Here is a 54954-nt window from a genome sequence, read left to right as displayed (position 1 = left end):
AGAACATCACCATAAACGACCAGGTCGAGCGCCAGCTTCCGGCAATCTGGGCGGACGAGAAATCCATGCGCCAGGTTGTGCTCAATCTTCTTTCCAATGCTGTGAAATTCACACCTCAGGGTGGAGAAATCAACGTCAAGGTTGGCTGGACGGCCGGAGGCGGCCAGTACATCTCGATTAGAGACAACGGCCCCGGCATTCCTGAAGACGAAATCCCGATCGTGCTCTCGGCCTTCGGGCAAGGCTCGATCGCCATCAAGAGCGCCGAACAGGGCACCGGCCTCGGCCTCCCCATCGTCCAGGCGATTCTCGCCAAGCATGACGGCCAGTTCATCCTGAAATCCAGGCTGCGCGAAGGCACCGAAGTTATCGCCATCTTGCCGGCCAAACGCGTGCTGCAGAGCATCCCCGCCGTGGAAGAAGCTCAGCCGGTCATCAAGAAGCGCAAGAGCTTCGCCTGATCCCTTCTTTCCTTAGAGCATCTGCGTTTTCTTTGAAAGACGAAGCGGCGTCGCTCACAGAGCGCCTACCGAATTGAGATACAGGCTCATAGTCGAGAAGCCATCGTCGTCACGACATCGTCTTCAACTGCCACCTGATGAGACTCTCCATTACATCTGTCCGCGCCGTCTTATGTATTCGTCGCCCGTCATCAATAAGGGTGACCAATAATACTATCGACGTAATTGTAATCGTCAGTCGCGTCTATAGTCTAGGAAGTGATTTGCACGCGGACCCACGCCGACGTGAATTGGCTGGATTTGTTTTTGAAGACCTATTCAGATCGACAATATCGTGGGCTTCAGCATTTGCGAGGAACGGCGAATTGCGCGCTTTGATTCGGAAGCGCGTGAAGGCTTCGGTTTGTGCGGTCGCCATGACGACAACTTGAGCGCCAAATCTATCTCAATCGAGGAAAAGCACGGTCACCGGTACGCCCCTGAGCCACCAATCTTTGTTGTCGTTGAGTAAAAGGGTAGCACTATGGTTAAACGAGTAGTTTTGGGCTTAATGGCGCTGCTTGTCTTATACTTCCTTGGCGGTATGAGTGCGAGACACGACATCTTTCCATGGCCGCAGCTCTCAGCGGTGAAGCAACAGGTCGTTGGAACCGATCCCCTATCGCCAAGTCGCTACAGGTTCGACGAGAATCATCGGCTCATCGCTGATGAGACAAAGACTGTCGTACCATGTCCGATTCAGACCGATCGCACTGCAGTTTTACTGGTCCTCGGACAATCCAACGCTGCAAATGACGGCGGCCAACGGCATAGATCGGCTTACGGTGACAGAGTTATCAACGCCTTTGACAGTCGCTGCTTTATTGCGGCGTCACCGTTACTTGGAGCCACCGATACAAAAGGAGAATACTGGACATCGCTCGGCAACTCTTTGATTGCGTCTGGTCGATACGACAAAGTCGTCATTGCGCCGCTGGCCTATTCTGGATCCGAGGTCGCGCGATGGGCAAAAGGCGGTGACCTCAACGGCGAGCTGGTCGATACCCTAAAACGACTAAAACAAGTGGGATATCACCCCACGAATGTCATCTGGGTGCAAGGGGAAGCCGATTTGGTCAAGGGCACAAGCGCGCCCGACTATGAGGATAAATTTCTTTCAATGGTGGACACGCTGCGGGGACAGGACGTAGGTGCGCCTGTTTATGTTGCTATCGCCTCGAAATGCCTGGAGCCGAGCAACGGTGGGTTTAAGGTCCACGTACCGGAAAACGCAATTGTCCATGCGCAACAGGCTTTGTCCAAGAGAGGCAATGGTATCCACGAGGGTGTCAATACCGACGCGCTACTTACCGAAGATGACCGTTATGACGACTGCCATATCGGCGGGTCAGGAGCGGACAAAGCATCGCAGGCATGGGCGAGCATTTTGCTTGACGACCGCCACCTGGAGGCCGCTCGGTAGATATCTCCCAGCGCGGTATCTGCCTTGTCGAAAGCGGACGACATGACCTGGATAATCAAAAATGCTGGCCCGAAGCAGCTGAGCAGCATCTTTTGCGATCTAATACTTTCAGAAGAACAAATGCCTGCAGATGACGAAGCCCAGATAAAGGCAGCAGGCGGCGATCATGCAGCTCACTGCGAAGGAGCCGAGATCCTTGGCGTGTTTGCCGACGATGGAAATCTCCGGTGAAATCCGGTCGATCACTTCCTCGACAGCCGTATTCATCGCCTCGATGGAAAACAGCCCAAGAAAAAGCATCATCGCGATGACGAATTCCGCGGCATCGGCGCCGATAAGGAAAAGCACGATCAACGACACCGCGAAGAAGCCGAGCTCCTGCCGGAAAGCTGCCTCCCTGAAGACCCGCAAGAAGCCGGCCCAAGAATAGCCGGCCGCGGCCAGGAAATGCCGAAATCCCGTCTCCTTGGTCACGGCAGGCTTTGCCCCCGGTTGCATTTATGGCCCTCGCCTCCTCTACACCCGTCTTCGAGCTTGCGTTGATTCATAAGCGATTAGGCAAATACCGTTTCCTCAGCCACTACGCAAGCAATGGGATGACCAGGCTTCGTTTCGGATATCAGGACCGCAACGTATTGCGGTACGGGCCGCGACCGGCTCGGATGGTGATGACATGCCGTTGCCATGCAATTCGCTCTGTTGCACGGGTTGGCGAACTTCCCAATGCTCCACAAGCCTTCCTTCCGAAAGCTGCCAGACGTCGTCGATTGCAAGCTTCTCATCGATCCGCGCCGGCAGATTTTGCCTCCGTAGGCGCAAAACCGACGTTCGAGCCTTAGTGTTTGCCGGAAACACCGGCCTGGCTGAAAGTCGCCATACCGGAATGACAGGCGGCAGCCGCCTTGACGATGCCGGCGGCCAGCGCCGCACCCGTGCCTTCGCCCAGCCGCATGCCGAGCGCCAGGAGCGGCGTCTTGCCGAGCATTTCGATGGCCCGCAAATGGCCGGGTTCGGCAGAAACGTGACCGATCAGGCAATGGTCGAGCGCCGAAGGGTTGGCCGCTCTGAGGATCGCGCCGGCGGCCGTTGCCGTATACCCGTCGATCAATACCGGAATGCGTTCCATGCGCGCCGCAAGGATGGCGCCCGCCATCGCAGCAATCTCGCGCCCGCCGAGGCGGCGCATGATCTCGAGGGGATCGCCAAGGTGATCGCTGTGCAGCTCGACGGCTCGCTCGACGGCATCGATCTTGCGCTCCAGCATCTCGCCTTCCGAGCCTGTGCCGGGGCCGACCCAGTCGCGCGCCGTGCCGCCGTAAAGCGCATAGTTGATCGCAGCCGCAATCGTCGTGTTGCCGATGCCCATTTCGCCGATGCAGAGCAGGTCCGTGCCGCCGGCAATCGCTTCCATGCCGAAGGCCATGGTTGCGGCGCAATCCCGTTCGGTAAGCGCTGCTTCCTGGGTAATGTCGCCGGTCGGATAATCGAGAGCTAGATCGAAGACTTTCAGGCCGAGGTCGTAGGCAACGCAGATCTGGTTGATCGCCGCCCCGCCGGCCGCAAAATTCTCCACCATCTGCTGCGTCACCTCGGGCGGAAAGGGCGTGATGCCCTGCCGGACGACGCCATGATTGCCGGCGAAGATCGCTACCAGTGGCCGGTTGACGGCCGGTGTCCGGCCCGTCCAGGCGGCGAGCCAGAAAGCGATTTCCTCAAGGCGGCCAAGCGCGCCCGGCGGTTTCGTCAGTTGCGCGTCGCGTTCACGCGCAGCGACCAGCGCGCGGGCATCCGGTCCCGGCAGATCACGAAGAAGGGCGCGAAAATCGTCGAACGGCAGGCCTGAAACGCTCATCTGGATGGCTTTCCTTGTATTCTTGTCTTATCCCGGCAAATCGGGTTCTTTGCGTGGCGACTCTCTTAAAGCGAGCGGCCTAAGCGAACAATCTGAAAAAGCAAACAACGCCAAAAGCCGCAGGGAGACAAGAACGCTGGGAGAGACGGGGGACCGCAGAGAATGATCTTAGGAATGATAAAAGCCATCGTGGTCGATACCGCGCGCTCCGTGGCTTTCCTCAGCCGCATCCCCATGCCGTCATGGCTGTTTGCCGGCTATGAGGGCAAGCTGGGCCGGATGGTCCGCGTCTTCCCGCTCGCCGGGATCGCTATCGGCGCCCTGCCCGCTCTCGTCTACCTCGTCATGCTGGTGTTTCATGCCGACCGTCTGATGACGGCGCTCGTGGCGCTCGCCGTGCAGACGGTCCTGACCGGTGCGCTGCATGAAGACGGGCTTGCCGACACGGCGGATGGAATCGGCGGCGGGAAATCGCGCGAGCAGAGCCTTGTCATCATGAAGGACAGCCGCATCGGCAGTTATGGCGCAATTGCCCTCTTCCTTTCCTTTGCGCTCAGGGCTTCGGCCCTTGCCGCGATTGCCCGAGAAGCACCGCCTTTTGCCGCCGCACTTGCCATTCCCGCCGTCGCCGCACTCAGCCGCGGGGCGATCGCCTGGCACTGGCAGCGCCTTCCCGCCGCAAAGCCGGATGGGCTCGCGGCCTCGGCCGGAAGCCCCACCGAGGCGGCGACGCAGATCGCCCTGGTATCGGCCGGTTTTGCGACGGCAATCCTCGTCTGGCCGGTCCTCGGACTTCAGCCGCTTGTCTCAATCCTTCTTGGCGCAGGCATCGCCACGCTCGCCTTCACCTGGTTCATTCGCCGCAGGCTCGGCGGCCACACGGGCGACACGCTCGGCGCCACCCAGCAGATTTGCGAGGTTGCGGCCTTCTGCGCCCTTGCCATGGCTGTCTGAAATCCCGATATATCGCCCATGCGAACACCCTGCATCCGCGTCTGCTCTTTGGATCCTTTCACTGGTCTTTGCACCGGATGCGGCCGCACAACAGACGAAATTGCCGGCTGGATGCGCTTTTCCGATGAGGAACGCGAAATCATCATGGAAAGCCTGCCCGCCCGCCTCGCCGCCCTTTTCCCGGACTCGGCCGAAACGCTAGAGGCCGCAGGCTGATGCGCCTCATCCTCCTGCTCGCCGTCATCGGCATCGGCCTTGCCGTCCTCCTATTCAATGGCGACCAGAGCCGTATCATGGGCCTCCAGAGCGACGATTTCGGCCGCTTCGTCTATCTGCTGCCGATCTCCCTGATGCTGGCGGCCGGTATCTGGGGCAGCCGCCGCAACATCGGCCAAACCCTGCGCCAGTTGATGATCTGGCTGGTCATCATTCTGGCTCTTGCCACCGTCTATCTTTATCGCCAGGACGCGGCTGCTGTCGGTAATCGGCTGCTCGCTGGCCTCATGCCCGGCCGCGCCGTCGTCGTCACGACGAGCGAAGGCGGTCAGGAAGTCATCGTCCACAAAATGCTGAATGGCCATTTCCAGGCCGAAGTCTCGATCAATGGCCGATCAGTGCCGATGCTCGTCGATACCGGCGCCAGCATGGTGGCGCTCTCGCATGAGGATGCGCTGCGCATCGGCATCGATCTGAACCAGCTTACCTATTCCATGACCGTAATGACCGCCAACGGCCGCGCCCGCGCCGCACCCATCACGCTCGATCAGGTCGCGATCGGCCCGATCGTCCGCACCAATGTGGCTGCATCCGTCGCCGAAGACGGCAGGCTCGACCAGAGCCTGCTCGGCATGAGTTTTCTGGAAACGCTGGGTTCGCTGCAGATGCAGACGGATGAGCTCAGGATGCGGGACTAACATCCCCGTCTTTATCGAATGACGGAAATGCTTTGTCCCTTTCGTCGGCGCTTTAACGATCGATCGTCGCCATGATCCAGTCTGCATAGCGGTTTCCGGAAATCGTCCCCGCCACCAGAGCGTCGTCGAGCTTCTGCATTTCCTCGGCATCCAGACGGATGGAGGCCGCAGCGATATTCTCTTCCAGATAGGTTCGGCGCTTGGTGCCGGGGATCGGAACGATATCGTCGCCTTTCTGCAGCAGCCAGGCGAGCGCGATCTGCCCGGGCTTCACACCCTTGGCGGCGGCCACATCGAAGACGATGCGTGCTGCTTGCATATTGGCATCGAAATTTGCGCCCTGATAGCGGGGATCGATGCGCCGCGTATCACCTTCGGGATAATCCTCGGCACGCTTGACGCCGCCTGCAAGGAAGCCGCGTCCGAGCGGGCAGAAAGGCACGAGGCCAATCTCGAGTTCACGCAGCACCGGAATGATCTCCGGTTCCAGATTGCGCTCCCAAAGGGAATATTCGCTCTGCACTGCAGAAACCGGATGGATGGCATGGGCGCGGCGCAGGTTGGCGATACCGATCTCCGAAAGACCGAAGAACCGCACCTTGCCCGCCTTGACGAGATCGCCGACCGTGCCGGCGACATCCTCGATCGGAACGCTTCTGTCGAGGCGGTGCTGGTAAAGCAGGTCGATATGATCCGTCTGCAGCCGGGTGAGGCAACCCTCGACGACCCGGATGATGTTTTCCGGCCGGCTGTCGGCACCGATGATCCTGTCGCCATCGAAGCGCGAACCGAATTTGGTGGCGAGCACCACTTTATCGCGCCGATCCTTGAAGGCCTTGCCGAGAAGAGCCTCGTTCTTGAAAGGGCCGTAATTTTCCGCCGTGTCGAAGAAATCGCAGCCAAGCTCGATGGCGCGATGCAGGATCGCGATCGATTCCGCTTCGTCCGCCGGTCCATAGGACTGGCTCATGCCCATGCAGCCGAGGCCGATCGCTCCGACTTCCAGGCCCCGATTTCCAAGTTTGCGTCTGCTCAATGTCATGAAGATTCTCTCTGTCGAAAACCGCCGGTTCGGCGGCATGGATCAAAGTTAGAACCATCCTTTCGGATTATGAATGCTTGAACGTGCGGAATACTTGCGCGATAGTGCGGGAATGGCACCCGATCCCTTTTCCGATATCCTGAAATTCACCAATGCCGAAACGCTTGTCACCGGTGGGTTCACGGCTGGAGGTCCCTGGGCGATCCGTTTTCCGGTGCCGAAGACGATCAAGTTCTTTGCCGTGGTGAAAGGCAGCTGCTGGGTCGATATCGATGGCGAGCCGGAGCCGATGCTGTTCGAAGCCGGCGATGTCGGCCTTCTTTCGGCACGGCGTTCCTTCGTGCTGTCGAGTGCGCCGGGTGTTCCTGCCGTAGAGGCGATGAGCCTGTTTTCCGGTGCCGGACGCTCGACCGCGCAGCTTGGTGATGGCGAGGACTTCGCCCATATCGGTGGCCATGTGCTCCTCGATCCCGTCAGCGGCCGCTTGCTAGCCGATGTTCTGCCGCCTTGGATCCACATCAGCGCAGCATCGCGGCAGGCTTCGACTATCAGATGGATTCTCGACCAGCTCGTCAACGAACGAGCCTCGGCAGAACCCGGTACTCGTCTTGCCTGCGCGCAACTTGCCCAGCTTCTCTTCATCCAGATCCTGCGCGCCCATCTGAAAACGGCTGCGCTCATGCCTCCCGGCTGGCTGCGAGCGTTGTCGGACCCGCGCCTAGCACCCGCACTGCGCCTCATGCATGGCGATCCCGCCCGTTCCTGGCATCTGGATGAGCTTGCCAGCGCCTGCGCCATGTCGCGCACGACCTTCGCTTTTCATTTCCGCACGATCTCGGGTGCGGCCCCTTTGACCTATCTCGCCGAATGGCGCATGCACCTTGCCCAACGGGCGCTCAGGGAGGAAACCACTCCTGTCGCCGTTATCGCCCGCTCGCTCGGCTATACGTCCGAGAGTGCCTTCAGCAATGCCTTCAAGCGCATGACGGGTAGCTCCCCGAGGGCCTGTCGCGATGCCGCGCGGGCTGCGCTTCCACAGTCCGCCTTGAACCGGACCGATAAAGAGGCCGAGGAACTCGAGAGCCTCTAGCCGGCGGACCGAAGGCCGCACCCGCCTTGCGGCATCGGCCGTCCCGCCCTAATCTCGGTTCATCCCGGCAAAGAGGTGTCATTCGCCAATGTCCACCACCATTGCATTGTTCGGCGCCGGCGCCACGGGCAGCGCCGTCGGCCGTCGCCTCGCCGAGTCGGGCGCGAGCATCATCACCCTTCTGGAGGGGCGCAGTGAAGCGACAATCGGGCGCGCCCGCGCTGCTGGCCTCCTGGCTGCACCGCTTTCGGCCTTTGCCGAGGCCGACATCATCCTCTCGATCGTCCCCCCGGCCGAAGCACAAAAGGTGGCGGATCTCGTGGCTCCGGTGCTGCGGCAATCCGCGAAGAAACCGCCTTTCGTCGACCTCAATGCCATCAGCCCCAAGACGATGGAAGCGCTTGCGGCAAAGCTCGCTCCCGCAGGCGTCAAGGTCATCGACGGGTCGATCATCGGCGGTCCGCCGGTATCGGGCAAGGCCGGCCCGGTCATCTGTCTCAGCGGAGACCTCGCCGGCGAGCCCGACCTGCTCGCCCGTTTCGGCCTGAAGATCCGCCGGGTAAAAGGTCCGATCGGTGCCGCCTCGGCCTTGAAGATGTGTTATGCCGGCATCAACAAGGGCATCACCGGGCTCTCTGCCGCCATGCTGCTTGCCGCTGTCCGCAACGGCGCCAGCGAAGCGCTGAAGGTGGAACTGGCCGAAAGCCAGGCCGAGCATCTGCGCCGCCTGCGCCAGTCCATTCCCGACATGTATCCCAAGGCCTATCGCTGGGTGGCGGAAATGGAAGAAATCTCCGAATTTCTCGGGGAAGACGATCCCGCGGCTCTCATCTTCAAGGGCATGGCCGGCATCTTCCAGACGATCGCCGACGACCGGACCGGAAGTCAGGAACTGATCGCCGCGCTCGACCGGATGCTGGAAGACCGGCACTAAGCATCGGCCCTCATCGAAATCAATTTTCGAAAGCCTGATGCCCGAGGGGGTGCCGCCCGGCATAGCTTCAGCAGATTAGCCGAAACAATTGCCAGCTCGCAAAAGACGACGGGATTCTCCAATTCAATGCACCTTGCCATGCAGCAATGTGTCGAAGACCATCTGCTTGAATGCTTCGAGCGGCGCCCCGCTGCGCTCGGCGCGCATGCGTAAAAGCGCTCCCTCCCAGCTGTTCAGGATGAAATCGGCAAGTGTTTCGGCAGGCAGGTCGCCGGCAAGCGCGCCATCCCTCTGGGCTTCGGACAGGCATCCGGCGATCACTCCGCTCCAGCGGCGAAAATGTGCCGCCACATGCTCACGGATCAATTCGCTATGATCGACCGTCTGGGCGCTGAAATTGCCGAGCACGCAGCCCTGCACAAAACCTCTCAAGGCAAAAGAAGCAGCGCGGTCGTCGAAATAAGCCTTTAGCCGACGAAGCGGCGGTTTGTCGGTATCGGCAAGAAAGCCCGTGAGCCGGGCAAGCGCCTGCTCGGAGTAACGATCGGACACCTCCGCGCCGAAAGCCTCCTTGCTGTCGAAGTAATTGTAGAAGGAGCCTTTCGGCACGTTGATGTCGTCGACGATTTTCTGGATGCCGGTCGCGGCGAATCCATTGGTATGGATCTCTTTCAAACCCGCCTCGATAAGCTTTTCCCGCATCTGCACATTCGGCTTCGGGCCGCGGCGGGCCGGCTTGGCTGCGTCCATTTTACCCTCTTGAACAATTATAGACGACCGGTCATATATTTATTGTTTTGCTGCGAAATTCAAGCGATTTCACCCCTCACTCCAACTCTTCCAAGGAAATTGCCGCCATGACGTCCAACCCCTCCACCAGCCTGCGCTACGATGTCCTGACAATCCGCCGCCCCGGCCTCAGCCGCGATGTGCCGGCCGGCGATCCGTCCCTTCAATGGGTCGCCAATTCCGCCACGCTGATCTCGGGCGAGCATCATGCCGTGCTCGTCGATACCTTCCTGACCGAACCGCAAACGAGGACCCTCGCCGACTGGGTGGAAGCGAGCGGCAAGCGGCTGAAAGCCATCTACATCACCCACGGCCATGGCGACCATTTCTTCGGCATCGGCACGCTGCTCGAACGTTTCCCGGATGCGAAGGCCTATGCCATTGCTGATGTGGTGGAGGCCATGCGCCACCAGAGCGCGCCCGAAATGCTCGACGGCTTTTGGCGCAAGCTGTTTCCCGGCGAGATCGCCGAAACCATGGCTGTCGCCGATGTCCTTGAAGCACCGGACCTCGATCTCGAAGGCCACAAGCTGATACCGATCGATGCCGGCCATACCGACATGTCGTACTCGACCGCCCTGCATGTGCCCTCGATCGGCCTCATCGTCGGCGGCGACGTCGTCTATAACGGCATCCACTGCTATCTCGGCGAGACCACGCGCGAGAGCCGGCAGCACTGGATCGAAACGCTGGACAGGCTGAAGGAACTGAAGCCGAAGGCCGTCGTCGCCGGCCACAAGATCCCCGAAAATACCGACGATCCTACTATCATCGACGAAACCCAGCGATATCTGCGCGATTTCAACCGGCTCGAACTGGAGACGACGACAGCGCGCGAATTGTTCGATGCGATGCTGGCGCTTTATCCGCGCCGCGCCAATCCGGGCTCGCTTTGGGGCGCTGCCAAGATAGCCAAGGGCGCGTGAAGCCGCTACCGGCAAAAGGCCTCGATGACCTGCATCCGGTATTGACGCATATCAACGGAAAATCCATCTCAGAGATGGCGCGCCGTCAGGCACGGCGGAACTCCTGCGAAGCCTGAACGTCTATTTCAGGCAGTGCCGAAGAAGAGAAGGATATCCCGTGCGCGATGACATCGGCATTCTCCACGGTTTTCGCTTGCTCGTCCGCAATCCGGATTGTGCACGGCTCTCGGCCGATAGCGGCTTCAATGCCCTGATCGGCGACGCCCTCGGCGAATCCGTCGATTGGGTGGTGCTGACCGTCGAGCACCTGCCCGAAGGTTTTCTGAGCCTCCGTTCCGGTGTCGCCGGCGCAGCGATCCAGAAATTCGTGAACTACCGGCTGCGCGTCGCCATTATCGGCAGGATCGACGCCGAGCTTGCCGAAAGCCAGGCGCTGCGAAGCTTCGTCGATGAGGCCAACCGCGGGACGGATTGCTGGTTTCTCGATACGATGGAAGAGTTCGAGGCAAGGCTGTCGGCCTTCAGCACACCGGCCTAAGCCATGGTTTTACTGTGATAATGCTTAAATCTGCAAACTGCATCACGCAACGGCAGCCTTCCGGCCATCCCACCATTTCAGCACCCTGAGTGCACGTAGCGTCACCCAGCGGGAGGGCTCGCCCTCGCCGTCATCCATGACGAACCACGTCCTGCCGGATGCGCGCCAGTCGAGCGGCCAGCTTCCGTCTTCAAGCCGGCGAGAGCGGAGGTATTCAATTGCCTCCGAAAGGCGCGCATCGGGTGCCGCACCCGTCAGCATCGCCGAGGCGCGGAAATATTCGAGCGCCCGCAGCACATCGAAACGCCAGCGGTTCGGATGCAGGAACTGCATGAATTTTTCATCGACGGGCTCGCCGGTGCTGAGCCGGCGCATCAGATGCCGCGCCAGCAGATATTCCTCGCCGGAACGCCGCGCCTCGCGCGACTGCGCCGTCCCGCCGGTCGCCCGCTCATATTCCAGCAGTCCTTCCAGCACGTTGATCGTCGTGTGGAAGGAGGAACGCACCGAGCCATTTGCCCGCTCGCAGTTCCAACCGCCATCGGCCTGGCGCTCGCCGAGCAGCCTGTCGACGATGGGCGAGACATCGACGCCGAAATAGGCGCCGTCCGCAACCGTGCGGCCATTGATGCATTCCTCGACCTCGCCCTCCCAGAAAGGCTGGCCGCCTTCGTCCCAACGGCAATTGGCGCCGATGAGCGAGACGGTCATTTGCGCCCGCTCCGACTTCGGATCGAGCCCGAATTCGCGCAGCTGCGTCAGCGAAAAATTCGTCGCCGTCCAGGGCTGGCCGGTCGCCTGCCATTCCTCGCGGGTGAAATCGCTGGGCAGGAAGCTCCCACCCGCCCACTGCCCATCGGCATCCTGATAGGAGAGCAGCCTGGCACCCCACCCCTCCGTCTCGACCTTCTGCCGCTCGGCCGACCAGACGGGCTCCGGCGCATCCAGGAGATCGCGCAGGACCTGCCAGCGGATGGCGGGATCGGAGGCGAGCAGCCAGTCGATGACGGAAGTCTCTGAAGGCATCGGCAAGTCTCCTTGTCACCCGCAAATACCGGGCAGAATTTGGCCGAGCATAGGTCTGTCGTCAACATTGCAGTCCCGGCGGACGGTCAGCGCCTGGCTGTCACAGCCAGATGGAAAGACTCCCTCTTCGCACCGCCGGCTGATATAGGCAGAAAGCGCCGTCCTTGCCTCAGAGCGCGGAGCCTGCCATGAACCCACGACAATTGAAAACCTTCCTTGCGGTCGCAAGGCACGGCAATTTCACCCGCGCCGCCAGCGAGATAAACCTTGCCCAGTCGAGCCTCAGCGACCAGATGCAGGCTTTGGAAGAGGAAACGGGCGTCCAGCTTTTCACCCGCTCGCGGCAGGGTGTGACCCTGACACCGGCCGGTGACATGCTGAAAGCCTATGCGCAGGAGATCCTTGCGCTCAACGACGAGGCCATGGCGGCCGTTCGCACGGCGGCGGGCAGCCGTGGACAAACGCTCTCGATCGGCACGCTCGAAACCGTCGCGGTCAAGAAGCTTGCGCCCTTCCTGTCACGCTTTCGCAAGAGGAACGCCGATATCGCCCTGACGCTCAAGATCGGCGGCAGCGGTGAATTGCAGCGCCGGTTGGAAGACGGCTCGATCGACATCGCCTTCACCTTCGATCGCGGGATGGAGGATGAACGCTTCGTCACTCGCCTCATCTCGCGCGAGCCGCTGGTGCTGATATCGGGCCACAATGCAGCAGAGCCGCCGAAAGACCTCGCAGAACTCAGCCGCCTGCCCTTCGTCGCCACCGAGACCGGATGCGTCTATCGCCGCCTCTTCGATACCGCCTTCACTGAAGCCGATATCGCCGCGCCTGATATCGTCACCCAGGCCGACAGCATCACGACGATCATTCGGCTTGTCGCAGCAGGTGCCGGTTACGGCCTCGTGCCGCGACTGGCATTGGGCGCAGATATGGCGCACGGTGATGTGAGAGAGCTGCCTTGGCCAGCTAATACCCCGACAGCCTCGCTCGTCATGATCTGGCGCCGCCGGCGCGTGCAGCCGCCGGCGCTTTCCTCGCTGCTTGCTCAAGCGACCGAGGATTTCCGGTCGGTCAGACCAGCCGATGCCCGCCTTCGACGTGCAGGATAGTGCCTGTGGTAAAGCCGTTGCCGATCAGAAAGCGGATCGCATCGGCAATATCTTCTGGTCGCCCCACACGGCCGACCGGCAAGCGTTTGGCCATCGCCTCCAGCGTCGCCTGCTTGGCGTCGCCCGCAACGAAGCTCCAAATCGGCGTATCCACCCAGCCCGGCGACACCGCGTTGATGCGCAATGGCGCAAGCTCCACCGCCAGCGCCCGCACCAGCCCCTCGAGTGCTGCATTGACGGCCGCCACGACCGAACCGCGCGCCGCCGGCCGATAGGCCGCGACCCCTGACGTATAGGTGATGGAGCCCGAAAGCGGCAGGCAGGGTGCGCCGTATTTGGCGAGCAGCAGCGGCCCGTAGAACTTGCTTTCGACCACCCGCTGCGCCGCCGCAAGCTCGATATCGGGCAGAAGCTGATAGGCTCCTTCGATATCCGCCGCCGTACTGACGATGTGATCGACCGGCCCGCAATTGCGGAAGAACGCCGCAACCGCCTCTTCGCGCGTCAGGTCGAGGCTGGCCGTCTCGAGAGCAGGATGATCGCCCAGCTCCCGCCGCGCCGTTTCCAGCCTCTGCGCACTGCGCCCGGCGATCGTCACCCTCGCACCCTCGTCGAGCAAGCGCCGCGCCAGCGCCAGCCCCATGCCGGAACTGCCGCCCACGATGACGATTCTGGCGTCTTCGATCCTGATCTCATTCATCTGCCTTCTCCTTCTTGGTTGGGAAAGCAGATGCCGAAGCCCGGAGCAGAAGGGAAACGGAAGAAACCGATGGTGCCATCGGGTTTTCCGATGATGCGTCCGCCTCTATCTCAGGCCGGCCAGAGCATTCCGGCGACGGCGCAGCCCAGCAGCACCGGAATGACAGCCAGCTTGAACCGGAAGATCGCGATTGCCGCCGCAAGGCTCAGCAGCAGCGACGGCAGCGACAGCGAGGTCCAGACGGGCAGCTCGATCGAGAGTGGTCCAAGGCTGTGAACTTCAGCGCTCCGGAACAGGAAATGCAGGCCGAACCAGATCGCGAGATTGAGGATGACGCCGACCACCGCCGCGGTGATGGCCGACATCGCCCCTGCCAGCGCGGCGTTGCCGCGCAGCTTCTCGATGAAGGGCGCGCCGAGAAATATCCAGAGAAAACAGGGAACGAAAGTCACCCATGTCGTCAGGATGGCGGCGAGCGTAGCTGCCGTTATCGGTGAGAGGCTGCCGGGATCGCGATAGGCACCCATGAAGCCGACGAATTGGAGAACCATGATCAGCGGGCCGGGTGTCGTTTCCGCCATGCCCAGACCGTCGAGCATTTCGGTGGGCTTCAGCCATCCATAATGCTGGACGGCTTCCTGCGCGACATAGGCGAGCACCGCATAGGCGCCGCCGAAAGTCACCATCGCCATCTTGCTGAAGAACACGCCGATCTGCGTGAAGATGTCGTCGGGTCCGAGGAAGAGATAGAGCAACAGGATCGGCAGCAGCCAGAGCGCCAGCAGGACCGACGATATCCTCAGCGACCAGCGGAGGTTCGGTCGCGCATGGTCAGGTATGTCTTCCCCGAGCAGCGCGTCGGCGTCGGACAGGACCGCGCCGCCGGCTGCCTTGTGCCCGCCACCGCCCTTGAACAGGCGGGAACCCGATTTCGATCCCAGGAATCCAATGATGGCGGCTGCAAGGATTATCACGGGAAAAGGTACGTGCAGGACGAAGATCGCCAGGAAAGCGGCTGCCGCAATCCCGATCATCGCCCGGTTTTTCAGCGCCCGGCCACCAACCCTGACGACCGCCTGAATGACGACGGCAAGCACGGCGGCCTTCAGGCCGAAGAACAGGCCCTCGACCGCATCGACACTGCCGAGGGTCACGTAGAGATAGCTGAGCGCCAGGATAGACAGGAAACCCGGAAGCACGAACAGGGTCCCAGCTACCAGGCCGCCGGCGGTCCGGTGCATGAGCCAGCCGATATAGATGGCAAGCTGCTGCGCCTCCGGCCCCGGAAGCAGCATGCAATAGTTCAGCGCATGCAGGAAGCGATGCTCGCCGATCCATTTCTTTTCGTCGACGACGATGCGGTGCATGACGGCGATCTGCCCGGCAGGTCCGCCGAAGCTGAGCGCGGCGACCCGCAGCCACACGCGAAAGGCCTCGCCGAAGGTGACGCCATGCGGGTTTGGCGACGCCTCTGTATCGGGCGCCGCATTAGTGACGGCACTGTTCACGTCAGCTCCCCTTCTTCGCGGAAGGCCAGTTATGGGTTTCGTCCGTGGCATCGCGGCACCAGCGGTAGAAGGCATCATAGAGCAGCATGCCGGCATCCAGCTGCTTGAGGTCGTCGACGAACATACGCGACAGGCCGAGCGAGGCCGCCAGGAGCCCGGCCGCTTCGGGGGCAAGATCCGGCCGGGCGGTATCGGCGCCGCGAACGATGGTCGCGAGCCTCGACAGCGGCCCCGAAGCAAGGCCGAATTCCGCAACCATCACATCGAAGGTGCAGAGCTCGCCGCGATGGCTCCAGAAGACCTCTTCGATATCGAAGGGTACGGCGCCGAAGCGGTCGGCAACCGTCAAGACATCCGATGTCGGTACGAAGAGAAAGACGGCCGAAGGATCGACGAATCGCCGGATCAACCATGGGCAGGCGATACGGTCGATCTTCGGGCGCGCCCGCGTGACCCAGACGGTCCGTCCCTGCCGGTCGCGCGGCGGCAGCCGGTTGACGGGCACAGCTGCGCCGCCCGCGCCGATCCAGGCTTCGAATCCCCCTTCCAACACTTCCGCACTGCCGCCGGCATGCCGGATATGGGCGGCGACCCCGTGGCTGAGCTTGCCGCCCTTCTGGCAGACGACCACCACCGGGCCGGTGAGGCTGCCCGCCCATTCGGTGACATCGGTGTGGGATTTGCGGATCGAACCCGGCGGTAGCCTCGGATCGCGGGCGAAATCCTCCTCGATGCGCACATCGACGATGACAGGCGCATTGGGTACGCCGACGATACGGGCGAGTTTATCTGCAGATATTTCGAGAAATGACGGCATGACGCGTCCCTCCGTTGTTCGGTTTCAATGGACGCGATTCTTCGGCATGTCGCCTCGTGGGGTGATCGCAACCCCATATGGTTTTTATGCGCGCCGTCGTTTTTGGTGTCAAGCTGCGGCGGGTCTATGAAACGGCAGTTGGCAGCCGACCCAGCAGAGAATCCGCGCGTGCTGCGACGTCGACCTCGGGCAGGATCACGATCTCGCAGCCGATCTCGGGATAGTCACCCTTAACCGCTCATATCGGCAACCGCCTCTTCAAAACCGCGCCGCCGTTCGGGATCGTTGATATAGATCTCCGGCCAAGGCGGCGTAGGAAAACACCGTCTGGTGGACGCCGCGCGCGACGACGCCCAACCGTGATCGGCGTCGGGCTGTGGCAATCCCGCTCACCAGTCCAAACGGATCGCGAGCTTGCCGAGATGGCCCCCGGCCGCCAAGGCCGAATAGGCATCCGATAGTTCGCCAAGCTTGAACACATGGTCGACAACGGGTTCGATTCTATGGGCGGCGATGGCGGCTACGGCCTCGGCAAGGTTCGCCACCGACCCGGTGTTGTTCCCAACCACTCGGACCGCTTTCACGATCAATGGCATGAGGTCGACTTCGAGCTTGGAGCCCGTGACAAACCCGACGGTGTACACTACGCCCCCTTGGCGCACGGCGGCGAGCGACCGGGCAAAACTTGAGGCTCCGACCGTATCGAGTACCAGATCCGCCCCGACACCCCCGGTCAGCTTGAGAATAGCCGTCTCCCAATCCGGGTTGGTGCTGTAGTTGACCGTCTCGTCTGCACCGAGCGCTCGCGCTCGTTCGAGTTTCTCGTCCGAAGACGAGGTGATGATCACGCGACCGCCGCGCGCTTTCGCCAGCTGCAGTGCGAAGATGGAGACGCCGCCCGTGCCCAGCAGAGCAACGGTCGAGCCAGGTCCGATCTCACCGGTGGCAAGAGCGTTCCAGGCTGTCGTGGCGGTGATTGGCAGGGTCGCGATCGCCTCCCAGGACAGATGGTCGGGAGCCTTGACGAGCGTAGCCGCATCGACCGTGGCGAGCTCGACGAGCGAGCCGGGCCGGTCAACGCCCCGCATCGTCCGCGCTTGCAGTGCACTTGCGCGCCCCGCGTGCCAGAGGACCTTGGGGTGAAGGGCCACTCGATCGCCGGTGGACACGTTGATCACCTCGGGACCAACGGCGACGACCTCCCCCGCGCCATCGGCAACGGGGATGAGCGGGTAGCTGATGCCGGGATAAATCCCTTGGGCAACAGCAAGGTCTATGAAGTTCAGGCTTGCTGCGCGCATTCGCACGAGCGCTTGTCCTCTTCCCGGCGGTAAGGGTTCGTGTCCCTCGCGGCGTTTGAAGTTGTTCAGCCCTGCTTCAACCAATTCGACGTAATGCATGGTGGCTCCTTTTCGGCAGAAATTACCTTGCATCCGATACGTAATACTGCGAACGCCGGCTTGAACTGCTCGCCTACGCACTTTAAAACTGCGCATTATGCAGCAATCGACCACCAATCCCGATCTTGGTGACATCTCCGCCTTCGTGACGCTGGCGGAATGCGGATCTTTCGTCGCGGCGGGCCACAGACTGCATCGCAATCCGACGGCGGTATCGCGCAGGGTTCAATCGCTGGAGGCCCGGCTTGGCGTGCGACTGGCGGAACGCAGCACTCGAAAGGTCGTGCTGACCGAAGCCGGCCGCGAATATCTCGAGCGGATCAGACCGCTTCTCGAGGGTATTAAGGCCGCGGAACTCGAGACGGCCGCCCTTGAAGGCGAGCCGCGCGGCTGCATCAAGCTTGCATTGCCCTCGGCGTTCGGCCGCCGTTGGATCTCGCCACTGCTACCGCTATTCTTGCGCAAGCATCCGCTCGTTTCGATCGACGTGAGTTTTTCGAACACCTACGTTGACCTGATCGGCGAAGGTTATGACTTGGCCGTGCGTCTCGGAAGTCTTGCGGATTCACGGCTTATCGCGCGCAAGGTCGTCGACCGTCACCGCCTGCTCTGCGCCGCTCCTGCTTATCTTGAAGAAAGAGGAATGCCGCAGACGCCGGATGAACTCGTGAACCATGCATGTCTTCGGTTCACGGGAAAAGTGAACCCGCACGTCTGGGAGTTCATCGACGCCGAACGCCGTGAGCATGTTGTGCCAGTCTCGGGGCCGCTGGCGTCAGATGATGCTGAAGCCCTCGTGCAGGCGGGAATAGATGGCCTCGGGATCGTCTATGCCACCGATTGGCTGGTCGGGCGCGAACTTGCCGACGGACGCCTGGTTCGGGTCTTGCCCGATTGGTCGCTTCCCAATGAGGGAGGAATATATATCGTAACCCCCTCGACGGCAGGTTTGCCCACAAAGACGCGAGCCTTCGCAGACTGGATCGCCAGGCAGCTTGGTCGCGCACCGTGGTCGGACCCGTCGGCTTGAGTCGACGTCTGCGAGTAATATTGGGGCAACCTAGGCTATCGGACGACAAGCCGCTCGTTAAGGGATGCCGGCGTTGGCAGCGAGCCCTACGCGCCGATTTCCAGGTCGAAGACATGGCCCTGTCTGCCGGCAGAACGGCGAAGCGACCCCCGATGGATCGCGGCGATGCGCTCCACGATCTTGAGGCCGATCCCAAGGCCGTCGGCATGGGCAGCAATATCGGCACTCTGCCGGATGCCTGCCGGATGCCGGTCCGCGACACGGATCAGATTGTGGCTCACCTGCACGACGATATTGGTATGCGCAGGCGTGTGGCGAACAGCGTTGTCGATCAGGTTGCGCACCGCATCCTTCAGCAGGGCCGGCACACCCTGCACGATGGCCGTATCGACCTGTGCGGAGAGTTCCAGCGAGTGATCGTTCTCGTAGACCCAGGGAGCCAGCTGCTCGACGACATCGGATGAAAGCTCGACAAGGTCGATTTCCTCGAACATGCCGTGATCGAATGTATCGAGCCTCGCAAGCGCGGTGATCTGGCTGACGAAGCGCACGAGATCGTCGAGGTCCGCCTCCGCCTTGCGCGCCCGCGGATGGTCGATATGGCCAAGCTCCAGCTTGATCGCCGCAAGCGGTGTGCGAACCTCATGCGCAATGCCCGATGTCAGGATTTTCTGGGATCGCATCAGCTCGCCCACACGCGCGAACGCTCGGTTGACGGCTGCGGCGAGATGAGCGACTTCCCGCGGCATCTCGCCGAATTGCAGATGCGAGCGCGAATCCATCGGGTCCATGCGTTCCGCCGCCTCGGCCGCAATCCGCACCGGTTTCAGCGCCTGGCGCACGGAAAGCAGCGTGGCGCCGAGCACCAACACCAGCAGGATGCTCATCGGCACGATCATATGTTCGATCACCTCATTCCAGAAGACATCCGATATGACATCCTGGGGATCGCCCATCGTCGCAATATCGACGAAGAAGCGCTGCCCGCCGATCGTGAAGGCCCGCCCTCCGACCAGCGTCAGCGGCTTGCCCGGCGCAAGCGACCGCAGCCAGAAATCCGGCGGGTTCACATCGGGCGGCAGGAAGCGGCTTTCGCAGGCGGCATCGCAGGACTGGAAAACCAGGTCGCCGTCGGCCCCGCGGATACGCGCCACATAACCGGTCTGCGCCTGCCCATAGCGCCCTTCGACGCTGTCAGGAAGCCGGTAGCGGACGGTGTCATTCTCCTCCGCCGTAATGCCGGAGGCGAGCCGTTCGGTCTCCTGCTCCACGAACAGGCGCGAAAGCTCGCCGACATTCCAGTAATAGTCGGAGAAAATCACCGCGAGCTGCACCACCATGGCGAGCACCGCAAAGAAGGCGATCCGCCGCGTGAGAATTGCGCCCAATGTCGGCGATCTCAGGCTCACCCGCGCGCCTCCCGGATCATGTAGCCGACACCTCTCACGGTCTCGATCAGCGCCTTGGTCGGATGTCCGTCGAGCTTCTTGCGCAATCTCGAAACAGCAAGTTCCACGGCATTGCTGCTGCGCTCGTCGCCGAATTCCGAGAAGGCATGTTCGATCTTCGGCTTGGGCACCACCTGGCCGCCATTGCGCATCAACAGTTCGAGCAGACCCTTTTCGGAGGGCGCGAGCGCGATCTCGTCATTGCCGCATGTAACCCGCCGCGAAGCGATGTCGTATTGCAGAGCTGCGAATTCCAGAACCGGCATCGCGGTTGCCGGCGCGCGCCGGGTCAGCGCGCGGATGCGGGCGATCAGTTCGCCATTGTGAAAAGGTTTGACGAGATAGTCGTCGGCGCCGGCATCGAGCCCGGCGATGCGTTCGTCCACCGCGCCACGCGCCGTCAGTACCAGGACCGGCGTCTGAATCTTGGCGGCCCTGAGCGACCGCAGGAACGTGATCCCGTCCTCATCGGGCAGGCCGAGGTCGAGAAGCAACAGGTCGTAATCGGTTCCGTCAAGCGCAGCCCGCCCCTCCTGCGCAAAGGCAAAGGCATCGATCTTCCAGCCGGCATCGCGGATGGCTTCGCAAAGCAGCTCGCGAAGCCGGGAACTATCCTCGATCAGCAGTATCCTCATGTCCTCTTTCGACCTGTGACCATCGACCAGACGAGATTTTCCCTGTGTCTCCAGCTTTGGATGATGGCAGCGCCTGCATGGGCGAAGGCAAGCACCATGATACCGTTTGCAATGGTACCATGCAGTTCTTCCAGCCATTTCTCGCCCCAGAAGGCGTCGAGCGTCGTCATCCAGCCCGTCAGCGCCGTCGCCGCCAGCAACCCCATCAGGGTGAGCATCATAACCGATGCCAGCGGATTGTGACCAAGGTAACGTTTCTCGTTGCCATCGATCATATCAAAAATCTGGTCCCTCACCCTGCGCGGCGTCGGCACAAAATCGGAAAAGCGAGCGTGTTTTGTACCGACGAAACCCCAGAGAATGCGAATGACGATTGCCGCAGCCACGACATAACCCGTGATGCGGTGCCAATATTTGCCTTCTTCGAGAATGAAGAGATTCAGCATGCAGGCCGTAACGATGGTCCAGTGAAACAGCCTGACGACCGGGTCCCACACCCTGATCGTCCGGCGGGCGGTATCGGAGGGCTCGAGGCCCTCCTTCTTCGACGTGATGACCGTCATGGCTCAATCGCCCTTCTGGACGATCTCGCCGGAGACCGGGTTGAAATAGACCTCGGCCCGTTCGCCGTCTTTGTCCTTGCCGTAGATCTCGTAGCAATTGCCGGTGATCTCGAAGGTCTTGACCTTGTAGCCCATGGCGTCGATCTTTGCCTTCATCTCGGCCTCCGGCATCCACTTGGATTTCGGCTCCTTCGTGCAGCTCGGACTTGCGAACGCCAACGCTGGCGAGAGCGACAGGACGGTAAGAGCGGCGATCAGTTTCAGCTTCATGATTTGACCCTTTTGCTGCTGCCCCTTGTGGGCGACGGGCAGAGGGGTAGCGCGGCGAAGCTGTCTGTTTGCTGTCTGTGTCGGCAGCTGGCTGTTGTCTAATCGCCGCGCGGCAGCGGTCGCAGGAACAGCCTTTCGTAACTCTTGAACGGCGGATCGGCCCCGAAACGCGCATTGGCCGCAATACTGTCCGGATCGGCAGCAACACTGGCCCGGTAGTCGAGATAGGTCTGCTCATCCGGGAAGGTGAAGAGAGCGACGGCGATATTGCCTGCGCCATCCACGCCGGCGCCGGGAAAGCTCAAGCCCGCCCCTTCGGGCTTTTCGCGCGGCATGAAATAGCCGTGATGCGTTCCGCCATAGCGCTCGATCAGCTGGACCCAGATCTCGGCATAGGCTTCGAATTCCGCGCGTTTCCTGGGATCGAGGCGGTAGCGCACCTCGCATGTCACTGGCATGGTCGATTTCAAGGAAATTCCTCCCATGTCAGCATATAGCCTATCAGGGGATGCAAACCATGCCTACATTGCCGGATCTGAAGGAATTGCAGGAAACGCGGTTGCGCCTGGAGGCGAAATACCTCCCCGCTTCACCATTCCGCGAGAGCTATGAGCGGCTCTGTCGGCGCTTCGAGGAGGACCTCGCCGATGAACGGGACCGCCTGCTCAGCCGCTGTGCAAGCCTGATGCTCATCAGGTTCATTCAGGAGGATATTGCAGATGTAACGGATTGAATGCCGGTTCGAAGCATACAGTCCCGTCATTTCCAGCTTGTCGCGAATCGCAGCGCCGGTTACCTCTTGAGCAAGGCTCGACCCAAGCCTCCTCCCTCCATCCGGGAAGCATCGTCCATGCGGGGTAACCTACGACCGAACCATCTGTTCGAGCACCGCATAAGGAGGGGTTGCGTTTCCGGCTCGCAATGGAGGTTTGAATGAAACTGTCTCAACCCATCTATCAGTTGAAGCGCAAAGCGAAATCGCTGGCGCGGACCGATGCGATCCCGCTTCACCAGGCGCTGGACCGTATCGCACAGGACGAAGGCTTCTCCGCCTGGAGCCTGCTTTCCTCGCGGCACGAAACATCTGCGCCATCGATGCTGTCGCAACTATCAGACGGCGATCTGCTGCTGATCGCCGCCCGCCCTGGCCACGGCAAGACCCTAGTCGGCCTGCAGCTCCTGCTCGACGCCGTCAGGGAGGCGCGACGGGCGAGCTTCTTCACGCTCGAGTATACGAATGAGCAGACCATAAAGCGCATCCATACCCTGCCGGAAGGCAAAGCGCTCGGCGACCGGATCGAGATCGTCACCTCGGACGAGATCAGCGCCGATTACATCATGCTCCATCTCGCAGGCGTGCCCAAGCGGACGGTCGCGGTCATCGACTATCTGCAGATCCTCGACCAGCAGCGCAGCAAACCGAGCCTTTCCGAACAGGTTTCGGCCCTTCACACCTTCGCCCGGAACACCGGCACGGTGCTCGCCTTCATCTCGCAGATCGACCGATCCTTCGAGGCCGGTGGCAAGAACCTGCCTGATCTTCAGGATGTGCGGCTGCCGAACGAGCTTGATCTTGGCCTCTTCACCAAGGCCTGCTTCCTGCACGATCGCGAAGTCCGGCTGCAGCACGTCGCCTGAAACGTAAAGCCAAGGTCGGTGCCTGTCCAAGCGCCGGCGCTCGGCACGATCTCGCCAGAAGTCCCTGTAATCACCACTTCACATTGAAGGTGAGCTTGCCGCCGATTGAGTAGCTGTCGCCAAAGTCCTGGAGGCTGGTGCGTGCGAATGCTTCGCCGTTGATGGAATAGCGCTCGTCCGACCAGCTATAGGAACCGCCCAGGCCCAATCCGCCCCACAGCGCCCGGTTCTCGCTGACGAGCCTCGTTCCCGAGACGTCGACATCCGATCCGTCGAGGAAATCGTAGTAGAGATTGGCGATGCCATAAACGCCCGAGCGGCTTGTCCGGCCTGCGCCATCCTTCCATTGATCGTCATAATCGGCGGAGAGCCCGAGACGGCCGACCAGAGCATCGCCGTCGCCCAGCGATACCGCGGCGCTGTAGGGATCTGTAAAATCGTCGAAACGCACGGAAGAGTAGGAGAGCTGGGCCTGCGGCGTCAGCGACCATTGCGGACCAAGGCCGATCTTCTGTCCTGCCTCGATACTGAATGCGTAGCCGAAGCCGCTGTTGCCGTTTGCCAGCGTCCTGTTCAGGGTGTCGGAACGAAGATCGCTGTCATACCAGGTCAGTTGCCCTTGAGCATCGACGTAGAGGCCGCAATTGCCGTACCAGGTCAGCGTGCCGCCAAGGCCATAGCCTGTCGTGTCAATGTCCCCTCTGCCGAACAGCGAGGATACATCTGCGGAAACCGTACCGTATTGCACGCTGACACCGCCAATCAGCGTGCCGGCTGCGCCCTCGGCCAACGCCCCGTCCACGCCTGTCTGCAGCTTCCAGACGTTCGCACCGTAGTCGGTGCCGGTTGTCGATGTCCCCGGTTCCAGATGGTTGTGCGAAGCCTCGATCCGTCCCCAGATGCCCCGCGCCCTCGCGCCCTCGTCGTTGGCATCGACCGAAACGCCGCCCATCCAGGAGCGCCCGCCGGTGCGCTGCTGGAGGGTGCCGAGCTGATTGAAGCTCTGCAGGACACCCGCATAGGCCTCGTAGAGCGGCACGCCCGGTGCATAAAGCGGAGATGTGCCGACGGTCGGATCGTTGATCAGATGCGACCGAAGATACCAGTCGCCGTCGCCGGGCGTGCTGACGCCCCCCTTGTAGAGCCGATACGCATAGGCACCGCCGACGACCGCCTGGTCGCCCTGGAAGACGTAGTTGCCCAAAAGCGAAAAGGTGCCGTTGGAGGCTCCGCCGACATCGACGACCTTGATGCCTTCTACTGTCTGCGCACCGCCGCCGCCGACATTGATGACCTTGAGATTGGTGCTGCCCGACGTATTGCCGGTAACGACCAGCCGGTCGGTGGCCGAGGCATCGTTCCCCAGCACCGTCTCGATCTCCAGCGTGCCACCATTGCCGGCATAATTGCCGCTGATCGTCAGTGTGCCGATCGAATTGCCGGGGGCGATGATGCCGGCGTTGCCGATATCGCCCACGATCATGCCGTAGCCCTGCAATCGGCCGCCGGCAAGCACGTCGAGCGGCCCTGTGAGCGTAGCCGAGGCATGCGCGGCGTCGCCGACGACGAACGTCCCGCCCGACACGGAGGCGCCGCTCGAGGCGGTGCCGGCGCCGTTGAGGATCAGCCTGCCGCCATTGACGGCAAGCGTGTTGGTAGCAAAGCTGCCGTCGATCTCGGCCGACCCCGAGTTCATCGCGACGCTGTTCACGCCACCGATGCTGTAAGGCGAGCCATAGGTGAAGCTGTTGCTGGTGCCGAGATCGAAGCTCAGCGCGGTGTTGCCGCCGCCGTTGATATTGCCGTTGATGGCGCCGCCGGTGATGTCGAGCATATTGCTGGCGGCGCTGAGGTTGACGTTGCCGGTCACAGTGCCGGCCGTGGTGATTGCGGCCGCGCCGCCGGTCTGGCTGAGAGCGATACCAGAGGCTCCGGCGTTGACGACGGCACCGGGGCCGATAGCGATCGTGCCGCCCGAGGCAGCCGCGGCATGGATGGCGGCGCCCGTGCCCGAACCGCCGGTTACCGTGCCGCCGGTCAGGCCGATGTTGTAAGTCCCCGTACCCTTGTTGTTAGCGAAGAGGCCATCGCCGCTGCCGTTGTTCGTGACGGTGCCGCCGCTCATGGCGATGCTGGCTGTGCCTGTGCCGGCGGCATTATTGACCACCGCGTTCAGAACGGAATTGGCACCGCCTTGGACCGTGACCGTACCAGCTGTCATTGTAATGCCGGCGCTGCCGCGCTCCGACTGGCTCAGCACGCCCGTGCCCGAAGCTGTCATCATCGTACCGCCGCTGATGGCGACGCCGGCGGCGCCGGAAGAGGCGGCGTTAGTGATGATGGCGCGCATGGCAGTGCCCGTGGTGGAGCTGACCAAGCCGCCGTTCATCGTGACGGTGGCATTGCCCGTACCGGCATTCTGGGCGCTCACGCCTTGGCCTCCCCCTGTATTGCTGGCCTGCCCGCCATTGAGGGTGATCAAGGCATTGCCACTGTTAGTGGCGTTGGTGATGCTCGAAAGAAGTGCGCCGGGAAGAGGACTGCTGCCGCTCGCTATAACGGTGCCGGTGTCCATCCGGATGATGGTGCTGCCGCCGGTTCCCGAATTCACCGCACCAACGCCGTTCGACAAAGTACCACTCGTTTGAATCGATTGGAACATGAGCGCATTGATGACGATGTCATTGGTACTCGAACCGCTGACGAAGACAGCGCCCTGGCCAGTCGTCGCCTTCACGGCGACCAAAGCAGGATTGTTGAGTGTCAGGGTCAGGCTGCTTGTAACCGAATAGCTGATACCCGGCGAGGGATAATTGTTCCCCGCGCAAGTGACCGCGCCGGCGACCGGCGCGCCGCATTCATTGGCCGCCTCGGCCGCGTCGTGCGCCCCAGTCAGCAGCGCGAAAGCCAAGGCGATCGTGGAAATCGACATTCGCTTCGTCACGAATCGCTTGCCCGCCGCAGCCGGTTTTGATCGCACCACCTTCATCTCCTGGAAACGTTTACGACTCTAGGCACCAGATTCTTCTCAGTCGTCAATTTATGCAATTCGAGATTTATCAACGAGCCTGAATGATTTCAGGTGTGATGGAAGCGCAAAAAAAGATAATGCTTTGATTGCAATTAGTTAAGACAACCTTAAGGCCCGCACTTAACGGAACACCGCCAATCCAGCAATTGGTTTGGATAAAAGAACTCTCGCATAAGCTGATTTTTTTAAGACTGCTCCGCGGGCAGCGGCTTAAGACAAGACAATAGTTCCGGACTTTATTTGAATCGTCTTCTGCCACGCCCTCAGCATAAGTTGCGTAAATGCCGCAATCCCGCAGTTCATATGCTCGAACTGTAACCTGTCACTCCCTTTCGGCCAGATCATCTGCTATCCATTCGCCCGAAGAGCATGGGCGCATCGAGGGTGACTTTGCCTAAGTAAGAACCGGTCTCAATCCAGTTTCACCTGTACGGCCTGGCGGCGACAGCTGCCGGCGTATGAATGCGTTCATCGGGTGGTGGCGAGAGACCGGTTTGGCATTGTTCTCAATGTGCCAGTGCAGCTCCGCTGTCTCTGCTCTTCAACCACCCCAAGGCATCGCCACGCCGCGCCCTCAAGGCATTTCTCTCGCGCCATCTTGGTGAACTTCCGAATGGAAGACCAAGACTTATGTGCGACACCCTGCGAGTCCGATGGACCGTCACGCCGAAAACCGCCCCCCAACCCTGGATCTCTTGCAGTGGATGCGGCGGAATGAGGGCCTTTCAATCCAGTGATAAGATCAGGCTGAATGCCAATGGCCGCAAGCTGGATGCCTGGCTGATCTACAAATGCCTCACCTGCGACAAGACCTGGAACCGACCGCTCTTCGAGCGTCAGAATATCAGCGACATCGATCCGGCCATTCTGGAGGCGCTGCACTCGAACGATATCAGATGGATCCGGGCGGAAAGCTTCAACCTCGACGCCATCAGGCGTAAGGCGCAGCGCATCGACGAATTCCCTGAATTCGACATTGCCAGGGAGGTACTGCGGGAGACTGCCGGGTGGACGCGGCTGGAAATCGAACTGGTCGTGCCGTTGCCTGCGGGCACACGCCTCGACCGTCTGCTGGCATCCGAACTGAAGCTTTCGCGCTCGCGGCTCCAGACGCTCCACGAGAAAGGTCTGCTCCTGACGAATCCGGATCGTCCCGACATCCTGCGGCGGCGCATCAAGACCGGCGTCGAGGTAACGATCGACCCTGGGACGACGGGGGATCGCGAACTCTCCTGGAGGCCTTTGGCGACCGGCAGCCCCCGGTAACTCAGAACGAAGGCCCATATGCCGGGCCTTCGTCGCTCCGGCGCACATCCCGCACCAATTGAAGGCGGTCACCGCGAGGTTGGCAGAGTGGCGAGCGATACCGCCACGTCGGCCACAGACCGCCGGCCGGCGATCCGGCGCGGCTTAAGCCGATCCTGGGATGACAGGGGATTGTCCGTGTCGACAGACCGGAAGAGCGCCTGCAACTCGGGTTCCTCGACGAGCTCCGCCGCTTCGGCTGGCGCAATCCAGATCTTCTGCCTCTGGGTGCGCTCCGGAAATTGATCGCCCTCTTCTTTGAACCGAAGCAGATGGACCGAAACCGTGAGCGGCGTCTCGTTATCCTTGAGGTAGGTGTAGTAGCCGAGCGGCCTCTTCCTGACCTTGCCGATAACGCCCGCTTCCTCAAGCGCTTCCCGCTGGGCGCAGCGATAAGGCTTTTCCTTTTTCTGCAGATAGCCCTTCGGGATCACCCATCGTCCGCTATCCCGGCTGGTGACGAGCAGAACGCTGACCCTTCCGCCCTTCTCGACCCGACAGCAGATGGCGCCGCTTTGGTCGACCTTGCGGCTGCTTTGGCCTGCCGGCATTTTCGCATTCGACTCAGGCAGATCGTCAGATGGATCCATTGTCCGCTCGTTGTCGCCCTTTCCTTGCATGGGAAATAGAGCGCAACGGATGATCGAAAATAGCGCCTTGAAAATTAACTACCGGCGCATCGAACGGCCCCTGCCCTCAGGCAAACAGGCTCGCAATCCCATAGCACGCGGCGGCGATGGCAGCGGCGGCCGGCATGGTGACGACCCAGGCAATCACGATATTGCCGGCAATGCCCCAGCGGACGGCCGAAAGACGGCGCGCAGCGCCGACGCCGATGATTGCGCCGGTGATCGTATGCGTCGTCGACACGGGAATGCCAAGCCACGTCGCTCCGAACAGCGTCAGCGCCCCGCCGGTTTCCGCGCAAAAGCCCTGCATCGGATTGAGCCGGGTGATCTTCGAGCCCATCGTGTGAACGATCCGCCAGCCGCCGAAGAGGGTGCCGAGCGCCATGGCCGACTGGCAGGAGATGACCACCCAGAGCGGCACATGGAAGCTCGGGCCGAGATGGCCCTGGCTGAAGAGAAGAACGGCGATGATGCCCATGGTCTTCTGCGCATCGTTGCCGCCATGGCCGAGCGAATAGAGCGAGGCCGAAATGAACTGCATGAAGCGGAAAGTGCGGTCGACTGCAAAGGGTGTCTGGCGCACGAAGAGCCAGGACACGACGAGGACGAAAAACAGCGCGAGCAGGAAGCCGATCGCCGGCGACATGACGATGGCGCCGACTGTCTTCAACAGACCGCCCCAGACGATGGAGCTGAAGCCGACCTTTGCCCATCCCGCCCCGACAAGCCCGCCGACCAGCGCATGCGACGACGACGAGGGAATGCCGAACAGCCAGGTGACGATGTTCCAGACGATCGCTCCCATCAGTGCCGCAAAGATCACCTGCGGGGAAACGATAGAGGGATCGATGATGCCGGTTCCGAGCGTTTCGGCGACATGCAGGCCGAAGAACAGGAAGGCGATGAAATTGAAGAAGGCTGCCCAGCCGACGGCGTAATGCGGCCGGAGAACGCGAGTGGAGACGATCGTCGCAATCGAGTTTGCCGCGTCATGCAGCCCGTTGAGGAAATCGAAGAACAGCGCCACGCCGACGAGACCGATCAGCAGCGGAAGGGAGAGAGAGGCTTCCATCAGACGTTCTCGATGACGACGCCGCTGATTTCATTGGCCACGTCCTCGAACCGGTCGACGATCTTTTCCAGGTTGGAGTAGATCTCGCTGCCGATCATATAGGCCATGGCATTGCCGCTGGCGCCATGCCGGCGATAGAGCTCCTTCAGCCCTTCGTCATGCAGCTCGTCGGCTCGACCTTCCACCCGCGTGATCTCTTCGGCGATGGTCGAGAGCCGCGACGCATTGGCGCCGATCTTGTCGAGCAGCCCGATGGCCTTCTGCATCAGGCCCGCCGCCTTGACGATCTCGCCGCCCATTTCCTGCATCAGCGGATCGAAGCTCGATTGCTCGAAGAGGCGGATGATCTTCACGGTCTTGTGCATCATGTCGATCGCGTCGTCCATGGACTGGATCAGGTCCTTTATGTCGCCGCGGTCGAAGGGCGTGATGAAGCTGCGGCGGATGGCAAGCAGCACTTCACGGGTGATCTGGTCGGCCTCGTCCTCCAGTGCGACGATGCGGTCGCAATTCTCCTCGACCGCCTCGCCTCTCAGGAGTTTCTCCATCGCGTCGGCGGCTTCCACGACGGTTTTCGCATGCCTGCAGAACATCTCAAAGAAGCGGTCCTCCCGCGGCATCATCTTGCGAAACACGCTCATCATCTCAGGCGATCCTTCCCTTACGCGGACGACGGTCATGGAAGACTGTCATAAATCTGTCATAAAGCGTCGCAGGCAATTGCTCGAAAAAGTAAAAATTGGCAATGCTTGAGGTCATGAAATCCAGCAAAAAAGGCGCAAAATCCCGCGCCGGATCATCAAGGCCCCTGTTGAAGCAGCTTGCCGAACGACCGGAGAAGCTCTTCTCCGGCGCCTTTCGCCAGCAATATGGCGCTCTCTGCTTTCGCTACAGGAAAGGCAGTCCCGAAACCGACCACGCCGACCTCGAAGTTCTCGTCGTCACGACGCGCGACAGCGGCCGCTGGATCATTCCCAAGGGCTGGCCGATGAAAAAGAAGAAGCCGCACGAGGCAGCCGCGATCGAGGCCTGGGAGGAAGCCGGCGTGCGCGGCACCGTCAGCAAGCAGCCGATCGGCCGCTATACCTATCTCAAGGAACTGGATGACGGCGACGTTGTTCCCTGCATCGTCGATATCTTTCAGATCGAGGTTGAGGATACGAAAGACGAATTCCGTGAACTGGGCCAGCGCATGCTGGCCTGGGTCAGCCCCGACGAAGCGGCCCGGCGCGTGCGCGAACTCGAACTGAAATCCCTGCTCGTCGATTTCCGCCCTCGGCCTGGCAAGGGGCAGCGCAAGAAGAAAGGCTGACGAGCAAACCTTCGAAAAGCGGCTACTGCCGGTCGCCGCGCTTCTCCTGTGACATGAGCTGGCCCAGCGTTACTGCCGGGATCGCATCGGCGGCGTAGGTAAAGGTGCCCGACGATTTCACCTCCTCGGCCGCCCGCATCAGCGCCCCAAGTGCTGCGCGCGCAAAGGATCCGCCCACGCTCACGCGGCGCACGCCGGCGGCCGAGAGTTCGGCAACGCTGTAACGAGGCCCTTTCAGCCCCATCACTACATTGACCGGCTTGTCGACGGCGGCGCACACGGTTCGGATGGCGTCGAGATCTGGCAGGCCGGGCGCGTAGAGCACATCGGCGCCGGCCGCCGAGAAGGCCTGCAGCCGCCTGATCGTGTCATCGAGATCCGGCCGTTCCCAGAGAAAATTCTCCGCCCTCGCCGTCAAAAGGAAGGGCAGTTTCCGCGCCGCTTCCGCCGCCGCCTGAACGCGCTCGACCGCCTGCGAAAGATCATAGATCGGCCGTGCCGGATCGCCGGTAGCATCTTCGATCGATCCGCCGACCAGCCCGACCGCTGAGGCGAGCTGGACCGTTTCGGCGCAGGTTTCGGGTTCCGGGCCGAACCCGTCTTCGAGATCGGCCGACACGGGAAGATCGGTGGCGTTGACGATCTCGGCGGCGTTGTCGAGTATCTCGTGGCGCGTCAGGCTTGCAAAAGAGTCCCGTTTGCCTTTCGAAAAGGCATAACCGGCGCTGGTCGTCGCCAAGGCCTCGAATCCTAGGCTCGCCAGTATCCGCGCCGAACCGGCATCCCAGGGGTTCGGGATGACGAATGCCTCATCCCTGCGATGCAGCGCCTTCAGCCGCTCGAACTGCGCCCGTTGCTCCGCCACGACTCTCCTCCTCCGCCAATGACAGCGAAGCCACACTAGCAGCTGCGAACAAAATGTGAACGATATTTGTGACGTCTAAGCGGATTGTACCGACTTTGTGGCTGGATTCTGCCAACCCGTTGCCGCGATCAACGCTTCACGCTCTGCAGCCGGCATGGAACGGATCCTGCGCCTGGCTGTCGCTCGGATCACCGCAAATCCCGCAATCGACAGCGCAACCTTGGTGGCGATTCCAAAGATCGTCATGACTGTCGCCCAGGTCGCGAGATCGGCATTCAGCGCAAGGTAGGCGTTGAGCCCTGCAGAGATGAACATCAGAGCCGCCCAGGCAAGGCCTACATAGGTGGCGACATCGGCGGCTGTGGCCTTGGCAATCGCGGGCAGATAACGGTTCATCCAGCCCGGCCGCAGCATCACCACGCCGACGATCGTGTAGATCACACTCGGCTTGAACAGCACGAAACGCGGATCGGTCGTCAGAACCGTCGCCGTACCGGATGCGATGACGAGGAACAGGCTTAGCCACTCCATGGCATCGACCGGTCTCTTGCGGACGAGTTGAACGCCGATCTGGACGAGACCGAGCGCCATGCCGAGACAGGCCGCGAGAACGGCATTGCTGGTCAACGCATAAAGGATAAGGAAGAGGAAGCTCGAAGCCAGATCGCTGAGCAGCGTTCTCGCCATTTGCAGAAAAGCTTTCATCGCCTCTATCCGTTAGTTGCGCAGCCTGTAGCCCGTCTTGAATATCCAACCGAGGGTCGTCAGGCAAATCACCAGAAACAGCGAGATCATGCCGAGGCTGACCAGCGGATTGACGTCGGCAATGCCGAAAAAGCTCCAGCGAAAACCGCTGACGAGGTAGAGCACCGGGTTGAAATGACTGACGGCCTGCCAGAAGGGCGGCAGCATGTTGATCGAGTAGAAGCTGCCGCCAAGGAAGGTCAGCGGCGGCACGACGAGCATGGGGATGAGGTTGAGCTGCTCGAAATTCGTCGCCCAGATGCCGATCATGAAGCCGAACAGGCTGAAGCTGATTGCCGTCAGCAGGAAGAAGAGCACCATCATGAAGGGATGCTCGATGCGAACATCGACGAAGAGATTGGCGGTCAAAAGGATGATGGTGCCGATGATCAGCCCCTTGGTGGCCGCCGCCCCGACATAACCGATCAGGATTTCCGTCATGGCGACTGGTGCCGATAGGATCTCATAGATCGTGCCGGTGAATTTCGGGAAATAGATGCCGAAGGAGCCATTGCCGATGCACTGGCCGAGCAGCGTCAGCATGATAAGGCCGGGTGTGATGAAGGCGCCGTAGGAGATGCCCTCCACCTCCTGGATACGCGAGCCGACGGCAGCGCCGAAGACGATGAAATAGAGTGAGGTGGAGATGACGGGTGAAACGACGCTCTGCAGGAGCGTGCGCCGCGTGCGCGCCATCTCGAAATAATAGATCGACTTGATCGCCTCGAAGTTCATCTTGCGGCTCCCACAAGCGATACGAAAATATCTTCGAGCGAGCTCTGCCGCGTCGAAAGATCCCGGAAATTGATGTTGTTTTCCCCGAGCCGTGTGAGAAGCGATGCAACGCTTTCATGCTCATTGCGCGTGTCGAACTCGTAGACGAGCCTGTTACCCTCGGCCTCGACCGACAGGCCGTTGCCTTTAAAACAGTCGGGCAACTCGTCCAAGGGCTCGTTGAGCTCGAGGATCAGCTGCTTGCGGCCGAGCTTGGCCATCAGCGCCTCCTTGTCTTCGACGAGCAGCAGCTCGCCGCCATTGATGACGCCGACGCGGTCGGCGATCTCCTCGGCCTCTTCGATGTAATGCGTCGTCAGGATGATGGTCACGCCTTCGGCGCGCAGCCGCTCGACGACATGCCACATGTCCTTGCGCAGCGTTACGTCGACGCCGGCCGTCGGCTCGTCGAGGAAGAGGATGGAAGGCTCGTGCGACAGGGCCTTGGCGATCAGCACGCGCCGCTTCATGCCGCCCGAGAGCTGGCGCAGCGTATTGTCCTTCTTGTCCCAGAGCGACAGGTCGCGCAGCACCTTCTCGATATGGGCGGGATTGGCCTTCTTGCCGTGCAGCCCGCGCGAAAAGCTGACCGTATTCCACACCGTCTCGAACTGGTCGGTGGTCAGTTCCTGCGGCACCAGCCCGATCAGCGTGCGCGTGGCGCGGAAATCCTTCACCACGTCATGCCCGTCGACGGTGACGGAGCCGCCGCTCGGATTGGCGATGCCGCAGATGATGGAAATCAGCGTCGTCTTGCCCGCCCCGTTCGGCCCGAGCAGCGCCAGGATTTCACCGCGCTCGATTTCGAGGTTGATGCCCTTCAGCGCCTGGAAGCCATTTGAATAGGTTTTCGTGAGATTTCTAACGGAAATGATCGGTGCCATCGGGCTCTTCGCGGATATCAGGTCGAATTTCGCCGCTATATAGCCCCTTTGCGAAACTTTGACATCCCGAGGGGGATGAACACAGAATTCATGCCATCAGCCTATCCGGCGACAATGTTGGGCATCGAATGCCTGATCGGTCGATGAAAAGAAAATCATTCTCGTCCTTGCCGATGTCATCAATCGGTGATGTTCGTCCCTCATAAACACATCCGAGGACAGCACCGGCCTCCGCCCGCCGCCCACTCCTTTGCGGAGCCGCCCTCTCGGCGATCTCGTTACGCCTTTTCTGCTGACCTCGGCATTGGTGTGAAATTTATTGTCAGTCACGAAATGCCAGGAACCGGCCAGTATCCCCTGTTTAGCCGCGTTCGTCTAAGCCGGCCCTGTGCCGGCTTTCTTTTTGCCAGCAGACGAGAGCCGATACAGTAAGTGGTCTCCTGCACGGTTCGATCACCTGTTTCGCTCCGGCGCGCGAAAGGTTACATAAGGCGAAAAAATAAACGGCTCGCCTGCCTGCCGTTGCCGCCCTATTCTTGCTCCTTTCGGCCCTGTTTTTCAGGCCTCTACCCGATGGATGAGCGATGCCAGATATAGCCAACCGCGTCATGGCCGTGCGCCAGCATGTCGACGAAACCGTTGCTACCGCAATGGCGCATCTGATCGAAGACGCGCCGGATTTCGGCCTGAACCGCGTCAATCCGCTGGCCTTTGCGCGGACGAACGGGCTCGGCGAACAGGAGAGCATCGCCGCCTTTCTGCATGCCACCCAGCTCGGCCTCTTCGAACTCTCCTGGAACGTCGTCTGCCAAAGCTGCGGCGGCGTGCTTTATCAGGCGGAATCGCTGCAGGGCATTGACCAGCATCACTATAATTGTTCCTTCTGTTCGCTGGATTGCGAACCGACGCTCGACGAAACCGTGGAGATCACCTTCACGGTCGACCCGCGCATCCGCCACATCGCCGCCCACGATCCCGACAGCCTGCCGCTCTGGGACTATACGCGCCAGATCTTCTGGAGTTCGGGCAGCGATCTGCCCGAGCATCTTGCGCCCATCGTCAGCGAGGTTGTTCTCGACGCGTTCGAGATTGTGCCGGGTGCGCGCATGAGCCGGCAGGTTCAGATGAGCGAGGGTGTCGTCATTCTCTTCGATCCCGTGACGCACAGCTCGCGTTTCCTGGAAGTGAGCGGCGAACCGGCCGAAGGCCAGCGCCTGTCGATCGAGCTCGACGATGCGCACCAGGCGGGTGAAGCGCTGCGGGTGGCACCGGGTCTTCTGACGCTCGATCTGGAAAACCGGACCAACCGCAGAATCATACCGATCCTCTGGATCGCCAGCGAAGCGCTGGAAGCGATCCTGACGCGGCGCGTGCCTGTCCTGACCGCAAAGCGACTACTGACGCACCAGACCTTCCGGGATATTTATCGCACCAATGTTCTCGATCTCAACCAGCGCTTCAGGATCACCAGCCTGACCCTTCCTGTTCACCGACCTGAAGGGATCGACCGAACTCTACGAGCGGATCGGCGACCTTGCCGCTTTCGATCTGGTGCGCTCGCATTTCCAGCTCATGTATCAGGTCGTTTCCGCCCATGGCGGCGCGGTGGTCAAGACGATCGGCGATGCGATCATGGCAACCTTCCCGACTCCGGCGCAGGGCGTGGCCGCCGCACTTGATATCCGCAAGGTGATCGACGAACTCAACCGGCGCGACAGCCGCGACGACCTGTTCCTGAAGGTCGGCCTCCATAGCGGCCCCTGCCTTGCCGTGCTGATGAACGAGCGGCAGGATTATTTCGGCCAGACGGTCAATGTTGCCTCGCGCCTGCAGACGATCGCCACCCCGGACATGATCTTTGCAACGACACCAGTGGTCGAGGATGAGGAGGCGCGCACGTTGCTCGCCGCGCTCGGCCGCAGCCTGCACGGCACAACCGCTTTTCTACGGGGGCTCAGCGGCGAGATACCGGTCTACGGCATTCCCGCCTGAACTGAACGCCAAGCGGTAGCAAGCCGGCACCAGGAAGCGCAGCACCATGATCAATTCCGTTGACATGAGAAAGGGGTCCCGCGCTCAAAGATCCCTGTACATCACGAGCGCATCGACGAACCCAAGGGTCGGATGCCGAAACGCCCCCGGAAGCCGGCCGACCACCTGAAAATCGAGCGACTGCCACAGCCGCACCGCCCGCTCGTTTGAACTGACGACGAAATTGAACTGCATGGCCCGGAAACCGCGCCGGCGCGCATGGCCAAGCGAGTGCTGGTGCAGGGTGCGCGCCACGCCCTGCCCCGCCGCTTGCCAAGCGGTCATATAGCCGCAATTGCAGACGTGATTGCCGCCGCCCGCCTGATTGGCCTTGATATAATAGGTGCCGATGATGCTGCCGCCGTCATCGGCGACGAAGGTTTCCTTGTCGGAACCGAGCCAGTAGTCGAGCGCATCGGCCTCGCTCATGTCGCGGTCGAGCGTATAAGTCTCACCCGCCCGGATGACAGGTTCCAGGATCGCCCAGATGGCGCCGCGGTCTTCCGCTCTGGCAGGTCGGATCAGCATGGCCTCATGTTCGCACGACCAGATGGCGCCCCGCAACTGCGGCATAGGGTATGGAAGCGGGCTACGGAACAAGAAGAAGTGAAAGGGTCAGTCGTTGAGGCTCTCGAGGATATCGTCGAGAAGCCGCTCGGCATAGCGCATCGTTTCGAACTGCTCCTCCGCCGACAGCTTGTGGGCAACGCACTCAGCCCGAATGGCTGTCCTCAGCTTCGCCAGCAGGGCTGCCTGTTCATAAGGCGTAAAGGCGCTGTCGCGGACGGTGATTTTCGCGATCGTCTCCAGGATGGCGATCCGCCCTTCCACCTGCCTTGCCGAGCCGACATAGGATGGTCGTGACGGCCGCAGATTTCGGCGCGGAAATGTTACGATATTGCCCATGCACCCCTCACAGGGCCGGTGTCTTGAAATCGGAACCTGACAGCATGGTGTGCAGCTTGTATTCGCTGTCGGCGCCCTGCCGGTAAAGGTCGATTGTCATACGAGCGAGTTCGCGCGCTTCCTTGCAGTCGCGCGACAGCCCCCGCTCGGCGCAAAGCCTGTCGAAGGCCTTCTGCACGATCGCAAGCTCCACCGCACCAATCCAGCGGTCAGGCGCATCCGTTCTGATATTCGGTTGCATCATTTCCTCCCGATCGCCTTCTTGAAGATGCTGCCAAACGCACGAAGGGAGAGAGAGTTCCACAGAAAATGCAGAATGCAAAAATTTTCCTCAAAGCCGGGACCCATACCCCGGCCTCAGGCCTGAAAGCGTTCACGCAGCCACCCTCTGTAGAAAAACATACGCGTTTGGAACTTTTGTGTCCCTTCTCGGTTAGCTCCAACCTGAAGACGGCGCTCGTCCCGAGTGGTCGCCCGCCAGGACGGCAGGGGGACCCATCGGTCCCTTCCTAGGCGAATCCCCTGTCGATCCCATTGTCACGGAGGAGAGCCTGCATGAACATGCGCTCTCAGCGAGCCGGCCTTGGTTTGCGCCCACGGAAACTGCGACGGCGATATCAGTATTCCCCTTCGCTCGACCAGCGGACGCCGGCGGCATCCGCCGCGTCGATAAAGGCTTCCCGCGCCTCGTCAGCCTGAAGCTCGCCCTCCGAGACGGCCGCAAAGGAGGCCAGCGCATTCTCGAAGGCCAGACCATAGGTGACCGGCCACTTTTCGGCGAGAAGCGCTGCCGCGTGGCCCGTGCCACGCACGGTAATGGGGCTCTCCTGGCCCGGAAGCCGGATGTGCAAAGGTATGGTCCAATCTGACATGTAAATAGCGCCGTGGCCTGGATGGATCGTTTCGGCCCGCCGAACGCGCCGGCGAGGATAAAGTTCCCGCAAAATCGCTCTGAATATCTCACGCGGGATCACCATTTGGTGACGAGCCATAAGCCGCAGGAGCGCGGAGGCTGAACAGGATCGCGGTTGCCGCCAAAGGCACCCGCAAAATCGACTATAGCTGGGAACTTCAGCTGTCGACCCGGGTCTGGAGACCGACAAAGAGGATGATTATGGACAAGGCGCTCAATACGGCCGGCGACAATGTATTGCTCGCAAGGATGGACGAGGAGGCGAAACGGCACCTCGCCCCTCACCTGGAGCCGCTCGTTCTGCCGCGGGGATTTGCGCTGTCGACTTCGGGCCATCAAGTGAAATATTGCTACTTCATCGAGGAAGGCATCGCCTCGATTATCGCGAGATCGGCGACCGAACGATCGAGCGAGGTCGGCATTGTCGGGCGCGAAGGCGTCGTGCCGCTAGCGCCGATCCTCGACGGCACGCACGCAACTTTCGACATTTTCATGCAGGTGGAGGGGCATGGTTGGCGCGTCGCCACGGAGCCGCTGCAGGAGGCGCTATTGGCCGTGCCGTCGCTGCGTGGGCTCCTGAACCGCTATGTCCAGACGTTCATCGTCCAGGCAGCCTTCACCTCGCTTGCCAATGCCAATTATCCCATCGAGCCACGGCTGGCGCGCTGGATCCTGATGTGCCACGACCGCATCGACGGCGACCGTATCGGTCTGACACACGAGTTCCTGGCCCTCATGCTGTCGGTCAGGCGCGCCAGCATCACCAACGCGCTGCATGAACTGGAAGGCAGGCGGCTTATCTGGTCGGAACGCAGCATGGTCATCGTCCGCGACCGGACGGGCCTCGAAAAATTTGCAGGTGATTCCTACGGCCGCCCCGAACAGGAATATCGCCGGCTGATCGGCGAACTCAAACAGCCGGAAGCTATTTAGAGCGCCGCGCGTCCACTCGGATCCACAGAGGATGCTCCAATTCTTTGAAGCCAGGCATTAGACTTTTGCTGTAGCCACTATTTGGTCAGCGCCAGTAGGGCGATAAGCCAGCTCACTGAAAGTAGCCGATGTCATGCGCGATGCGCTGCCTGGCCCGGTTTACCCGGCTCTTGATGGTGCCGATCGGGCAATGGAAATGATCTGCCGCTTCCTCATAAGAGCGGCCGTCCACGAGCACGAAAGCGAAGGCGGCGCGGTAAGGCTCAGGCAGGTGCCCGCAGGCAGCTTCCAGCTCATGGCCGCGCAGATGCCATTCCTGATCGGCCGGCACGCTGCCCTGCGACGAGGCGCATTCTTCCGAACCGAGCGTCTCACGTTGCCTGAGGCGGAAGCGCGTACAGAAGGCATTGCGCATAATCGTGAACAGCCAGGATTTCATCTTCGTACCCTGTTTGAATTGCTCGATATTGCCCAGCGCCCTGACGAGAGTTTCCTGCACGAGATCGTCCGCATCCGCGGACGACCGGTAAAAGGTACGGGCGAATGCCCTGAGCGCCGGAATGAGTGCGACCACTTCCTCTTGTAGAATTTCACGGGAATGTTTCATGTCCCAGCTCCCTGGAGCATTTCCGCTTTTCCTTGAATTGCGCAAATGCTCAATCTCCTGTTTTACGCGATTCCGAACGCGAGACGCTGCGCGCCTTAGCTGGAATTGCGACGCATCTAGCCCTCCGAAAAACGGTTCTGCTTTCGGGCCAACGTCGTAGCTTTCATATGGAGGGCTCTTGAGTTGAGCCCCGGATATCGAGCGCTTCGGCTGCTCAGAGAAAAAGGGGGCAGTCTTCTCTTCGTTCCATGAACGGGCATTTTGGTACGGTACCGTACGGTATCCATGCTGCCGATACCTGTAAGGCCGGCGTCAAGCGCCGTTTTCGCGCGACGCAAAAAGCGCCTTGGCGATCTCGACGAGGACGGTAGGGCTCTCGCTCAGTTGGTAGCCGCCATATCCTGGGGGGAGACCCGCACCGGCATGAGATATCGCAAAAACAAAGGGTATTTTGGCGTCCTGCAGCCGCTCGGCGAGCGGAAACACCGTGTCGCCCTCGATGCGAATATCCAAAACGGCGCCGTCGATCCTGGCGATATCGAGCAGCGCCAGACTGATTTCGACCGACGATGCAGGCCCGACGATAACAGCCCCGGCCTGTTCCAGCGCAAGCCGCACCGCGTCGGCGACCATGTCACCGCTTTCGACAATGAGCAGATGCTTTCCCGCCAGGAGCCCGAGATCGGCGATCTCCATCCATCCCCGCAATCGCCTGATCCTGTGATCAGGTCAAGCCTCACTAACTGCCCACTGCGCCAATGGTTTCCGGCGAAAGGTCAGGATATTCAATCATTCTCTGGCAAGACAGACGAAAACGGTCTCTTCCGGCAGAACGCCCATGGCAAATGCGCCGCAGGCGCCGGTGCCGGTGCCGGCGTCGAACAGGGTGCGGCCAGGGAATCGTCAAGCTGGTCTTCGATGTCGAGGATGTCGAAACCTTCTGCGCTCAAAGCGCGCGAAACGGCCTGACATTCGGCCAATGCATAAGGCGGACGGCTATGTCTACGCCAATGCGAAAGACGCCTGCCAGAACCCGATCCAGGTTTCCAGCCGGCATTCCGGAAGGGCCGTTGACTGAAACGTTAGGCCTGCGCCTTCAGGTGCGCTGCAGGCGCAAGAGATCCTGCACGTGCCTATGGATGACTTCGGCACTCTCCTTCGCCGAAAGCAGAGTAACATCGAGGTCGAGCGCATTGGCGTGCCCGGGATCGAGCACCTGCAGCCTCCGGCTGCGCTCTCGCGAAGCCTCGGAATTGACGGACTTCAGCCGCTCGCGCCGCTCCGGCATCGCCACTCGCCTCGCCAGTTCCTCCGCCTCGCAAAGCAATCGCACCGGTATCAGCAGCGACCCGCGCTGCTCCGCGGCATTGGCAATCTGCCGGAAGGTCCGATGACTGCGCTCATCGCCTTGAATGCCGACATGAGTGAAGATGAAATTGGCCGACGGCGCGCTGAAAGCGACGATCGTATCCAGAACCGCCTGCCTCACCTTGCCCGTCTGCTCCCAAATCTCCTTCGGCAACGGCTTCGTCAGATCATGGTCAAGAACGCCGAGCACGGGATTGTTCACCCAATGATTGTCGATGATCTTTGCCGAAAACACCGGGCTCAACCGCTTGGCAATGGTGAGCTTGCCGGTGCCTGGAAAGCCGATGAGCAGGAGAAAAATGCCGGTCATGTGGGGCAGCTCGATATACCACTCACGCTTGGGGGATGGCGCGATCTGTCCTTCCTACCGCTCGCATCATCGAAGTGACCTAGCAGTCCTCCTGCTGCAGCTACTTGCACACCGTCTTTCCGCTTCTGCGCGACATCAGATCGAAATGAAAGTGGTTCCAGTGCTCCGGGTTGTAGCCGGGGCCGAGCACGGTCGTGAAATAATTGCAGCTGTCGCTCCGCACGGCTTTCAACAAGCGCCCTTCCCGGAATGAAAATAGCCCCTTCTTGCGCACGTCAATTTCGTGGCCGTTCTTGAGCACGAACTTGCCGACGTCGATGGCGTTGCCTTTTGCATGTTCGGACATCGGATTGTATCTCTGACGGCTGTTATTCATCCGCCGGCAGGAATAGCCGCCAAGCGGCTCGATGGTCTGGATGCCGGTCCAGTAGCGGAAGCGGGCAGACGGCGCGAGCTCGTTCTTCACCCATTTGGCGAAAGCCAGCGTCACCTGGCAGTTCAGGATCACCGCCGGCTGGACGCCGATATTGCCCGAAAGCCCCTTGAGCGACACCGGATAAGGCACTTGGCAGGCCGGCCCGTTGGAGATCGGCGGGCGGTCTTCGAAGATCACGCCCATGCGCTTCAGCTCGCGCCGGCAGGCAAGTTCCGAGGCTGGCATGACGCCAGGATTGATGGGAGCGGCCGGCTCGCTCATCATGGGATTGTTCGGCCTGAGCATGGCAACCTGTTCCGGCTCATCCTCTTCCGGCACGCGCGTCGGCGCGACAACCGGGCTGCCGTCGCTCCAGGTTTGGGCTTGATTTCCGGCTGCGCGCATCGGTGCCCTGCTCATCTGGCTGGCTGCGATCGGCTGCGGCATGGACCGCTGATTGAGCTGTCTGGGATTATCGGTGCCGATGCCATCGACGACCGGCTGCGTTGCATCGCCCTCGGCGATCTGCTGCTGCTCGTCCTGCGCCAGCCCGACGACCGGCTCGTTGCCCGGCTCGGCGCCGAGTTCCGCATCCATGTTGACGCCGCCTTGAGGAATCGCGAGAGGCTTCACGCCGCCCCAATTGCCGTTCGAGGCGACTTGCTGCCCCGGTTGCGGCGTGGCCATGGGCGCTGATTGCCGCGGTCCAGATCCGGCAAGGTTCGGCGTATTGAGATAATCGATCTGCCCCTGCGTATTGCCGACAGGGGCGCTGGCGACAGGATAAGGCTGCTGGCTCTGAACAGGCGCCATACGCACGGCCCCGCCCCGCGCCGGCGCAATGGAGCTGACGCGTGTGCTGCTATCGACATTTTCAGGCGGCACCAACCCATCGCTGATCGAACAGGTCGTCAAAGCCGCAGAAAGCAGGACTGGCAGGGCGGTACGCTGGAGAAGGGGAAGGAACGCCATACTTATCGCTTCCGCATGCGGCCTGTGATCGGAAAACCTCGATTCAAATTTAATTAAAAACGGTGAATGAAAGCTTTACGTGTGCAGCCTGCACCGTTACCGACGGAAAAAGGCCGCTGGAGCGGCCTTAGGTTGCGTTTCGCCAGTGTCGCAAAGAGCCTAGCGGTTCGTGAAATTGATCATGTCGGCCATGGTAAAATGGCCTGCCTCCCTGCCCGGCAGGGTCGGCCGCCATTTCGGCCATTGCGCCAAGAAGGAATGCCGATCCTCGCGGATGAGGCCGGCGATAACTTCGGCAACGATCGTGCCGCCGACTGGCCCGAGATGCCGGCTATCCGCCGCTATTTCTGCTTCGCGAAGGATGTAGAACCAGAGCGGTGCATTGTCCTGGAAGATGCCGGGGTGCTGCCTCAGCACGTGGCCGCGGGCGGCCCTCACATCGGCATCCTCGCTGTCGAAAAGCTCTTCGTCTGACAACGCCTCCATTTCCATATGGCGCGCGACCGCCTGCCCCGAAGGCAGACCGAGACGCCAGCCGCGCAAAAGGTTCAGAGCAGCTAGCGCCCTACGGATCTTGATCGGCTCCTGTTGGTGGTCGGGCAGGCTCGTCAGCGGATCGACCAGCAGCGTATCGATCTTGTAGGAAGGCTGCGGCAATACGGCCCCAGCAGGCGCCGGGCCATCAGGCGTAATCCCTTCGAAGAAGAAGGACCAGTCGATCGCCCAGAATCCAGGCAATTCGCGGAAACCGTTCAAATTCGCCCTAGGATGGTCCGCGACGTTCATCAGCGAGAAAATCGGGATGCGATGGAACGTTGCCTGCTTGCCATTGAACGGCTGCTGCACGGGATCGGGCGCCACCACGATCCTGTTTAGCGAGTAGCTGGGGCGCACCATCGAATGGCCGTAGCGATACGCGGCGACCGAAAACTCCACCGGAATGAAAGCGTAGCGCCCCTGCGGATTGTAGAAGCGGATCACGGGCTTTTCGCCCCTGCCGACAATGACGCGCTTATAGGTGTCTTTGCCGACGATGCGTGGCAGGAAGTCGTGCAGCACGATCCACTGATAATGCCAACGCACCGTCTGCTGACAGAGCTCGAAATCACGGGTGCCGAGCGTATCGACGACCTTGTTGTGAAATCGCAGGAAAGTCGTGTGGAGCTGCGAGACGATCACATTCTCATCATTGCGCTTGTCGCCGAGGAGCGCACGGCGGATCTTCGCCGTGTTTCGCGGCAGGTCGGGGCGCTTCTTGCGCCCTTGGTCGAAATCCTTGTCGTCGCCGACCAACAGATGCAATTCGTCCGGTTCATAAAGAAAGGGCTGGTCCGCCGGACCGGACCCATAGACCGAATCCAGGTCGAGACGCGGCGTACGGAAATCCTGCAGCGCATTGGGGTCGTTGAAACGATCGAGCGAGGATGCGGGATCGAAGGTGATGTCGTGATCGAGAAACTGGCCGAAATAGGTGAAGCCGGCTGGAATGGTCGGGTTCTCATCCTCAGGCTCTCTCTCGTTGAGTGCCACGTCGACAGGCTTATTTGCCTCGATCTTGTCTGCGAATTCCCCCTGAAACATCGTCTTGGCGAGATCGGTCAGCGCATCCTCGGTATAGGCGGCGGACGGCAGGTTGCGGAACATGCGCCCGAACCGTTGGTCGCGGACGCTGGACTGCGCGACATTCTCCATGCCCCTTACGGGCGAACCATGCTTACTCAGAGCCATTTCGGGCCTCCCTCGGTTACAAATTGAAATGCGATGGCGAAAACCGTGTTTTCGTATGCACGTCGACAGCGAGGTCACGGGGCGTAGAGCTGAATGCAGATGTCTGCTGCCGGCAAACACGCGCTCGCCGGGCCGAATTGCGGAAATGGACAATGGCCACAGCAAGGCAGCCGTGACGATGGTCTCGGATCTCAGTGGATGCGGAAAAATGTACTGGCTTCTATTCCGGTAGCGATCGCTGCCTGGGATATTTCGCCCCTCAAGTACAACTTAATTTTGCATATAACCGAAATATTTGCAACGATATTCTCCTTTTACTTGAATAGGAGACTCCTGATACATGAAATCGCGCAGCATCTTCGCCCGCGAAAGCTCCCGATCTCCTTGGTTGAACTCGGCAGTTTCAACCGGCAGCAGATCCCAGCACCTGCCGGACCTTGCTGCACCTCAACCAGTCTATGGCCACACTGGTGGCGGCCGTCACCATCCGATGCTGAAAGCCGCGGTCATCGTCTGACGACCGCTACGCAAGCCGGCAGGGCAGAAATAGCAGAAACCGATAAAGTCCAACGCAAAAAGAAGGGGCCGCGGCATCGTCTGCCGCGGCCCATATATCAACCAATCAACCCCTTAGGCAGCCCGGCCGTAGCGCGCACCCTGCTCGGCCTGGGCGCTGAGCCGGAACTTCGACAGCAGCGTCCGTAACTGCTGGCTCTCTTCCGCCAGTGTTTGGCTCGCAGCCGTGGTCTCCTCGACCATCGCGGCATTCTGCTGGGTCATCTGGTCCATCTGGTTGACCGAGGTGTTAATTTCATGCAGGCCGGTTGCCTGTTCGCGGGCCGCGGTGGCGATGGTGTCGACATGGGCGTTGACGCGGTTGACGAGCGCCTCGATCTCGACCAGCGCATCACCTGTGGAGCGCACCAGCGCCACGCCGCCTTCGACTTCTGTGGCCGAGCTTGATATCAGCGCCTTGATCTCCTTCGCCGCATTGGCCGAACGCTGCGCCAATTCACGCACTTCCTGCGCGACGACCGCAAAGCCGCGACCCGCTTCGCCGGCACGGGCCGCTTCCACGCCGGCATTCAGCGCCAGCAGGTTCGTCTGGAAGGCGATCTCGTCGATGACGCCGATGATCTGGTTGATGCGGCTCGAGCTTTCCTCGATGCGGCTCATGGCCGAGATGGCGTTGCGGACGATCTCGCCGGATTTACCGGCGCTCGTCTTCGTCTCCGCCACCATGCTGCGAGCCTCGTTGGCGCGTTCGGAGGCTGTGCGCACCGTCGCGGTGATCTCGTCGAGTGCGGCGGCCGTTTCTTCCAGTGCAGCAGCCTGCTGCTCCGTGCGCTTGGAAAGATTGTTGGTGGCCTCGCTGATGTCTCGGGCGCTGTCATTGACGACATGGCTCGATTCTGCGATCGCATTGATGACGCTGTTCAACGCATCGACGGCCGCATTGAAATCGCTGCGAAGCTTCGCATAGTCCTGGCCGATATCGTCGATCGCAACCGTCAGGTCGCCGGCAGCAAGCCGCTCCAGGCCGGCGCCGAGCGCCCGCATCGCCGCGGTCTGGCGTTCGGAGGACGAGCGCAGGCTCGCCTCGTTGTCGCGCCGCTCGCTTTCGATCTCCCGCAGGCGCTCATCCTCGCGCACCCGCAATTCCGCCCGCTCGGCAACGGAGTCGCGCAGCACGATCAGCGATTTCGCCATCTGGCCGATCTCGTCGCGCCGATCGGCATCCGTGATTTCGACTGAAGCATCCTCATCGGCAATCGCAGTCATCGCCGCCTTCAGGCGGGCGACCGGCGAGGTAACGCTGCGCACGATCGCATAGGCGATCAAGAGCGTCGCGACGGCGCCGAGCAGACAGAGAGCCAGGGCCCAGATCGCATTCTGGCGATAAAGTGCGGCGAGGTCGTCGGCATAGACACCGGTGCCGACAATCCAGCCCCAGGGCTGAAAGCCCGCCACATGCGAATATTTGAGAACCGGCTGATCGGCGCCCGGTTTCGGCCAGTAATAATCGACGAAGCCCTGCCCGCTCGCCTTCACCGTATTGACGAATTCGACAAAGAGGTGTTTGCCGTTCGGGTCCTTGTTCTGGCTAAGGTCCGTGCCGTTCAACTCCGGCTTGACCGGATGCATCACCATGGTCGGATGCATGTCGTTGATCCAGAAATAGCCGGTGCCGCCGCCATAACGCATGGAAGCGATCACATCCTTGGCTGCCGTCTGCGCCTGCTCGCGAGTCATCGTGCCCGCTTGCTCCAGCTTGTAATACTTGTCGAAGATGGCAAGCGCCGTCGCATCCATTTGCGCCAGGCCGGCTTTGCGCTCGGCTTCAAGCTCGGAATAGGAATAGTTAAGGAAAAAGATCATGGTCGCGGTAAGCACCGCGAGTGCAAAGGCGACGAGGCCGTAGAGGCGGGTTGAAATCCTGATGTTGCGCATGGGTTCCGGCGGCTCTCATATGTGACAATCATCAGATACTGATATGAGCCGCTTACCGGACGGTAAAACTTGATTAGATGTTGATGAAATAACGCTACGTAAGGCACGATGAGATCTGCGCCAACAGCAGCATCAAACATTTGAATTCAAACCGTATTTTACCTGATAAAAAATTTGAGAGGCCGACACCCCGCCTCGCGACAATGCCAATGAAAATGGGGCTTTTACAGGCCTTCGCACCGCTTGGCCTTTGCATTACGGTGATTCCTGATGAATCACCGGCGAGATAAGGAGCCCTTGATGACCGACCCCGCCAAGCCGACAGGCGAACTCACACTGCGGACACTCGCCATGCCCGGAGACGCCAATCCCGCCGGCGATATTTTCGGCGGCTGGGTCATGGCGCAGATGGACCTTGCGAGCGGCATCCGCGCCGCCGAGCGCGCCAGAGGTCGTGTGGTCACGGCGGCAGTAAAGGAAATGGCCTTCGAATTGCCGGTCAAGATCGGCGATACGCTCTCTATCTACACCCATGTGGAGCGCGTCGGCCGCACCTCGATCACCTTGCGCGTCGAAGCCTGGGCACACCGCTCCCGCTATAACGAGCAGGAAAAGGTCACCGGCGGCACCTTCATCATGGTGGCGCTGGACGAAGACGGCAAACCGAAGGTCGTCCCGCAGGAGTAAGCTCATGCAGGCGGCGACACCGGAGGTTTACATCTATATCCGCACCGTCATGTCGATGGTGATCGGCCTCTCGCTCGCCCGCCTGCTCACCGGCCTCGGCGGTATCGTGCAGTCGCCCGGCAAGTTCAGGGTCTACTGGGTGCATCTCGGCTGGGTCGCCTCGATGTTCCTCTTCATCATCCATTTCTGGTGGTGGGAATATCGCCTGCAGTCGCTCGCCGTCATCTCCTTCGGCGTCTATCTCTTCCTCATCAGCTTCTGCTGCCTGTTCTTCTTCCTCTGTGTCCTACTCTTCCCGACGACGCTGGAGGAGTACGGCGGCTACGAGGAATATTATATCTCGAGACGCCGCTGGTTCTTCGGCATGCTGGCCGTGACCTATGTGGTGGATTTTCTCGATACGCTTTTGAAGGGCAAGGCATATCTGGCAGCGCTAGGCTGGGAATATCCGGTGCGGAATGCAGTGTTTATCACGCTGAGTATCGTGGCGGCATGGACAGCGAATCGGCGGTTTCATGCAGTGTTCGTGACGGTGGGGTTGATCTATCAGGTCACCTGGATTTTCAGGCTTTATGATTTGATTTGACGGGCCGCGGAGTCATCTGATTAGCGACCTACCCAACAAATCGCTCCATCAAAACCCGGCAACGCACCACATTTTCTATTGCAACGCAGCACTCTCGACCAGCTTCGCGCAAGTACGGTCAAGTATTGTCCGGCTCATCAGGATGATCCCGATCAGGAGACTGCCCATGCGCATCGATGGAAGCACCGCGAGCTATTCCGTCTTTTCGACCCAGAAGAAAAGCGTCACTTCAGACTCGGCCTTTGCCGCAAGCCTCGACGATTTCGACCAGCCGGTCGGCGAGGACACCTCGGGCGAAGAAGAACGCGGTCCCTACGATTTCAGCCATATGACGCCGGCCGAAATGCGCGATCTCTCCATCGACCTCTACGATTCCGGCGATCTCGACCTCGCGCAGGTGCTGCAGCTGCAGCTCTCCGGCCGCCCCTTCGGCAAGATCGGCCCTGACGGCACACTGCTGCCGCTTTCGAATGACGAAAGCTCCGCCTATGACAGCACCTCGCAGGATTTCCTCGACATCGCCAGCAGCGCGATGGACCAGATCGAATCGCAGGGGCGCGCCAGCGACCCGACTTCAGGATATCAGAGCTGGCAGAGCATTCTCTCGATGTTGAACAGCCTGCAGGTCAATGGCGGCACTGAGGATGAGGTGGGTTGATCGGGCGGTTATTCAGCTTCTCGATGCGATTTGAGAGGTTGGCAGTGCCTCAAGCCCGCAAAAACTGCGACCCCTTGTCAAAGCTCACTCCGGGAAAAATCTTCCCCGTCAGATCCTCTGCCGATACATCGAACTGCCGGTAGAGCATCGCCGCAGCCAGTTCCCGCACATCCGCCGTTGGCATCAGGTCGCGGTCATCGAGCAGCGCCCCGTCTCCGAGCCCCGGCCACTTGCCGAGAATGCGCCCGCCGTTGATGGCGCCACCCGCCAGCACCGCGCAGCCGCCTGTGCCGTGATCGGTGCCACCGGAGCCATTCTCGCGCACCGTACGGCCGAATTCCGTCATCGCCAGCACCACCGTCTTCGACCACAGATCGGCCCCGATCGTCGCCTTCAGCGTCGTGATCGCCTGCGCCAGATCCTGTACCGGCCGCTTGAACTGGCTAAGCTGGCCGACATGCGTATCCCAGCCGGTGATCGAGAAGCTGGCGATGCGGTAATCGCCCTTCAGCATGTTGCCGGCAAGGGCTGCGACATCGGTGATCTTCTCGCCGCGCTGACCTGATGGTTCGGCCATCATGGAGGCACCATTGGCCCGGATCGCCTCCTCCATTGCCTTGGCAAAGGCCGGGTCGCCGGCATAGAGCCGCATCAGGAACTGCATCTCGTCCTTGGCCGGCCCGAGATTGGAATCGGAAGCCCAGACGTCGACATTGTTCGGCCCGGTCAGGATCAACTCCGTGGATGTATTGACGTCGATCGCCTTCCTCGCATCCGAGCGCGGAATGACGGCCAGCGCCCGGTTGAGCCAGCCGGTCTTTTCCTCGGCCACATGCTCTCCGCCGGATTCCAGCATGTCCTGCCCGTCGAAATGGCTACGCTGGTCGCGGTACGGCGTGGAGACGGCATGGACGAAGGCAAGCTCCGTCGCCTTCCAGAGCGGCATCAAATCGGCCGCTGCCGGATTGAGCCCGAAATGCCCGTCGAGATCGAGAAGCCCCTTATCCGGCGTCAGCGACAATGTCGGCCGCAAGGCCGCAAAGCCGGCATCGCCATAGGGCTGCACCAGATCGAGTCCGTCCATCGCGCCGCGCAGTACGATCGTCACGAAGCGGTTGTCGCCGGGCATGGCCGCGAAGGTCACCGGCGTGAAAATGGGGGCCGCGGCAAGGCAGCAAGCCGATGCCAGAAAACCGCGGCGCGAAAGCATAAACTCTGTCATGGCGGGCTCCTAAGGTAATTCCAGCAAAAGTAGCGGCTTTGCATCCGGAATTGCGTGAAAACAGGCTCTATCGACGGTTGAATTCCGGGGACGCGAGAACCAGCGTTAACCCGCTGATCTTGTTCGGCGCCTGCGAGACGACGCGGATCGTCTCGTCGCGCGCGGCATCGGCGAGCGTCGCCTTCAGGAACTCGCGCGGATCGACATCCTTGCCGAACTGGGCGCTGGCGCGCCGCGCCCAGGCAAGCCGCTCGGAGAGCTGGCTGGCGGTAATCCAGGCGGAAAAATTCTCCTCGAAACCAGCCGGGCTCGGCGGCAGCCATGTTGGCTGGCCCATGCGGCGAAGAGCGCCCTGCCCGAGAGCACGTGCCATCTGGAACGCCTTGCGCCGCTTGATGCGCGCTTCGTCATCCGGGCCAGGCGGCGCCTTCATCGCCTGCGTATCGGCATCGGACGCCGCATCCTTGTTTTGCGGCATGTCCTTGGCAGGTGACATGGCCTGTGCCATCGCATCGTCGTCGGTCGCATCATCTTCCTGATAGGCCTGCATGAAGGCCGCGACATCGCCGGCACCAGAGCCGCTGTTCAGCGCCCGCAAGCCCGCGACGATAAAGTCGAAAGGCTGGCGCGCTTTTGCGCCCTCGTTCGCCCAGGCGGCAGGATGATCAAGCATGGCGCGATAGACGGCTGAGAGTTCGCCATCCGTCTTCTTCCAGGCCTCGCTCATCGCTTCGATCATCTCCTGTGGCGGCTGGTCCGAGATGAAATGCACCGCAAGCTTGCGGCTGATATGCTGAGCCGTCTTCGGATGGGCGGCGAGATCGTCGAGCATGGCAAGGTAATCCTTGCGCGTGCGCTTTGCGCCGCCATAGCTGACACCCAGCACTTCATGCTCGCCCGGCTCGGAGATCTGCGGGCGAAAAGCCGTTTCCATTTCCTGCGGATCGACGGTTAGTCCGGTCAGCACCATGGCCGCCGAGCGCACATCCGCCTGCGTATAGCCGCTGCCCGCGCCCAGCGTATGCAGTTCGAGAAGCTCACGGCCGAGATTCTCGTTGAGCCCCTTGTTGCGTCGCATACCACCCTGCGAATCCGGTCCTAGCGACTGCGCCTGATCGAGATAGATCAGCATGGAGGGATGCTCGGTGGCGCTGCGCAGCAAGGTCGAAAATTTCCCGCCCATATAGGGCCGGATTGCCTCGGCTTCGTAAAGCGGCACGATCAGCCGCATCGGCAGGCTCTTGGCGCCACTGGTGGAGAAATGATTGGTCCAGAATGTGGCAAGCCGCTCGTTGAAACCGTCAGGCGAAAGAACCGCCTGTAACAGCCGCGTGTTGGCGTCCATCTGGAAGAGCATCTGCGCCCGGCGCTGCAGCAGGCGCCGCTGCTGCCGGCGGGCGATATCGTCGCCATCGGCCTGTCTGAACTGCTTGAGCCGGTCCTGCAGATCAAGGATCTGCGCATGCCGCGCCTCGATGCCGCCGACGGGAAAGCTCGGCACGATGCCGGCACCGCGCGTCACCTGTCCGATCAGATCATCCTTCGTCTGCGGCGGACTTTCGCCCGGTCGCAACCCATAACCGAACCGGATCGCCGCCATCGTCGGAAAAGACAGGCTCATGACCGCTCACCTCCGCATCACCTGATGGTGACAGGGTCTCAGTCAATTGCGACGGCAATCTGTACGAATTGCGGCAATTTTCCGACATGGACGATTTGTAATCTATTGAAATCGTTGAGATTGCCCCGAACGAACCCCGACCGCAGAGCCAAACCGATCGCAGCAGCGGCTCAGTCATTCAAGTCTCGATGAGCTGATATCCGCTCATTAGCCGTGTTGTTCGGATGCGTGATAGAGGCGCGGCCCCGACATGTCGTGCGGCGGCTCGCCCTCAACCATCACCTTGTTGCGCCCGGCCTCTTTGGCGGCATAGAGCGCCTTGTCGGCACGCGCGATCTGCTCGTAGAGGGAATGATCGGCAGCGTTCGCGGCGGCAACGCCGAAGCTCGCAGTGACCTTGCCGTCGAAGCCGATCGCTTTCCGGTCGATGGCCGCAAAGGCAAGCCGCACCCTGTTGGCAAAATCGGCGCCTGCCACAAGCGGCGCTGACGGCAGGAAGATCACGAACTCCTCGCCGCCGAAACGCGCCGCAAAACCGCCTTCCGGCAGCCGCAGCCGCAGCATCTCGGCAAAGGCGCGGATCACGTCGTCTCCGCGCCCATGGCCGAACGTGTCGTTCACCCATTTGAAATTGTCGATATCGCAGATGATGACGGTGCCTTCCGCGCCCCTGCTTTCTTCGACCATGCGGTCGAAGCCGCGCCGGTTCAGCAAGCCGGTCAGCGGATCGCGCTCGGCGGCATCGCGGTGCGCGGCGATGGTGTCCAGCGTGGCCGCCGCAAGCGCCGACAGCGCAAAGACCAGCGCCGGAATGGAAGCGCCGGCCTGCATGGCGAAGGCGTAGTTCGAGGCGAGAAAACCGCCGGACCCGCCATAGGAGGGCGCGATGAAGACGAAAACGGCGTTGCGGATAACGGTCTCGGCGACCACCAGAGCCGATGCCGTCAGCAAGGCCTTGTCGGCCGTATGACGCACACGCCGCAGGCTCATGACGATGGCAAAGGCGAGCAGGAGCACGCAGCCGAGATCATCGAGTAGGAATTCGATCGGAACGCTCTCGGCCACAAGCGCAGCATAGAGGATGCCCGCATACATCGCCCCGATGAAGGCCAGGCGCGGCATCAGCGAGGAGGGCCGGCCGAAACGGCAGAGCAACGCGCCGGAATAGAAAACGAACGATATCAGAAACAGGAGATCGGCGATCAGAGAGGCGGCACGGTCAGGGATGAAGCCCACGATCAGCGGCATCGAAAAGGCGGCAGCGCTGACGAGATACCCCGGTCCCCAGAGCTTCGCCTCCCGCGACCCGAACCGGCCAACGATCAGGAACGTGCAGCCGAAAATCAGCATCATGACCGGCAGCAGGAAGGCGAAATTATTGGCAGATTCCATGGGCCCTCGCGACGGGACGCAATACATGACCGGCGCATCAACGAGGTTAGACCGATCGGGTTAAGAAAGACCTATGGTAGCATTTTTTTGCAAGAAGCCGACGGACAGGCCCTGGCCGCCGAAAAATAGGGAAGGCCGCGGATATATGCGTTTTTCCTCCGTCCGAAAGCGGCGGCGAGCCGGTCCCCGGCACGACCCCGGTAGACCGACAGGCCAGAGGGGGTGCCGCACGGCATGCCGTCGCCTCCTCATTTCCTCACGAGCGGCGAAAGCCTCCCTCCCCGCTCATCAATCTGAGCCACGGCCCGACATGGAACAGGGTCATCAGCAGATACATCGGCATCATGCCGCTGAAGACCGAAGCCTCGTCCATCGGCATCCCGCCCATGGAGCAGATCATATCGGCAGCCGGCCCGCTCGCCGACAGCACCGCCATGACTCCAAAGGTCGGCGCCGCCGCAAAGGACAGACTGCGCGCAATGCCGGACGGCAGGCTGGAGCCGGCGGAATTGCCGGCCCCGGATATGGGTGCTGACATGCGCATCAGGCTGCCTCGTAGCGGTCGTGATGACGCCACCAGACGCCGTCCTCATTGCGGCCGAGCGGTGCGCGGTCGAGCCACTGGAACATGCCCCACAGGCCATCCAGCCCGCGGGCATAGGAAGAATAGGTGTGGTAGATATCGCCGTCCCTCATCACAAAGGCGCTGAGGCCCGGGCGCTCGCGGGTGAAGGTGTTGAGATCGGTGCCGGTCATCGAGGCCATGAGATCGGCTGGACTCTGTTGGCCCGGCGAGGCCTGCTTCTGCAGCACGGCCGGGATCGGCGGCTCGCGGCGGTAGTTATAGTCGATGCCGCCGCTCTGCTGTTCCTCCGGCGTGAACCAGACATTGAAGTCTCGGTTGAAATCGCTGCGCTCGGACGAGGCCCAGTCGAAGCTCCAGCCCATGCGCTTCTTGAACGCGAGAAGCTTGGCGAGCGGCGCGCGAGAAATGGCGCTGAAGGCGACATCGTGGTTTTCAAGATGCACGGTGATGCCATTGAAGCCGTCGGCGATCGACGAGCAGGATGGGCAACCGGCGGTGTAATCAGGGCCGAACATGAAATGGTAGATCAAGAGCTGCGAACGGCCCTTGAAGAGCGCCGAAAGCGGCACGATGCCGGCTTCCGTCTCCAAGTGGTAATCCTTTTCGATCTTCACCCAGGGCAATTCCTGGCGTTTGGCGGCGATCTCGTCGCTGCGGCGCGTCAGCGCCTTTTCCTCTTCGAGCAGCGCAACCCGCGCCTTGAGCCATTCCGCCCTTGTTCCGGTCTTGTGCATCATCATGTTCTTCTCCTCACTTCCTTTGAAAACATGCGTGACGGCGGGCCGTTGCCTGCCGATGCGGAATAACTTAGGTCTTGATGGACGAGGGGTGGGAGTTACAAGTGTGACGGGATTCCTATGGACTCGCTGATTACAGCTGCCGCACAGGCGCTCGCCATGGGCGATCCGATCGGCGCGATGAAGCGCGTGGCGCTGCGTGATGACCCGCCGGCGCTGGCGCTGCGCGGCATTGCCATGGCCCAGCTCGGCGATCTCGGCCGCGCCAAGGTGCTGCTCAAAAATGCCGCCAAAGCCTTCGGCCCGCGCGAAGCGGTGGCGCGCGCCCGCTGCATCGTCGCCGAAGCCGAAATTGCGCTTGTCTCGCGTGATCTCGCCTGGCCGGAAAAGGCGCTGGAAACAGCCCGCGCCACGCTTGCAAGGCGCGGCGACCGCGTCAATGCCGCCCATGCCCGTAATCTGCAGATCCGCCGCCTGCTTCTGATCGGCCATCTCGATGCCGCCGAAAAGCTGCTGGCTGATCTCGACCCCTCACCGCTGCCGCCGGCCTCCCGCGCCGGACATGAGCTCGCCGTTGCCGGCGTCGCCATCCGCCGGCTACGCACTGGACAGGCCCGCGAGGCCCTCGCAAGGGCGGCCGAAGCGGCACATAGGGCAAATATACCCGCCCTTGCCGTCGAGGTGCTCGATGCAGCACGCGTTCTGGAAGCGCCGGCCGCACGGCTGATCGATGGCGGAAGCGAACGCCTGCTGCAGCTCGAAGAGGTCGAGGCGCTGCTCGCCTCCGATGCACTTGTCGTCGATGCCTGCCGCAACGTGGTGCGGGCCGGCGTCGAGATCGTGCCGCTCGCCAGCCGCCCGGTTCTCTTCGCCCTTGCGCGAACGCTTGCCGAGGCAGCACCGGATGATGTCTCGCGCTCCCTGCTGCTTGCCCGCGCCTTCCGCGCCCGTCATGCGGACGAATCTCATCGCGCGCGGCTGCGCGTCGAGATCGGCCGGCTGCGCGCCGCCCTTGCAAGCCTCGCCGAGTTGAATGCGACAAGCCGCGGCTTTGCGCTTACCCCGCTTCACGGCCGCAAGGTCGTCGTGCTCACCCCGCCGGTCGAGGA

General features: G+C 61.2%; 57 protein-coding genes and 2 pseudogenes (2 of these 59 running past the window's edge). 22 read left to right on the top strand and 37 right to left on the bottom strand.

All coding sequences use genetic code 11. From position 1 onward, the window contains the following. Together FHX15_RS10375 and FHX15_RS10370 are read left to right on the top strand one after the other, a co-directional pair. On the top strand, nt 1-461 hold the end of the coding sequence (locus FHX15_RS10375; RefSeq protein WP_184397159.1) for a HAMP domain-containing sensor histidine kinase. It extends 1075 nt beyond the left edge of the window; 461 of the gene's 1536 nt are visible here — the last part of the coding sequence; the start codon falls outside the window, past its left edge; it ends in the stop codon at nt 459-461. A 523-nt stretch (nt 462-984) separates the two neighbouring features. Next, nucleotides 985-1923 carry a sialate O-acetylesterase gene (locus FHX15_RS10370; protein ID WP_184396410.1) on the top strand — a complete coding sequence of 313 codons (939 nt, stop codon included), beginning with the start codon at nt 985-987 and terminating at the stop codon, nt 1921-1923. A gap of 108 nt (nt 1924-2031) precedes the next feature. Here FHX15_RS10370 and FHX15_RS10365 read toward each other — a convergent pair whose 3' ends face one another. Then, the gene (locus tag FHX15_RS10365; protein WP_184396406.1) at nt 2032-2421 is read right to left on the bottom strand and encodes a diacylglycerol kinase; all 390 of its coding nucleotides are present in this window, start codon (nt 2419-2421) and stop codon (nt 2032-2034) included. A 337-nt stretch (nt 2422-2758) separates the two neighbouring features. Further along, nucleotides 2759-3775: a nicotinate-nucleotide--dimethylbenzimidazole phosphoribosyltransferase gene (gene cobT, locus FHX15_RS10360; RefSeq protein WP_184396403.1), complete on the bottom strand. Its 1017-nt coding sequence runs from the start codon at nt 3773-3775 to the stop codon at nt 2759-2761. A 174-nt stretch (nt 3776-3949) separates the two neighbouring features. Between cobT and FHX15_RS10355 the strand changes: the two genes are divergently transcribed. The 3 genes from FHX15_RS10355 to FHX15_RS10345 are packed head-to-tail and all read left to right on the top strand — an operon-like array spanning nt 3950 to nt 5643. Next, entirely contained in the window at nt 3950-4729 is a 780-nt protein-coding gene (locus FHX15_RS10355) for an adenosylcobinamide-GDP ribazoletransferase (RefSeq protein WP_246778920.1), read from the top strand. A gap of 18 nt (nt 4730-4747) precedes the next feature. After that, nucleotides 4748-4945 carry a DUF1289 domain-containing protein gene (locus tag FHX15_RS10350; protein WP_184396398.1) on the top strand — a complete coding sequence of 66 codons (198 nt, stop codon included), beginning with the start codon at nt 4748-4750 and terminating at the stop codon, nt 4943-4945. Then, nucleotides 4945-5643 (top strand): TIGR02281 family clan AA aspartic protease, encoded by a 699-nt coding sequence (locus FHX15_RS10345; protein WP_409527005.1) that lies wholly within the window; start codon nt 4945-4947, stop codon nt 5641-5643. Before FHX15_RS10350 ends, FHX15_RS10345 begins: the two co-directional genes overlap by 1 nt. A 52-nt stretch (nt 5644-5695) precedes the next feature. Here the strand turns inward: FHX15_RS10345 and FHX15_RS10340 are convergent, their stop codons facing one another. After that, on the bottom strand, nt 5696-6685 hold the full coding sequence (locus tag FHX15_RS10340; RefSeq protein WP_184396395.1) for an aldo/keto reductase: 990 nt from the start codon (nt 6683-6685) through the stop codon (nt 5696-5698). Between the two features lie 112 nt (nt 6686-6797). Here FHX15_RS10340 and FHX15_RS10335 point away from each other — a divergent pair, with 112 nt between their 5' ends. Both FHX15_RS10335 and FHX15_RS10330 read left to right on the top strand, forming a co-directional pair. After that, nucleotides 6798-7775: an AraC family transcriptional regulator gene (locus tag FHX15_RS10335; RefSeq protein ID WP_210290669.1), complete on the top strand. Its 978-nt coding sequence runs from the start codon at nt 6798-6800 to the stop codon at nt 7773-7775. Nucleotides 7776-7863: 88 nt separating this feature from the next. Continuing rightward, on the top strand, nt 7864-8709 hold the full coding sequence (locus FHX15_RS10330) for an NAD(P)-dependent oxidoreductase (protein WP_184396389.1): 846 nt from the start codon (nt 7864-7866) through the stop codon (nt 8707-8709). 123 nt (nt 8710-8832) lie between these two features. Here the strand turns inward: FHX15_RS10330 and FHX15_RS10325 are convergent, their stop codons facing one another. Further along, nucleotides 8833-9459, bottom strand: coding sequence for a TetR/AcrR family transcriptional regulator (locus FHX15_RS10325; RefSeq protein WP_184396386.1), 627 nt, complete (start codon nt 9457-9459; stop codon nt 8833-8835). 107 nt (nt 9460-9566) lie between these two features. Here FHX15_RS10325 and FHX15_RS10320 point away from each other — a divergent pair, with 107 nt between their 5' ends. Both FHX15_RS10320 and FHX15_RS10315 read left to right on the top strand, forming a co-directional pair. Beyond that, complete coding sequence (locus tag FHX15_RS10320; RefSeq protein ID WP_184396383.1) at nt 9567-10424, top strand: MBL fold metallo-hydrolase; 858 nt, start codon at nt 9567-9569, stop codon at nt 10422-10424. 157 nt (nt 10425-10581) lie between these two features. Beyond that, complete coding sequence (locus FHX15_RS10315; protein WP_184396380.1) at nt 10582-10962, top strand: DUF4180 domain-containing protein; 381 nt, start codon at nt 10582-10584, stop codon at nt 10960-10962. Between the two features lie 42 nt (nt 10963-11004). Here the strand turns inward: FHX15_RS10315 and FHX15_RS10310 are convergent, their stop codons facing one another. After that, nucleotides 11005-11988: a squalene cyclase gene (locus FHX15_RS10310; protein ID WP_184396377.1), complete on the bottom strand. Its 984-nt coding sequence runs from the start codon at nt 11986-11988 to the stop codon at nt 11005-11007. Between the two features lie 188 nt (nt 11989-12176). Between FHX15_RS10310 and FHX15_RS10305 the strand changes: the two genes are divergently transcribed. Further along, nucleotides 12177-13097 (top strand): LysR family transcriptional regulator, encoded by a 921-nt coding sequence (locus FHX15_RS10305; RefSeq protein ID WP_184396374.1) that lies wholly within the window; start codon nt 12177-12179, stop codon nt 13095-13097. Here FHX15_RS10305 and FHX15_RS10300 read toward each other — a convergent pair. From FHX15_RS10300 to FHX15_RS10285, 4 genes are all read right to left on the bottom strand, one after another. After that, nucleotides 13060-13797 (bottom strand): SDR family oxidoreductase, encoded by a 738-nt coding sequence (locus FHX15_RS10300; RefSeq protein ID WP_184396371.1) that lies wholly within the window; start codon nt 13795-13797, stop codon nt 13060-13062. The genes FHX15_RS10305 and FHX15_RS10300 overlap by 38 nt on opposite strands. A 110-nt stretch (nt 13798-13907) precedes the next feature. Then, on the bottom strand, nt 13908-15305 hold the full coding sequence (gene chrA, locus FHX15_RS10295) for a chromate efflux transporter (RefSeq protein ID WP_184396368.1): 1398 nt from the start codon (nt 15303-15305) through the stop codon (nt 13908-13910). A gap of 1 nt (nt 15306) precedes the next feature. Continuing rightward, complete coding sequence (locus tag FHX15_RS10290; RefSeq protein ID WP_184396365.1) at nt 15307-16122, bottom strand: sulfurtransferase/chromate resistance protein; 816 nt, start codon at nt 16120-16122, stop codon at nt 15307-15309. A 389-nt stretch (nt 16123-16511) separates the two neighbouring features. After that, nucleotides 16512-17522 carry a zinc-dependent alcohol dehydrogenase family protein gene (locus FHX15_RS10285; protein ID WP_184396362.1) on the bottom strand — a complete coding sequence of 337 codons (1011 nt, stop codon included), beginning with the start codon at nt 17520-17522 and terminating at the stop codon, nt 16512-16514. Between the two features lie 97 nt (nt 17523-17619). On the opposite strand from FHX15_RS10285, the gene FHX15_RS10280 reads away from it, so the two are divergent. Continuing rightward, nucleotides 17620-18552 (top strand): LysR family transcriptional regulator, encoded by a 933-nt coding sequence (locus FHX15_RS10280; RefSeq protein WP_184396357.1) that lies wholly within the window; start codon nt 17620-17622, stop codon nt 18550-18552. A gap of 86 nt (nt 18553-18638) precedes the next feature. Here FHX15_RS10280 and FHX15_RS10275 read toward each other — a convergent pair whose 3' ends face one another. The 5 genes from FHX15_RS10275 to FHX15_RS10255 form a co-directional block, all read right to left on the bottom strand. Beyond that, the gene (locus FHX15_RS10275) at nt 18639-19961 is read right to left on the bottom strand and encodes an ATP-binding protein (protein WP_184396353.1); all 1323 of its coding nucleotides are present in this window, start codon (nt 19959-19961) and stop codon (nt 18639-18641) included. After that, nucleotides 19958-20635 carry a response regulator transcription factor gene (locus FHX15_RS10270; protein ID WP_184396350.1) on the bottom strand — a complete coding sequence of 226 codons (678 nt, stop codon included), beginning with the start codon at nt 20633-20635 and terminating at the stop codon, nt 19958-19960. The genes FHX15_RS10275 and FHX15_RS10270 overlap by 4 nt, the downstream gene beginning before the upstream one ends. Then, nucleotides 20632-21198, bottom strand: a complete 567-nt coding sequence (locus FHX15_RS10265) for a cytochrome b/b6 domain-containing protein (RefSeq protein WP_184396348.1) — start codon at nt 21196-21198, stop codon at nt 20632-20634. The genes FHX15_RS10270 and FHX15_RS10265 overlap by 4 nt, the downstream gene beginning before the upstream one ends. 3 nt (nt 21199-21201) lie before the next feature. Then, entirely contained in the window at nt 21202-21468 is a 267-nt protein-coding gene (locus FHX15_RS10260) for a PepSY domain-containing protein (protein WP_184396346.1), read from the bottom strand. A gap of 98 nt (nt 21469-21566) precedes the next feature. Further along, a complete protein-coding gene (locus FHX15_RS10255) occupies nt 21567-21926 on the bottom strand; it encodes an NIPSNAP family protein (RefSeq protein WP_184397155.1) in 360 nt (119 codons plus the stop codon). Nucleotides 21927-21985: 59 nt separating this feature from the next. On the opposite strand from FHX15_RS10255, the gene FHX15_RS10250 reads away from it, so the two are divergent. Both FHX15_RS10250 and FHX15_RS10245 read left to right on the top strand, forming a co-directional pair. Beyond that, complete coding sequence (locus FHX15_RS10250; protein WP_184396344.1) at nt 21986-22201, top strand: hypothetical protein; 216 nt, start codon at nt 21986-21988, stop codon at nt 22199-22201. A gap of 200 nt (nt 22202-22401) precedes the next feature. Then, a complete protein-coding gene (locus tag FHX15_RS10245; protein ID WP_184396342.1) occupies nt 22402-23106 on the top strand; it encodes a DNA helicase in 705 nt (234 codons plus the stop codon). A 70-nt stretch (nt 23107-23176) separates the two neighbouring features. Here the strand turns inward: FHX15_RS10245 and FHX15_RS10240 are convergent, their stop codons facing one another. Then, nucleotides 23177-26089 carry an autotransporter outer membrane beta-barrel domain-containing protein gene (locus FHX15_RS10240; RefSeq protein ID WP_312861813.1) on the bottom strand — a complete coding sequence of 971 codons (2913 nt, stop codon included), beginning with the start codon at nt 26087-26089 and terminating at the stop codon, nt 23177-23179. Nucleotides 26090-26767: 678 nt separating this feature from the next. Here FHX15_RS10240 and FHX15_RS10235 point away from each other — a divergent pair. Beyond that, nucleotides 26768-27403, top strand: coding sequence for a DUF1062 domain-containing protein (locus tag FHX15_RS10235; protein WP_184396340.1), 636 nt, complete (start codon nt 26768-26770; stop codon nt 27401-27403). Nucleotides 27404-27471: 68 nt separating this feature from the next. On the opposite strand, the gene FHX15_RS10230 is transcribed toward FHX15_RS10235, so the two are convergent. From FHX15_RS10230 to FHX15_RS10220, 3 genes are all read right to left on the bottom strand, one after another. Further along, entirely contained in the window at nt 27472-28032 is a 561-nt protein-coding gene (locus FHX15_RS10230) for an NUDIX hydrolase (protein ID WP_184396338.1), read from the bottom strand. 106 nt (nt 28033-28138) lie between these two features. Beyond that, the gene (locus tag FHX15_RS10225) at nt 28139-29143 is read right to left on the bottom strand and encodes an inorganic phosphate transporter (protein WP_184396336.1); all 1005 of its coding nucleotides are present in this window, start codon (nt 29141-29143) and stop codon (nt 28139-28141) included. Beyond that, nucleotides 29143-29787: a DUF47 domain-containing protein gene (locus FHX15_RS10220; RefSeq protein ID WP_184396333.1), complete on the bottom strand. Its 645-nt coding sequence runs from the start codon at nt 29785-29787 to the stop codon at nt 29143-29145. Before FHX15_RS10220 ends, FHX15_RS10225 begins: the two co-directional genes overlap by 1 nt. A gap of 113 nt (nt 29788-29900) precedes the next feature. Here FHX15_RS10220 and FHX15_RS10215 point away from each other — a divergent pair, with 113 nt between their 5' ends. After that, nucleotides 29901-30455: an NUDIX hydrolase gene (locus tag FHX15_RS10215; protein ID WP_184396331.1), complete on the top strand. Its 555-nt coding sequence runs from the start codon at nt 29901-29903 to the stop codon at nt 30453-30455. A 22-nt stretch (nt 30456-30477) separates the two neighbouring features. Here the strand turns inward: FHX15_RS10215 and FHX15_RS10210 are convergent, their stop codons facing one another. From FHX15_RS10210 to FHX15_RS10195, 4 genes are all read right to left on the bottom strand, one after another. After that, complete coding sequence (locus FHX15_RS10210) at nt 30478-31320, bottom strand: oxaloacetate decarboxylase (RefSeq protein ID WP_184396329.1); 843 nt, start codon at nt 31318-31320, stop codon at nt 30478-30480. Between the two features lie 75 nt (nt 31321-31395). Continuing rightward, nucleotides 31396-32025 (bottom strand): inner membrane-spanning protein YciB, encoded by a 630-nt coding sequence (locus FHX15_RS10205; RefSeq protein WP_184396326.1) that lies wholly within the window; start codon nt 32023-32025, stop codon nt 31396-31398. Between the two features lie 12 nt (nt 32026-32037). Continuing rightward, nucleotides 32038-32799 carry an ABC transporter permease gene (locus FHX15_RS10200; protein ID WP_184396324.1) on the bottom strand — a complete coding sequence of 254 codons (762 nt, stop codon included), beginning with the start codon at nt 32797-32799 and terminating at the stop codon, nt 32038-32040. Beyond that, complete coding sequence (locus FHX15_RS10195; protein ID WP_184396322.1) at nt 32796-33722, bottom strand: ABC transporter ATP-binding protein; 927 nt, start codon at nt 33720-33722, stop codon at nt 32796-32798. Before FHX15_RS10195 ends, FHX15_RS10200 begins: the two co-directional genes overlap by 4 nt. Nucleotides 33723-34306: 584 nt before the next feature. Here FHX15_RS10195 and FHX15_RS31750 point away from each other — a divergent pair. After that, nucleotides 34307-35714 (top strand): annotated as a pseudogene (locus FHX15_RS31750) (DUF5939 domain-containing protein). 84 nt (nt 35715-35798) lie between these two features. Here the strand turns inward: FHX15_RS31750 and FHX15_RS10185 are convergent. The 4 genes from FHX15_RS10185 to FHX15_RS10170 all read right to left on the bottom strand — a co-directional run bounded on the left by FHX15_RS10185 (nt 35799) and on the right by FHX15_RS10170 (nt 37531). Further along, entirely contained in the window at nt 35799-36281 is a 483-nt protein-coding gene (locus FHX15_RS10185; RefSeq protein WP_184396320.1) for a GNAT family N-acetyltransferase, read from the bottom strand. Nucleotides 36282-36368: 87 nt separating this feature from the next. Further along, nucleotides 36369-36659 (bottom strand): hypothetical protein, encoded by a 291-nt coding sequence (locus FHX15_RS10180; protein WP_184396317.1) that lies wholly within the window; start codon nt 36657-36659, stop codon nt 36369-36371. Nucleotides 36660-36666: 7 nt separating this feature from the next. Next, entirely contained in the window at nt 36667-36903 is a 237-nt protein-coding gene (locus FHX15_RS10175) for a hypothetical protein (RefSeq protein ID WP_184396313.1), read from the bottom strand. A 373-nt stretch (nt 36904-37276) separates the two neighbouring features. Continuing rightward, entirely contained in the window at nt 37277-37531 is a 255-nt protein-coding gene (locus FHX15_RS10170; protein ID WP_184396310.1) for a DUF982 domain-containing protein, read from the bottom strand. 242 nt (nt 37532-37773) lie between these two features. Between FHX15_RS10170 and FHX15_RS10165 the strand changes: the two genes are divergently transcribed. Then, nucleotides 37774-38505, top strand: coding sequence for a Crp/Fnr family transcriptional regulator (locus FHX15_RS10165; protein WP_184396307.1), 732 nt, complete (start codon nt 37774-37776; stop codon nt 38503-38505). Nucleotides 38506-38617: 112 nt separating this feature from the next. On the opposite strand, the gene FHX15_RS10160 is transcribed toward FHX15_RS10165, so the two are convergent. Both FHX15_RS10160 and FHX15_RS10155 read right to left on the bottom strand, forming a co-directional pair. Further along, nucleotides 38618-39112: a sigma-70 family RNA polymerase sigma factor gene (locus FHX15_RS10160; RefSeq protein ID WP_184396304.1), complete on the bottom strand. Its 495-nt coding sequence runs from the start codon at nt 39110-39112 to the stop codon at nt 38618-38620. Between the two features lie 312 nt (nt 39113-39424). After that, entirely contained in the window at nt 39425-39820 is a 396-nt protein-coding gene (locus tag FHX15_RS10155) for a response regulator (protein WP_246778916.1), read from the bottom strand. Nucleotides 39821-40002: 182 nt separating this feature from the next. Here FHX15_RS10155 and FHX15_RS30940 point away from each other — a divergent pair. Beyond that, nucleotides 40003-40186 (top strand): annotated as a pseudogene (locus tag FHX15_RS30940) (VOC family protein); the annotation flags it as partial. Nucleotides 40187-40208: 22 nt separating this feature from the next. On the opposite strand, the gene FHX15_RS10150 reads toward FHX15_RS30940, so the two are convergent. From FHX15_RS10150 to FHX15_RS10135, 4 genes are all read right to left on the bottom strand, one after another. Beyond that, complete coding sequence (locus FHX15_RS10150) at nt 40209-40790, bottom strand: AAA family ATPase (protein ID WP_184396301.1); 582 nt, start codon at nt 40788-40790, stop codon at nt 40209-40211. A gap of 100 nt (nt 40791-40890) precedes the next feature. Further along, complete coding sequence (locus FHX15_RS10145; protein WP_184396298.1) at nt 40891-42177, bottom strand: extensin family protein; 1287 nt, start codon at nt 42175-42177, stop codon at nt 40891-40893. 159 nt (nt 42178-42336) lie between these two features. Then, on the bottom strand, nt 42337-43905 hold the full coding sequence (locus tag FHX15_RS10140; RefSeq protein ID WP_246778915.1) for a peroxidase family protein: 1569 nt from the start codon (nt 43903-43905) through the stop codon (nt 42337-42339). Nucleotides 43906-44535: 630 nt separating this feature from the next. After that, nucleotides 44536-46356 carry a methyl-accepting chemotaxis protein gene (locus FHX15_RS10135; protein WP_184396295.1) on the bottom strand — a complete coding sequence of 607 codons (1821 nt, stop codon included), beginning with the start codon at nt 46354-46356 and terminating at the stop codon, nt 44536-44538. 300 nt (nt 46357-46656) lie between these two features. On the opposite strand from FHX15_RS10135, the gene FHX15_RS10130 reads away from it, so the two are divergent. From FHX15_RS10130 to FHX15_RS10120, 3 genes are all read left to right on the top strand, one after another. After that, complete coding sequence (locus FHX15_RS10130; protein ID WP_184396292.1) at nt 46657-47043, top strand: acyl-CoA thioesterase; 387 nt, start codon at nt 46657-46659, stop codon at nt 47041-47043. Nucleotides 47044-47047: 4 nt separating this feature from the next. Next, nucleotides 47048-47629, top strand: coding sequence for a hypothetical protein (locus FHX15_RS10125; RefSeq protein ID WP_184396289.1), 582 nt, complete (start codon nt 47048-47050; stop codon nt 47627-47629). Nucleotides 47630-47795: 166 nt separating this feature from the next. After that, nucleotides 47796-48287: a hypothetical protein gene (locus FHX15_RS10120; RefSeq protein WP_184396286.1), complete on the top strand. Its 492-nt coding sequence runs from the start codon at nt 47796-47798 to the stop codon at nt 48285-48287. 49 nt (nt 48288-48336) lie between these two features. Here the strand turns inward: FHX15_RS10120 and FHX15_RS10115 are convergent, their stop codons facing one another. The 5 genes from FHX15_RS10115 to FHX15_RS10095 all read right to left on the bottom strand — a co-directional run bounded on the left by FHX15_RS10115 (nt 48337) and on the right by FHX15_RS10095 (nt 53848). Next, the gene (locus FHX15_RS10115) at nt 48337-49509 is read right to left on the bottom strand and encodes a DUF1501 domain-containing protein (RefSeq protein ID WP_184396284.1); all 1173 of its coding nucleotides are present in this window, start codon (nt 49507-49509) and stop codon (nt 48337-48339) included. Between the two features lie 67 nt (nt 49510-49576). After that, complete coding sequence (locus tag FHX15_RS10110; protein ID WP_184396281.1) at nt 49577-51130, bottom strand: DUF1800 family protein; 1554 nt, start codon at nt 51128-51130, stop codon at nt 49577-49579. 207 nt (nt 51131-51337) lie between these two features. Further along, on the bottom strand, nt 51338-52522 hold the full coding sequence (locus FHX15_RS10105) for a GGDEF domain-containing protein (RefSeq protein WP_184396279.1): 1185 nt from the start codon (nt 52520-52522) through the stop codon (nt 51338-51340). A gap of 256 nt (nt 52523-52778) precedes the next feature. Continuing rightward, nucleotides 52779-53066 (bottom strand): hypothetical protein, encoded by a 288-nt coding sequence (locus FHX15_RS10100; RefSeq protein ID WP_246778914.1) that lies wholly within the window; start codon nt 53064-53066, stop codon nt 52779-52781. Then, nucleotides 53066-53848 carry a DUF899 domain-containing protein gene (locus FHX15_RS10095; protein WP_184396276.1) on the bottom strand — a complete coding sequence of 261 codons (783 nt, stop codon included), beginning with the start codon at nt 53846-53848 and terminating at the stop codon, nt 53066-53068. Before FHX15_RS10095 ends, FHX15_RS10100 begins: the two co-directional genes overlap by 1 nt. A 117-nt stretch (nt 53849-53965) precedes the next feature. On the opposite strand from FHX15_RS10095, the gene FHX15_RS10090 reads away from it, so the two are divergent. Further along, nucleotides 53966-54954: the 5' portion of a helix-turn-helix domain-containing protein gene (locus FHX15_RS10090; RefSeq protein WP_184396274.1), read on the top strand. It continues 232 nt past the right edge of the window; only the first 989 of its 1221 coding nucleotides appear in the window; the start codon lies at nt 53966-53968; the stop codon falls past the right edge of the window.

The sequence above is a fragment of the Rhizobium sp. BK650 genome, assembly GCF_014195325.1.
In the GTDB taxonomy this organism is placed as follows: domain Bacteria; phylum Pseudomonadota; class Alphaproteobacteria; order Rhizobiales; family Rhizobiaceae; genus Rhizobium.
Note: the sequence above shows the minus strand (reverse complement) of the source record. Positions and strands in the feature narration are given on the sequence as shown.

Excerpts from the sequence above, each read along its gene's own strand:
- FHX15_RS10370 (WP_184396410.1), top strand. The coding sequence starts at position 985 with ATGGTTAAACGAGTAGTTTTGGGCTTAATGGCGCTGCTTGTCTTATAC.
- FHX15_RS10365 (WP_184396406.1), bottom strand. The coding sequence starts at position 2,421 with ATGCAACCGGGGGCAAAGCCTGCCGTGACCAAGGAGACGGGATTTCGG.
- cobT (WP_184396403.1), bottom strand. The coding sequence starts at position 3,775 with ATGAGCGTTTCAGGCCTGCCGTTCGACGATTTTCGCGCCCTTCTTCGT.
- FHX15_RS10355 (WP_246778920.1), top strand. The coding sequence starts at position 3,950 with ATGATAAAAGCCATCGTGGTCGATACCGCGCGCTCCGTGGCTTTCCTC.
- FHX15_RS10350 (WP_184396398.1), top strand. The coding sequence starts at position 4,748 with ATGCGAACACCCTGCATCCGCGTCTGCTCTTTGGATCCTTTCACTGGT.
- FHX15_RS10345 (WP_409527005.1), top strand. The coding sequence starts at position 4,945 with ATGCGCCTCATCCTCCTGCTCGCCGTCATCGGCATCGGCCTTGCCGTC.
- FHX15_RS10340 (WP_184396395.1), bottom strand. The coding sequence starts at position 6,685 with ATGACATTGAGCAGACGCAAACTTGGAAATCGGGGCCTGGAAGTCGGA.
- FHX15_RS10335 (WP_210290669.1), top strand. The coding sequence starts at position 6,798 with ATGGCACCCGATCCCTTTTCCGATATCCTGAAATTCACCAATGCCGAA.
- FHX15_RS10330 (WP_184396389.1), top strand. The coding sequence starts at position 7,864 with ATGTCCACCACCATTGCATTGTTCGGCGCCGGCGCCACGGGCAGCGCC.
- FHX15_RS10325 (WP_184396386.1), bottom strand. The coding sequence starts at position 9,459 with ATGGACGCAGCCAAGCCGGCCCGCCGCGGCCCGAAGCCGAATGTGCAG.
- FHX15_RS10320 (WP_184396383.1), top strand. The coding sequence starts at position 9,567 with ATGACGTCCAACCCCTCCACCAGCCTGCGCTACGATGTCCTGACAATC.
- FHX15_RS10310 (WP_184396377.1), bottom strand. The coding sequence starts at position 11,988 with ATGCCTTCAGAGACTTCCGTCATCGACTGGCTGCTCGCCTCCGATCCC.
- FHX15_RS10305 (WP_184396374.1), top strand. The coding sequence starts at position 12,177 with ATGAACCCACGACAATTGAAAACCTTCCTTGCGGTCGCAAGGCACGGC.
- FHX15_RS10300 (WP_184396371.1), bottom strand. The coding sequence starts at position 13,797 with ATGAATGAGATCAGGATCGAAGACGCCAGAATCGTCATCGTGGGCGGC.
- FHX15_RS10290 (WP_184396365.1), bottom strand. The coding sequence starts at position 16,122 with ATGCCGTCATTTCTCGAAATATCTGCAGATAAACTCGCCCGTATCGTC.
- FHX15_RS10285 (WP_184396362.1), bottom strand. The coding sequence starts at position 17,522 with ATGCATTACGTCGAATTGGTTGAAGCAGGGCTGAACAACTTCAAACGC.
- FHX15_RS10280 (WP_184396357.1), top strand. The coding sequence starts at position 17,620 with ATGCAGCAATCGACCACCAATCCCGATCTTGGTGACATCTCCGCCTTC.
- FHX15_RS10270 (WP_184396350.1), bottom strand. The coding sequence starts at position 20,635 with ATGAGGATACTGCTGATCGAGGATAGTTCCCGGCTTCGCGAGCTGCTT.
- FHX15_RS10265 (WP_184396348.1), bottom strand. The coding sequence starts at position 21,198 with ATGACGGTCATCACGTCGAAGAAGGAGGGCCTCGAGCCCTCCGATACC.
- FHX15_RS10260 (WP_184396346.1), bottom strand. The coding sequence starts at position 21,468 with ATGAAGCTGAAACTGATCGCCGCTCTTACCGTCCTGTCGCTCTCGCCA.
- FHX15_RS10255 (WP_184397155.1), bottom strand. The coding sequence starts at position 21,926 with ATGCCAGTGACATGCGAGGTGCGCTACCGCCTCGATCCCAGGAAACGC.
- FHX15_RS10250 (WP_184396344.1), top strand. The coding sequence starts at position 21,986 with ATGCCTACATTGCCGGATCTGAAGGAATTGCAGGAAACGCGGTTGCGC.
- FHX15_RS10245 (WP_184396342.1), top strand. The coding sequence starts at position 22,402 with ATGAAACTGTCTCAACCCATCTATCAGTTGAAGCGCAAAGCGAAATCG.
- FHX15_RS10235 (WP_184396340.1), top strand. The coding sequence starts at position 26,768 with ATGTGCGACACCCTGCGAGTCCGATGGACCGTCACGCCGAAAACCGCC.
- FHX15_RS10230 (WP_184396338.1), bottom strand. The coding sequence starts at position 28,032 with ATGGATCCATCTGACGATCTGCCTGAGTCGAATGCGAAAATGCCGGCA.
- FHX15_RS10225 (WP_184396336.1), bottom strand. The coding sequence starts at position 29,143 with ATGGAAGCCTCTCTCTCCCTTCCGCTGCTGATCGGTCTCGTCGGCGTG.
- FHX15_RS10220 (WP_184396333.1), bottom strand. The coding sequence starts at position 29,787 with ATGATGAGCGTGTTTCGCAAGATGATGCCGCGGGAGGACCGCTTCTTT.
- FHX15_RS10215 (WP_184396331.1), top strand. The coding sequence starts at position 29,901 with ATGAAATCCAGCAAAAAAGGCGCAAAATCCCGCGCCGGATCATCAAGG.
- FHX15_RS10205 (WP_184396326.1), bottom strand. The coding sequence starts at position 32,025 with ATGAAAGCTTTTCTGCAAATGGCGAGAACGCTGCTCAGCGATCTGGCT.
- FHX15_RS10200 (WP_184396324.1), bottom strand. The coding sequence starts at position 32,799 with ATGAACTTCGAGGCGATCAAGTCGATCTATTATTTCGAGATGGCGCGC.
- FHX15_RS10195 (WP_184396322.1), bottom strand. The coding sequence starts at position 33,722 with ATGGCACCGATCATTTCCGTTAGAAATCTCACGAAAACCTATTCAAAT.
- FHX15_RS10185 (WP_184396320.1), bottom strand. The coding sequence starts at position 36,281 with ATGCTGATCCGACCTGCCAGAGCGGAAGACCGCGGCGCCATCTGGGCG.
- FHX15_RS10180 (WP_184396317.1), bottom strand. The coding sequence starts at position 36,659 with ATGGGCAATATCGTAACATTTCCGCGCCGAAATCTGCGGCCGTCACGA.
- FHX15_RS10175 (WP_184396313.1), bottom strand. The coding sequence starts at position 36,903 with ATGATGCAACCGAATATCAGAACGGATGCGCCTGACCGCTGGATTGGT.
- FHX15_RS10170 (WP_184396310.1), bottom strand. The coding sequence starts at position 37,531 with ATGTCAGATTGGACCATACCTTTGCACATCCGGCTTCCGGGCCAGGAG.
- FHX15_RS10165 (WP_184396307.1), top strand. The coding sequence starts at position 37,774 with ATGGACAAGGCGCTCAATACGGCCGGCGACAATGTATTGCTCGCAAGG.
- FHX15_RS10160 (WP_184396304.1), bottom strand. The coding sequence starts at position 39,112 with ATGAAACATTCCCGTGAAATTCTACAAGAGGAAGTGGTCGCACTCATT.
- FHX15_RS10150 (WP_184396301.1), bottom strand. The coding sequence starts at position 40,790 with ATGACCGGCATTTTTCTCCTGCTCATCGGCTTTCCAGGCACCGGCAAG.
- FHX15_RS10145 (WP_184396298.1), bottom strand. The coding sequence starts at position 42,177 with ATGGCGTTCCTTCCCCTTCTCCAGCGTACCGCCCTGCCAGTCCTGCTT.
- FHX15_RS10140 (WP_246778915.1), bottom strand. The coding sequence starts at position 43,905 with ATGGCTCTGAGTAAGCATGGTTCGCCCGTAAGGGGCATGGAGAATGTC.
- FHX15_RS10135 (WP_184396295.1), bottom strand. The coding sequence starts at position 46,356 with ATGCGCAACATCAGGATTTCAACCCGCCTCTACGGCCTCGTCGCCTTT.
- FHX15_RS10130 (WP_184396292.1), top strand. The coding sequence starts at position 46,657 with ATGACCGACCCCGCCAAGCCGACAGGCGAACTCACACTGCGGACACTC.
- FHX15_RS10125 (WP_184396289.1), top strand. The coding sequence starts at position 47,048 with ATGCAGGCGGCGACACCGGAGGTTTACATCTATATCCGCACCGTCATG.
- FHX15_RS10120 (WP_184396286.1), top strand. The coding sequence starts at position 47,796 with ATGCGCATCGATGGAAGCACCGCGAGCTATTCCGTCTTTTCGACCCAG.
- FHX15_RS10115 (WP_184396284.1), bottom strand. The coding sequence starts at position 49,509 with ATGACAGAGTTTATGCTTTCGCGCCGCGGTTTTCTGGCATCGGCTTGC.
- FHX15_RS10110 (WP_184396281.1), bottom strand. The coding sequence starts at position 51,130 with ATGAGCCTGTCTTTTCCGACGATGGCGGCGATCCGGTTCGGTTATGGG.
- FHX15_RS10105 (WP_184396279.1), bottom strand. The coding sequence starts at position 52,522 with ATGGAATCTGCCAATAATTTCGCCTTCCTGCTGCCGGTCATGATGCTG.
- FHX15_RS10100 (WP_246778914.1), bottom strand. The coding sequence starts at position 53,066 with ATGCGCATGTCAGCACCCATATCCGGGGCCGGCAATTCCGCCGGCTCC.
- FHX15_RS10095 (WP_184396276.1), bottom strand. The coding sequence starts at position 53,848 with ATGATGATGCACAAGACCGGAACAAGGGCGGAATGGCTCAAGGCGCGG.